The organism is Paenibacillus nanensis, assembly GCF_003583765.1.
Classification (GTDB): Bacteria; Bacillota; Bacilli; order Paenibacillales; family Paenibacillaceae; genus Pristimantibacillus; species Pristimantibacillus nanensis.
The window spans coordinates 461372-519042 of the sequence record NZ_QXQA01000001.1 but is presented as its reverse complement, the minus strand read 5'-3'; the positions used below and the strand labels follow the sequence as shown (position 1 = coordinate 519042).

53 protein-coding genes (1 of these 53 cut by a window edge) are annotated in these 57671 nt (G+C 53.4%); 18 read left to right on the top strand and 35 right to left on the bottom strand.

Annotated elements, in window-relative coordinates; genetic code table 11:
• Together D3P08_RS02225 and D3P08_RS02220 are read right to left on the bottom strand one after the other, a co-directional pair.
• Positions 1–368 carry the start of an ABC transporter ATP-binding protein gene (locus D3P08_RS02225; protein ID WP_119597773.1) on the bottom strand. 1396 nt of this gene lie to the left of the window's left edge, so only the first 368 of its 1764 coding nucleotides appear in the window; the start codon lies at positions 366–368; the stop codon falls past the left edge of the window.
• Positions 365–2122 carry an ABC transporter ATP-binding protein gene (locus D3P08_RS02220; protein WP_240647210.1) on the bottom strand — a complete coding sequence of 586 codons (1758 nt, stop codon included), beginning with the start codon at positions 2120–2122 and terminating at the stop codon, positions 365–367. The genes D3P08_RS02225 and D3P08_RS02220 overlap by 4 nt, the downstream gene beginning before the upstream one ends.
• Before the next feature lie 124 nt (positions 2123–2246).
• On the opposite strand from D3P08_RS02220, the gene D3P08_RS27960 reads away from it, so the two are divergent.
• Together D3P08_RS27960 and D3P08_RS02210 are read left to right on the top strand one after the other, a co-directional pair.
• Positions 2247–2978, top strand: a complete 732-nt coding sequence (locus D3P08_RS27960; protein ID WP_338068695.1) for a DUF4190 domain-containing protein — start codon at positions 2247–2249, stop codon at positions 2976–2978.
• A gap of 23 nt (positions 2979–3001) precedes the next feature.
• Positions 3002–3757, top strand: a complete 756-nt coding sequence (locus D3P08_RS02210; RefSeq protein WP_119597772.1) for an exodeoxyribonuclease III — start codon at positions 3002–3004, stop codon at positions 3755–3757.
• Between the two features lie 81 nt (positions 3758–3838).
• Here the strand turns inward: D3P08_RS02210 and D3P08_RS02205 are convergent, their stop codons facing one another.
• On the bottom strand, positions 3839–4522 hold the full coding sequence (locus D3P08_RS02205) for a TIGR00266 family protein (protein WP_119597771.1): 684 nt from the start codon (positions 4520–4522) through the stop codon (positions 3839–3841).
• A 237-nt stretch (positions 4523–4759) separates the two neighbouring features.
• Between D3P08_RS02205 and D3P08_RS02200 the strand changes: the two genes are divergently transcribed.
• From D3P08_RS02200 to D3P08_RS02190, 3 genes are all read left to right on the top strand, one after another.
• On the top strand, positions 4760–5596 hold the full coding sequence (locus D3P08_RS02200; RefSeq protein WP_119597770.1) for an aminoglycoside adenylyltransferase domain-containing protein: 837 nt from the start codon (positions 4760–4762) through the stop codon (positions 5594–5596).
• A gap of 293 nt (positions 5597–5889) precedes the next feature.
• Complete coding sequence (locus D3P08_RS02195; RefSeq protein ID WP_162848338.1) at positions 5890–7575, top strand: ABC transporter ATP-binding protein; 1686 nt, start codon at positions 5890–5892, stop codon at positions 7573–7575.
• Positions 7575–9422 (top strand): ABC transporter ATP-binding protein, encoded by a 1848-nt coding sequence (locus tag D3P08_RS02190; protein ID WP_119597768.1) that lies wholly within the window; start codon positions 7575–7577, stop codon positions 9420–9422. Before D3P08_RS02195 ends, D3P08_RS02190 begins: the two co-directional genes overlap by 1 nt.
• A 35-nt stretch (positions 9423–9457) precedes the next feature.
• Here D3P08_RS02190 and D3P08_RS02185 read toward each other — a convergent pair whose 3' ends face one another.
• From D3P08_RS02185 to D3P08_RS02170, 4 genes are all read right to left on the bottom strand, one after another.
• Positions 9458–10363 (bottom strand): helix-turn-helix domain-containing protein, encoded by a 906-nt coding sequence (locus D3P08_RS02185; RefSeq protein WP_119597767.1) that lies wholly within the window; start codon positions 10361–10363, stop codon positions 9458–9460.
• Between the two features lie 117 nt (positions 10364–10480).
• Entirely contained in the window at positions 10481–15379 is a 4899-nt protein-coding gene (locus tag D3P08_RS02180; protein ID WP_119597766.1) for a DUF4132 domain-containing protein, read from the bottom strand.
• 14 nt (positions 15380–15393) lie between these two features.
• Positions 15394–15813: a hypothetical protein gene (locus tag D3P08_RS02175; RefSeq protein ID WP_119597765.1), complete on the bottom strand. Its 420-nt coding sequence runs from the start codon at positions 15811–15813 to the stop codon at positions 15394–15396.
• A 41-nt stretch (positions 15814–15854) separates the two neighbouring features.
• Positions 15855–17774, bottom strand: a complete 1920-nt coding sequence (locus D3P08_RS02170) for an FAD-dependent oxidoreductase (RefSeq protein WP_119597764.1) — start codon at positions 17772–17774, stop codon at positions 15855–15857.
• 97 nt (positions 17775–17871) lie between these two features.
• On the opposite strand from D3P08_RS02170, the gene D3P08_RS02165 reads away from it, so the two are divergent.
• Positions 17872–19077, top strand: a complete 1206-nt coding sequence (locus D3P08_RS02165) for an acyltransferase (RefSeq protein ID WP_162848336.1) — start codon at positions 17872–17874, stop codon at positions 19075–19077.
• A 27-nt stretch (positions 19078–19104) separates the two neighbouring features.
• Here the strand turns inward: D3P08_RS02165 and D3P08_RS02160 are convergent, their stop codons facing one another.
• Positions 19105–19464, bottom strand: coding sequence for a Lin0512 family protein (locus tag D3P08_RS02160; protein WP_119597762.1), 360 nt, complete (start codon positions 19462–19464; stop codon positions 19105–19107).
• A gap of 167 nt (positions 19465–19631) precedes the next feature.
• On the opposite strand from D3P08_RS02160, the gene D3P08_RS02155 reads away from it, so the two are divergent.
• Positions 19632–20399, top strand: a complete 768-nt coding sequence (locus D3P08_RS02155; protein WP_119598007.1) for a MerR family transcriptional regulator — start codon at positions 19632–19634, stop codon at positions 20397–20399.
• 28 nt (positions 20400–20427) lie between these two features.
• Here D3P08_RS02155 and D3P08_RS02150 read toward each other — a convergent pair whose 3' ends face one another.
• Positions 20428–21417 (bottom strand): ADP-ribosylglycohydrolase family protein, encoded by a 990-nt coding sequence (locus D3P08_RS02150; protein ID WP_119598006.1) that lies wholly within the window; start codon positions 21415–21417, stop codon positions 20428–20430.
• A gap of 223 nt (positions 21418–21640) precedes the next feature.
• On the opposite strand from D3P08_RS02150, the gene tlp reads away from it, so the two are divergent.
• Positions 21641–21856 (top strand): small acid-soluble spore protein Tlp, encoded by a 216-nt coding sequence (gene tlp / locus D3P08_RS02145; protein WP_119597761.1) that lies wholly within the window; start codon positions 21641–21643, stop codon positions 21854–21856.
• A 78-nt stretch (positions 21857–21934) separates the two neighbouring features.
• Here tlp and D3P08_RS02140 read toward each other — a convergent pair whose 3' ends face one another.
• From D3P08_RS02140 to D3P08_RS27830, 14 genes are all read right to left on the bottom strand, one after another.
• Positions 21935–22819: a hypothetical protein gene (locus D3P08_RS02140; RefSeq protein WP_240647208.1), complete on the bottom strand. Its 885-nt coding sequence runs from the start codon at positions 22817–22819 to the stop codon at positions 21935–21937.
• Positions 22820–22836: 17 nt separating this feature from the next.
• A complete protein-coding gene (locus tag D3P08_RS02135; RefSeq protein ID WP_206098907.1) occupies positions 22837–24081 on the bottom strand; it encodes an FtsX-like permease family protein in 1245 nt (414 codons plus the stop codon).
• On the bottom strand, positions 24078–24833 hold the full coding sequence (locus tag D3P08_RS02130; protein WP_119597759.1) for an ABC transporter ATP-binding protein: 756 nt from the start codon (positions 24831–24833) through the stop codon (positions 24078–24080). Before D3P08_RS02130 ends, D3P08_RS02135 begins: the two co-directional genes overlap by 4 nt.
• Positions 24834–24903: 70 nt before the next feature.
• Entirely contained in the window at positions 24904–26598 is a 1695-nt protein-coding gene (locus D3P08_RS02125) for an alkaline phosphatase (protein ID WP_119598004.1), read from the bottom strand.
• Between the two features lie 296 nt (positions 26599–26894).
• On the bottom strand, positions 26895–27239 hold the full coding sequence (locus D3P08_RS02120; RefSeq protein WP_119597758.1) for a hypothetical protein: 345 nt from the start codon (positions 27237–27239) through the stop codon (positions 26895–26897).
• A gap of 91 nt (positions 27240–27330) precedes the next feature.
• Positions 27331–28620, bottom strand: a complete 1290-nt coding sequence (locus tag D3P08_RS02115) for an MFS transporter (RefSeq protein ID WP_119597757.1) — start codon at positions 28618–28620, stop codon at positions 27331–27333.
• 143 nt (positions 28621–28763) lie between these two features.
• Entirely contained in the window at positions 28764–29414 is a 651-nt protein-coding gene (locus tag D3P08_RS02110; protein ID WP_240647206.1) for a hypothetical protein, read from the bottom strand.
• Between the two features lie 94 nt (positions 29415–29508).
• Complete coding sequence (locus D3P08_RS02105) at positions 29509–30156, bottom strand: helix-turn-helix domain-containing protein (RefSeq protein WP_119597755.1); 648 nt, start codon at positions 30154–30156, stop codon at positions 29509–29511.
• Positions 30157–30287: 131 nt separating this feature from the next.
• Positions 30288–31343, bottom strand: coding sequence for an ABC transporter substrate-binding protein (locus tag D3P08_RS02100; protein WP_240647204.1), 1056 nt, complete (start codon positions 31341–31343; stop codon positions 30288–30290).
• 29 nt (positions 31344–31372) lie between these two features.
• Positions 31373–32227: an ABC transporter permease gene (locus D3P08_RS02095; RefSeq protein WP_240647202.1), complete on the bottom strand. Its 855-nt coding sequence runs from the start codon at positions 32225–32227 to the stop codon at positions 31373–31375.
• Complete coding sequence (locus D3P08_RS02090) at positions 32227–33021, bottom strand: ABC transporter ATP-binding protein (protein ID WP_119597754.1); 795 nt, start codon at positions 33019–33021, stop codon at positions 32227–32229. The genes D3P08_RS02095 and D3P08_RS02090 overlap by 1 nt, the downstream gene beginning before the upstream one ends.
• A 213-nt stretch (positions 33022–33234) precedes the next feature.
• A complete protein-coding gene (locus tag D3P08_RS02085; protein ID WP_119597753.1) occupies positions 33235–33855 on the bottom strand; it encodes a hypothetical protein in 621 nt (206 codons plus the stop codon).
• A 48-nt stretch (positions 33856–33903) separates the two neighbouring features.
• A complete protein-coding gene (gene wsfD / locus D3P08_RS02080) occupies positions 33904–35343 on the bottom strand; it encodes a glycan biosynthesis hexose transferase WsfD (protein ID WP_147381764.1) in 1440 nt (479 codons plus the stop codon).
• Positions 35344–35499: 156 nt separating this feature from the next.
• Complete coding sequence (locus tag D3P08_RS27830) at positions 35500–37239, bottom strand: ABC transporter ATP-binding protein (RefSeq protein ID WP_119597751.1); 1740 nt, start codon at positions 37237–37239, stop codon at positions 35500–35502.
• A gap of 322 nt (positions 37240–37561) precedes the next feature.
• Between D3P08_RS27830 and D3P08_RS02070 the strand changes: the two genes are divergently transcribed.
• The 6 genes from D3P08_RS02070 to D3P08_RS02045 all read left to right on the top strand — a co-directional run bounded on the left by D3P08_RS02070 (position 37562) and on the right by D3P08_RS02045 (position 44962).
• Positions 37562–38938 carry an ABC transporter permease gene (locus tag D3P08_RS02070; RefSeq protein WP_119598001.1) on the top strand — a complete coding sequence of 459 codons (1377 nt, stop codon included), beginning with the start codon at positions 37562–37564 and terminating at the stop codon, positions 38936–38938.
• 14 nt (positions 38939–38952) lie between these two features.
• Positions 38953–40461, top strand: a complete 1509-nt coding sequence (locus D3P08_RS02065; protein WP_119597750.1) for an ABC transporter permease — start codon at positions 38953–38955, stop codon at positions 40459–40461.
• A 107-nt stretch (positions 40462–40568) separates the two neighbouring features.
• Positions 40569–42401 carry an ABC transporter substrate-binding protein gene (locus tag D3P08_RS02060; RefSeq protein ID WP_119597749.1) on the top strand — a complete coding sequence of 611 codons (1833 nt, stop codon included), beginning with the start codon at positions 40569–40571 and terminating at the stop codon, positions 42399–42401.
• A gap of 79 nt (positions 42402–42480) precedes the next feature.
• Positions 42481–42951 carry a hypothetical protein gene (locus D3P08_RS02055; RefSeq protein WP_119597748.1) on the top strand — a complete coding sequence of 157 codons (471 nt, stop codon included), beginning with the start codon at positions 42481–42483 and terminating at the stop codon, positions 42949–42951.
• Between the two features lie 328 nt (positions 42952–43279).
• Complete coding sequence (locus D3P08_RS02050; RefSeq protein WP_119597747.1) at positions 43280–43645, top strand: P-II family nitrogen regulator; 366 nt, start codon at positions 43280–43282, stop codon at positions 43643–43645.
• Positions 43646–43651: 6 nt separating this feature from the next.
• The gene (locus D3P08_RS02045; RefSeq protein ID WP_119597746.1) at positions 43652–44962 is read left to right on the top strand and encodes an ammonium transporter; all 1311 of its coding nucleotides are present in this window, start codon (positions 43652–43654) and stop codon (positions 44960–44962) included.
• A gap of 68 nt (positions 44963–45030) precedes the next feature.
• Here D3P08_RS02045 and D3P08_RS02040 read toward each other — a convergent pair whose 3' ends face one another.
• From D3P08_RS02040 to D3P08_RS02025, 4 genes are all read right to left on the bottom strand, one after another.
• Positions 45031–45315: a hypothetical protein gene (locus D3P08_RS02040; protein WP_119597745.1), complete on the bottom strand. Its 285-nt coding sequence runs from the start codon at positions 45313–45315 to the stop codon at positions 45031–45033.
• Between the two features lie 164 nt (positions 45316–45479).
• Complete coding sequence (locus D3P08_RS02035; protein ID WP_119597744.1) at positions 45480–45923, bottom strand: cell wall hydrolase; 444 nt, start codon at positions 45921–45923, stop codon at positions 45480–45482.
• An 81-nt stretch (positions 45924–46004) separates the two neighbouring features.
• Positions 46005–47105, bottom strand: coding sequence for a threonine aldolase family protein (locus D3P08_RS02030; RefSeq protein ID WP_119597743.1), 1101 nt, complete (start codon positions 47103–47105; stop codon positions 46005–46007).
• Entirely contained in the window at positions 47102–47548 is a 447-nt protein-coding gene (locus tag D3P08_RS02025; protein WP_240647200.1) for a ribosomal maturation YjgA family protein, read from the bottom strand. Before D3P08_RS02025 ends, D3P08_RS02030 begins: the two co-directional genes overlap by 4 nt.
• 321 nt (positions 47549–47869) lie before the next feature.
• Between D3P08_RS02025 and D3P08_RS02020 the strand changes: the two genes are divergently transcribed.
• Positions 47870–48415 (top strand): GNAT family N-acetyltransferase, encoded by a 546-nt coding sequence (locus D3P08_RS02020; protein ID WP_119597742.1) that lies wholly within the window; start codon positions 47870–47872, stop codon positions 48413–48415.
• Between the two features lie 45 nt (positions 48416–48460).
• Here the strand turns inward: D3P08_RS02020 and D3P08_RS02015 are convergent, their stop codons facing one another.
• Positions 48461–49399, bottom strand: a complete 939-nt coding sequence (locus tag D3P08_RS02015) for an aldo/keto reductase family protein (protein WP_119597741.1) — start codon at positions 49397–49399, stop codon at positions 48461–48463.
• Positions 49400–49543: 144 nt separating this feature from the next.
• Between D3P08_RS02015 and D3P08_RS02010 the strand changes: the two genes are divergently transcribed.
• Positions 49544–49876, top strand: a complete 333-nt coding sequence (locus D3P08_RS02010; RefSeq protein ID WP_119597740.1) for a winged helix-turn-helix transcriptional regulator — start codon at positions 49544–49546, stop codon at positions 49874–49876.
• Between the two features lie 118 nt (positions 49877–49994).
• Positions 49995–50546, top strand: a complete 552-nt coding sequence (locus D3P08_RS02005; RefSeq protein WP_119597739.1) for a DUF1697 domain-containing protein — start codon at positions 49995–49997, stop codon at positions 50544–50546.
• Between the two features lie 12 nt (positions 50547–50558).
• On the opposite strand, the gene D3P08_RS02000 is transcribed toward D3P08_RS02005, so the two are convergent.
• From D3P08_RS02000 to D3P08_RS01990, 3 genes are all read right to left on the bottom strand, one after another.
• Positions 50559–51341 (bottom strand): ABC transporter permease, encoded by a 783-nt coding sequence (locus D3P08_RS02000; RefSeq protein ID WP_119597738.1) that lies wholly within the window; start codon positions 51339–51341, stop codon positions 50559–50561.
• A 27-nt stretch (positions 51342–51368) separates the two neighbouring features.
• A complete protein-coding gene (locus D3P08_RS01995) occupies positions 51369–52073 on the bottom strand; it encodes an ABC transporter ATP-binding protein (protein ID WP_119597737.1) in 705 nt (234 codons plus the stop codon).
• 83 nt (positions 52074–52156) lie between these two features.
• On the bottom strand, positions 52157–52681 hold the full coding sequence (locus D3P08_RS01990) for a PadR family transcriptional regulator (RefSeq protein ID WP_119597736.1): 525 nt from the start codon (positions 52679–52681) through the stop codon (positions 52157–52159).
• Between the two features lie 177 nt (positions 52682–52858).
• Between D3P08_RS01990 and D3P08_RS01985 the strand changes: the two genes are divergently transcribed.
• Positions 52859–54406, top strand: a complete 1548-nt coding sequence (locus tag D3P08_RS01985) for a copper amine oxidase N-terminal domain-containing protein (RefSeq protein WP_162848335.1) — start codon at positions 52859–52861, stop codon at positions 54404–54406.
• 73 nt (positions 54407–54479) lie between these two features.
• On the opposite strand, the gene D3P08_RS01980 is transcribed toward D3P08_RS01985, so the two are convergent.
• The 4 genes from D3P08_RS01980 to D3P08_RS01965 all read right to left on the bottom strand — a co-directional run bounded on the left by D3P08_RS01980 (position 54480) and on the right by D3P08_RS01965 (position 57654).
• On the bottom strand, positions 54480–55445 hold the full coding sequence (locus D3P08_RS01980; protein ID WP_119597734.1) for a hypothetical protein: 966 nt from the start codon (positions 55443–55445) through the stop codon (positions 54480–54482).
• A gap of 20 nt (positions 55446–55465) precedes the next feature.
• Entirely contained in the window at positions 55466–56464 is a 999-nt protein-coding gene (locus tag D3P08_RS01975) for a hypothetical protein (protein ID WP_119597733.1), read from the bottom strand.
• Positions 56465–56482: 18 nt separating this feature from the next.
• The gene (locus tag D3P08_RS01970; protein WP_119597732.1) at positions 56483–57394 is read right to left on the bottom strand and encodes a helix-turn-helix transcriptional regulator; all 912 of its coding nucleotides are present in this window, start codon (positions 57392–57394) and stop codon (positions 56483–56485) included.
• Between the two features lie 71 nt (positions 57395–57465).
• Complete coding sequence (locus D3P08_RS01965) at positions 57466–57654, bottom strand: hypothetical protein (RefSeq protein WP_119597731.1); 189 nt, start codon at positions 57652–57654, stop codon at positions 57466–57468.
• Positions 57655–57671: the final 17 nt, after the last annotated feature.

The following is a 57671-nucleotide window of genomic DNA, read 5'->3' as shown; positions in this document are numbered from 1 at the left end:
TCATCGCGGAAATGGCTGATCGCCTCGCCCGGCGAGCAAGGGATAGCCTTCGCCCCCGGCTCCTTCAATACGTGCTCAAGCAAATTCCGCCTGAGGAGCATGCCCATCCGGAAGCGGAAATTTACATCGGTAATGAACCCGATCCAGATTGTCGCGCTTCTCGCCAGCGCCGCCCCAAGCAGCAGAGCCACCAGTACGCCTGTTCCGATGGCCGCCGCTCCTTCCAATTCCAGAGAATCAAAAAAAGCTTTTGTAATAAGTCCCGGGAATATCGGCATGAGATAGATAACGGTCCACATGACGGCATTGGATATGTACCAAGCCTTGCGGTAACCGATCAGCCTCATCATATACTGAAACGTGCTCATGCCATCACCTCCTCTAGCCCGGCCGCAAGCATCCGGCTGAATCGCGACGTTGGATCGCCTGCAAGCTTAACCCGCTCCCCGGCTTCAACAATACGGCCTTGCTCTAATATAACGATGCGATCCGCCCGCTGGATGGTGGCCAACCGATGAGCGATAATGACGCAGGTCCTCTCCTTCAGCAGCTTATCGACCGCCTTCTCCAGCCGATGCTCGGTTAACGGATCGAGACGCGAGGACGCTTCGTCCAAGATGACAAGTCCCGGGTTATTGAGGAACACGCGCGCGAACGCAAGCAGCTGCGCTTCGCCTGCCGACAGGCTGCCGCCTCCGGAATCCAGCCTTGTATCCAGACCGTTCGGCAAGGAGCCGTACCACTCCCCTAAACCGAGATCGTTCAGCACCTCTTCGATCGACGAATCCGGAATGCTTCTATTATAAAAGGTAAGATTATCCCGGACGCTTCCTTGAATGATCTCAATGTTCTGCGTAACCATCGCAACCTTATCCCTTAGATGCGAAAGCTTGCAGTCCCGAATATCTACGCCGCTGAGCTTGATGCTGCCCTGCTGCGGATCATAGAAACGAAGCAGGAGACGGGCGATCGTTGTTTTGCCGCTCCCCGTCCGGCCCAGCAGGCCAAGCACTTCGCCCGGCTTCAGCTCGATGTTAATGTCCGCCAGCGTCTGTTTTTCATCGTAGCCGAACGATAGATGATCGAAATGGACGGCCAATGGACCGTCCGGCAGCATGCGGCCGGCACCATCCTGCACCTTCGGCTGCAGGCTGAACAAGTCTCGAATTCGCTGGAGACTCGCGTCCGCCTTTTGCAGATCTTCGATTTGCGTTCTAATTTTCTCGATTGGCTTGGCCAGCAGCTCCGTATAGAAGAAGATCAGGTATACCGTTCCGATCGTAATGCTCCCCGACTTCCAGAGCAGCGCGCTGATAATAAAAGCCATCGCGTTGCCAAGCGCGAATACGATAATGGTCGTAATCCACATCGACGCGAAGCCGAGGAACGCCTTCTTCCGCAGCGGCAGCATCCGTCTTAGCAGCGAGAAGAAGCGCCTCATCACAAAGCCTGACGCCCCGTTCGCGCGCGTATCCTCGGTTCCTTCCAGATGCTCGCCGATAAAGCCGTAAAACTCCGCGTTGACGCTGCGCCACTCCTGCCATACCGGAGCCGCGAACTTGCGAATCCACTGTATGACAAATACGGCGAAAAAAATAAACAGCAGCATTCCCGCCCCAACCCAAACGTTCTCACGGAACAGCAGCACGATAATGCCGATCATGAGAATAAGATTGCCGGCTAAATGGATAATGAAGCTGGAGAAAAAGTTCGCCAAGGCGTTCACGTCACCGTCCACCCTTTCAATCAGGGAGCCCGATGTGTTGGATTTATGAAACGTCATATCCAGCCTTAGGCAATGCTCCGCCAGGTCGCCCCGCAGACGGTTCGTTGTTCTCCAGGCCAGGTTCTCGCTAACGTAAGTCGCAATCACGCTAATGATCTGTCCGACAAGCGAAAAGCCGATAAAAATCAATGCCGCGTATAAGAGCAGCTCGAGCGGCTTATCCGATTTAGCCGTATCGATAAAATAACGGATAATTTGCGGATTAATCAGCTGCAAGCCAATGGAAATAAATAATAAAATCGTAAGTCCAATCAAAGCGGACTTCTGAGGAAACAAATAAGTGCGTAACATACTGTATCGGTGGTTCGCAGGCGGAGCTGCAGCTTGCTTGTTCATAACATTCCTTTCCAGTCTAGCGGTACAATCGGATGTTGTAAGCAATAGACATGTCTGATATGATTTTTACAGATTGGGCGCTCTTTCGACAATGATCGCCTATATGTACAAAGGAGGAAAAGTCTTGAGTTCATTCGATAACAATAACAACGATTCTAACGGGCAGCAAGGACAGCCGAGCGGCAGCCCAAGCGAACCGAATACACAGGAATCCCGCGCTCAAGAACCAAATGTTCAAGAAGCCGGCGCGCAAGCCGTTTCGGAGAATGGTACCGGTTTTGAACCGAACCGTCAGCCTGAGCCGCAGCAGCCGCAGGGGCAGCAGACTCAGCCGGCAAGCGCGCCGCAGCCTCAGTATCAGCAGCCAAATCCGGCGCACGGATCCTATTCTTATCAGCAACAGGGATATCCGCAGCAAGGCTACCAGCAAACGGGCTCGCAGCCGAACTATTCCCAAGCCAGCCCGAACGCTCCGCAACAGGGAACGCAGCAGCAATCGTATTATCAACAGCCGGTGTTCCAGCAGCCATACGATCAGCAAACAAACGGCTACCCGCAGCAGCCGCCATATTACCAGCCGCCGAAAACGAACACAAAATCCATTACCGCTTTGGTGCTTGGCATTTGTTCGATCGTCATTCCTTACATCGGCTTCCTGCCCGGTATTATCGGCATTATCGTGTCGGCCCTATCGTTCAAGGAGCTGAAAAGAACCGGGGAACAGGGCCGCGGCCTTTCCATCGCCGGCTTGGTCTGCAGCATCCTCGGCACGCTGTTCTGGGGAATCATCGGCATCATCATTATTATCGTGATTATCGTCGCAGCAAGCGAATCGGGTAACAATTATTACTACTAGTACGAGTTAGGAGCTATGCCAGAATGACCAAGCTTATATCCTGGAACGTGAACGGACTTCGCGCTTGCGTGAACAAGGGCTTCCTGGACTACTTTCACACGAGCGGCGCCGATCTGTTCTGTCTCCAGGAAACGAAACTGCAGGAGGGGCAAATCGATTTGTCCCTCGGCGAGGATGTTTATTGCTACTGGAATTACGCCGAGAAAAAGGGGTATTCCGGTACGGCTATTTTCTCCAAAATAAAACCTATTTCGGTCTGGTACGGTCTTGAGGAGAATGATGAGCCTGAGGGCCGGACGATTACGCTGGAATTCGAAGATTATTATCTCGTAAACGTCTATACGCCGAATGCGAGACGCGATCTTTCCAGACTGGATTACCGGCTTGAATGGGAAAACCGTTTCCTCGATTATCTTCAAGGACTCGACCGTCTCAAGCCGGTCATCGTCTGCGGCGATTTGAACGTGGCTCACCAAGAGATCGACTTAAAAAACGCCAAGTCCAATCACGGAAATTCCGGCTTTACCGCCGAGGAACGCGCCTGCATGACGCGGCTTCTCGACTCCGGCTTCATCGATTCCTTCCGTCATCTCTATCCCGACCGGACCGACGCTTTCACTTGGTGGTCCTTCATGCCGAAGGTCCGTGAACGGAACGTCGGCTGGCGCATCGACTATTTCCTCGTATCCGCTAGGTTCGCTGACCGTATTGCGGATGCAGGAATTGACGCAGACGTCATGGGGAGCGATCATTGTCCCGTAACGCTGAAGCTGGCTTAATGAAAGTCCTTGTCTATGTGGATCTCCCGCATAGGCAAGGACTTTTTCCTTACCGAGGAGCTCTCGTCCCGGCTGACCAGCCTAACTGGACGATGTTGGGATATAACGTCTGAGCCAGCTGCCGAACGCGCCCGGATTCCGGCTTTGAATAAGCACGGTTCCTTCCCCGCGGAACCGGCAAACAAGCATTTCCCCGCTTTTTATGCTGGATATCCAGCCTTTCGACGACTTCTCGATGTTGTAAGCCATTGTGCTTGGCCATGCGACAAGATGCCCGTTATCGATAACGATCTCTTCCCCCGGCCCAAGCTTCACTTCCTCGATCGCGCCGAAGGAAGACAGGAACACCGTGCCGCGGCCGCTTATCTCCACCACGAAGAAGCCTTCGCCGGAAAAGATGCCTTTGCTTAAATTTTGCATTCTCGTGCTAACCTCAATGCCCTCCGTTGCCGCTAGAAAACCATCCTTCTGAACAAGCAGCGTGCTTCTTCCGTCGAGCTCGACCGCATGGATGTCGCCAAGCGACTTCGGGGCAAGCATCAGCTCCCCGCCGCCGCGCGCCGCGTTCACTTCCTGGAAAAAGAAGCTTTCGCCGCTCAGCATTCTGCCAATGCCCTTCAGAACGCCGCCGTCCGTCGTGCCTTTCAATTCAAGCGTCGGCGACATCGACACCATCGCGCCGGATTCCGCTTTCACCCGTTCGCCTTGTCCAAGACTCAAACGCAGCATCGCAAACGCGCCTTTATTCAAAACCTCATGTTGCATCCTATTTCCTCCTCAACTGGGCGATGTACGGATCTTTGTAAAGATATAACTACAGTATAACGGATATAACCGAACATGTGTATTCATTTAAAAATGTACACCGTCTGGACAGGCGGGACAAGGTAGAGATTAATTATAGCTTTTGTTTCACCTTGCGCCCTTTCCGGCGATGACTTAGAGTTCTTTTTAGCGATTGAAAATAATGAAAATAATTCCACCGCAAAAAGGAGATTAATCATGAAAGGTTTACACTGGGAGGACTGCCCGCAGGACGTTAAGCGTCAGGCGCACCTCGCCGCACAATACATGCAAGATTATTTGAAAGACGCGCTCACAGGCGTATATGTACACGGCTCGCTATGTCTTGGCGCGTTCTATCCGGAGCGCAGCGATCTGGATATGCTGGTCATTATAAACCGTCCGCTCACGGTCCATGAAAGATATCGGCTGATGGTTGCGTTTCTTGGTTTCCACCAGACTCCGGCACCGATTGAAATCAGCATCATGCTGCAGCAGGATTTGAAGGAATGGAAGCATCCTGCTCCGTATCAATTCCACTTCAGCGACTATTGGCGCAAGCGGTACGCGGACATGGTCTATTGGGAAGACGCAAGCTTCTGGGACTATGAAGGCGATCGGACCGATATAGATTTGGCCTGCCATGTTTCCTTAACGAGACAGTTCGGCATAACGCTGCTCGGTCCGCCTGCGGACGAAATATTCCCCGCTGTGCCGGAGGCCGATTTCTGGGACTCGATCCGGAGCGGAGCCGAAGGCCTTATGAGAGAGGCGGCCGGAGAGGAATCGCTTTGCGTGGAGGAAGCGGAAGCGCTTGGTGTCGTAACGCTTCTTCGCATTTGGTCCTATCAAGAGCATGGCGTCTTTTTCTCAAAGGCGGAAGCTGCCGAATGGGCGGTAACGAAGCTTCCGGCAAAGCTGTCCCCTATTCCGCGCGGCGCCGTCGAGGTGTATCTCGGACAACGAACCTCCTTCCGTTGCTCTCCGCAGGACTGGAATGAGCTGAGGACCATGCTGCTTACCTATTGCCCTGACTCGGCCTTCCAATCCGCGTAGGCTGAGGGGCTTGAAAGGCTCCTCGGCCAACCCCCGGCATCAATTACGCGCTACTCCCCTCTCTTCGACTGACCCGATACCTGTAATTTAAGCTCTCCTCCGTCTTAAGTCCGATCCGAACATCAATCCCCAGCAGCTATATCAAAATGCTATTTTATGGCATGATAGGCGGTAGAAATCGTTGCGGAGGTGCGAAGTTGGATACATCTGTAAAACGAAGTTCTCTTTCAATTATTCTACACATGCTAAGGCGAGCCAAACGACACGGCCTCTCCTACGCAGGTGTCAGCGCGATGGCTGTTGCGGCTTCTCTGCTCCCTGTCGGGTGGGCTGAGGCGATGCGGCTGTTATTCGACGCAGCCTACGCCCTGGACAGCGGCGCGCTGCAGACGGCCGCGATATGGTTCGGCGCCGTGTTTGCAGCTGAGGTAACCATCGTGACGGCACAAGCTTTCCTTATGCAGCGGCTGTCCAACAACACAACCTTGGATTTGCAGCGGGACGTGCTGAACAACCTGTTCGTCATGCGCCTTGCCAAGTTTAGCGGCTGGCATACCGGGGATAAGCTGCAGCGGCTGAATCAGTCCGCCGTCAGCGCCCAGACCGGCATGAACCAAAAGCTGCCCGAGCTGGTGCAAAACGTTCTTTCGATCGTGTTTTTATTCGCCTATCTGACCATTCTCACTTGGGAGCTCATGGCCGGCGCAATCGTTGCCGCTCTGCTCATCCCCCTCCTCAGCAATTGGCTGAGCAAGCCGATTCGAACCAATCAAGAACGCACCAATGAGAATCAGGCGGTAACGGACGCAGCGCTGCTCGATCAACTGCAGGGAGCTGAGGTTGCCCGCAGCTATGGACTCCGTCCCCATTTCAACAAAAGATGGGAAGCAGCCTGGGAAGCGACAAGAAAGCGCTGGCTTCGGACGGACGTGCTTCGAAGCGTGATGAACGCATCGGTCGGGGCCGGGTTTTCGCTCGGTCAAGCATATGTTCTTGGCATGGGCGCCTGGATGGTCACCCAAGGAACGCTCGGCATCGGCGCGATAGCCGCGTTTATACTGTCCTATGAACGCATCGTATTTCCGCTTGCCTATTTAGCCAACACGTGGGCGGCCGTACAGGACTCGCTTGCCCATGCCGGACGCGTGCTCGAGTTAGCCGAAGAACCTGCGCGAGCCGCGCCCTCTTCGAGCCATGCAACGATGAATCATGCACCCGATCTGCCCGAACGGGCCGATATTCAGCTGGAGAACGTGGCCTTCCAATATGGCGGTATGCCCGTGCTTCAGCAGTTCACCGCGACCTTCCGGCACGGCCGCACAACCGCCGTCGTCGGCCCCAGCGGCAGCGGAAAGAGCACGCTGCTCAAGCTGCTCCTCGGCTTATATCCGCCGGATTCCGGATCTATCCGGTACGGGAACGTTGAACTGAATCCGAACAATTGGAGGGCATGGCGGGAAACGGCCGCTTACCTCCCGCAAAACGCCGCCATGCTCGACGCCACAGTAGCCGAAAATATTCGAATCGGCAAGCTGAATGCGAGCGATGAGGAAGTGCGGGAAGCCGCGTTGCTCGCGAATGCCCATTCCTTCATCGAGACGCTGCCTGACGGGTATAATCACCGTCTTGGCGAAGGAGGCGGAAGACTGTCAGGGGGACAGCAGCAGCGTTTGGCGTTAGCCCGGGCTTACGTCCGCAACCCCCGCATTCTGCTGTTGGACGAACCGACATCCGCGCTCGACGCCGCCAATGAGGCGCTCATGCAGGAATCGCTTCGCTCGATCATGCGGGACCGCACGGTTATTGTAGTCGCCCACCGCTTATCTACCGTACGAGACGCCGATTGCATCCTTTACGTGGAAGACGGCCGTGTTGTTGAGGCCGGCACGCACGGAGAGCTCATGAGCCTGCAGGGCCGTTACGCCGCGCTCGTTCAAGCGGGCGACTGGGCGGATGCAGCGGAAGGAGGATTAGCTTAATGAAGATAAAAACGTCCCCGATTAGCGCCAGCCCCCGGATCCGGGAGCTAATCCCGCTGCTGTGGAGCCGAATGGGCCCCGGCAAGCTATTATTTGTACTCGCCCTCTTATTTTGTATGGGTGACATCGTTGTCCAAATGCTGATTCCTTATTTGCTGGAAATGTATTTTAATAGGCTGGAGTCCGGCGACCTCTCTCAAGTGGGTTATTTGCTGGTTGGATTCAACGTTGTGCTGCTATCGCTCAATGCGCTAGGCATTTTAGGACATTATTTGAAGCAAAACAACGTCAGCATCCTGCACCGCAACATCGCCATGGACCTTGTGGACCATACGCAGAGACTGCCGTTAGAGAACGCTCAAGCTTCCCATTCCGCAGATCTCTCCCAGCGGATTACGTGGGACTCCAATAAAGTGACGCAGCTGCTTGTAACCGTATTCAATAATATGGGCAGCCAGATGATTCTATTATTGCTGGCCTGCGTGTACATGCTGACGCTGCATTGGCAAGTGGCGTTGGGCACGATGATCTTAATGCCTCTAAGCCTGCTTGGCAGCCATCTTCTGCGGCACCGTCTGCATCGGGTCGCCAAGGATGCGGCCGATCAGGAAAGCGTGGTTAAGCAATGCCAGCAGGACGCGCTGCAAGGAATGGAAATGCTCCGCGCATTCGATGCGCAAGACTGGATGACGGAACGCTTCCTCGCGGAACGTAAAAAGCTGAATGCGCTATATATGCGCCGAATGTGGTGGCAGCAGCTCGTGCACGGCGTGTCGGTCACTTCCGCCCTATTCATTACTTGGGGCACGATCCTGATTGTGGCTTGGCTGGCGGTTGAAGGCAAAATCCAGCTTGGCGCGCTGATGGCCTTTTTTGTTCTCATATGGAGGGTATACAACCCGCTTCTCAATCTTGGCAGGCTTTGGGGCGAAGCGCAGGAGGCCAAAGGCGCCGCGGCAAGGATCGCCGGCATTTGGCGGGTGAAGACGGAGCCCGCCTCCCAATACCTCGAGCCGACGGTTAAAGGCGATGCGGCAGGAGCTTCTCTTGCATGGATAAACCTTGCGTTCCGCTATGAAGAGAATGCCGGTATTCAGCAGCAGCAAGAGCAGGAGGACCGGCCGGGTTCAAGCACGGAGACTCTGCTCAGCGGATTTCACTTATCGATTAAACCCGCCGCCTTCATCGCGATTGTTGGCTCCAGCGGCTCCGGCAAATCGACGGTCGCCAAGCTGGGCGCGGGACTGCTGTTCCCCCTTCAAGGCGAGGTGAAAATTTGCGGCGAGTCCACCCTGCATGATGCCGAGAGAGCTAGACAGTATGTAGCGTACGTGCCGCAAAACCCTTATCTGTTCGCCGGGACAATCCGGGACAACTTGCTAATGGCGAAGCCCGACGCCAGCGACGAAGAAATCATTCAAGCCGCAGTCGCGGCTGAAGCGCATGCCTTTATTCAAGCGCTCCCTGACGGATACGACACCCTTCTAAAAGAACACGGCAGCTCCTTAAGCGGAGGCCAGAGACAGAGGCTGGCAATCGCCCGAGCGATATTGGCCGATCGTCCGGTATGGATATTCGACGAAGCGACCTCCGCTCTTGATCTGGATACGGAGCGCCGCGTAATGGAAGCCGTGCTGCAGCGAGCAAGAAAACGCGGAAGCGCCGTACTTGTCATCGCCCACCGGCTGTCAACCGTTCAGGAAGCCGATACGATTATCGCGATGGAGAACGGTGTCATCATGGAGAAAGGGACGCACCGCGAGCTCCTTCTGCTGGAGAACGGCGTGTACCGGCGTCTGTGGGAACAAATGGAGAGAAGCGATTCGGAGGTCGCGCATTCCATATAAAACGGGAGCGGTCGGCCGCTCCCGTCTCGTTCTTGCTATTCGCTCTCTTCAAAGGATAAGTTTTCCGGCTCGTCCCTTAGACCCGGATCCGCTCCCAGCTGCATATTCGTGCTCGGCGTCTTCAGATCGACGGCTTCAAAGGAGAAGCCGTCCATCCATACTTTTCCTCTGCCCGTCAGAAGAATGCCGAACGATATCGAGGCGCTGTCCGCCGGCACGTCCAGCACGACCGAATAATGCTGCCACGGCAAACTGCCATTGATAGGCCTGTTGCTCATATTATCGAACTGGATCGTATCGCCTTCCGCATTGTCCACTCTCATCCATAATCCGGCGAAATGCTCCACGTTCTCCGCTTTCACGAAGGCCGATAGACGAATCCGTTCCCCTTTGTATTTGTCCGATTTGAATTGCTGCATGACCGTCGCGAATTGCGTCTCCGACGTTGCGGTTATCGACTTCAAATAACCGGACACCTTGCCCATATGCACGGTCTCCCGGTCAATCCCCATCTCGTAATGCGCCGGATCGCTCCCGCTTAACAACCAGCCTTTAATCGTTCCCGCTTCTTTCATATCCGCTCTCTCCTCTCGAGTCTTGGGGCGCTGCCGAACGGTGCCCATCACCTTCCGGTAACGGCCCGGAGGCATGCCGAATTCCTTCTTGAATGCGCGGGTGAACGCTTCTTGTGATTCGAAGCGGCACCTGAACGCGATGCTGATAATGTTTTCCTCCGAATAGATTAGCAGTGCCGAAGCAGTGGCCAGCCTCCTCGACCGGATATAGTCCGCAACGCTCATGCCTATCTGGCTTAGGAAGATACGATGGAAATGGTACATGGAGAAGCCCGCTGCGGCCGCAACGCTCTCAAGGGTCAACTCTTCCTCCAAATTCGTCTCGACGAAATGCAGGGCTTGAACAAGTTGAGGATGGTAGCTCACGTGATCACCTCTTGTATGAAGAATAACACGTTCCTAACCGCTAATTTTTGATTTAAATTGCGGTATTCGATGCGCGAACGAAAAGCCCCGCTCCCGAAGCGGGAACAGGGCTCGCGATTAACTAATCCGCAGCTGGCTTAAAATTTGCGGATCCTTTATTTTATGATCCTCTGCAAGCATTACCACTTTGGACAAAATTTCTGCGGTTCTTGGGTCCTCGTCCAGGAACGGGAGAAACAGTCGGCCTCGATGCTGGGAGTGAACGGGGATAATATGCAGAGCCCCTCGGGCTTGCATATGCGCGACTCCGCTTCCTAGATGCACGCTGTATCCGCCGAGCTTCCCGTCGATTATGACATAATTCCCTTCGAGTCTAACATTCGTAAGCTTAAGAAGTCGCAGCGACTCTTGAACGACCGCCTTTCTCATTTCGACCGTGCTCAAGCTTGCCTCCGGATCAACGCCGCCAATATGGGCGACGCTGACGACAAGATCGACGTCCCGCATCGTTTCGGAGAACAGAACGGGCGGAATTTGCTCAAATGGCACAGGCTTGTAGGTCGAACGGTCATAGAACCGGACGGTTTCCAGAACGGGAGCCTCTACGTCGGAAGGAGAGAACCAGTCCGCCATTGCATGTAACGCCGCTATAACGTTATGCGTATAGTCGACCTTTTGGAGCCCTTCCTCATAGCTGACTGTCCAGCGTCTGCTTCGCAGCAGCGCGGCCGTTTTCCTTGGCTGGACTTGATGTCCCGCATATCTCCGGCTGACCATGCCGCTTGCAAGCTCATCCGCATTGGGAAGGTATAGCTCCCGGAATACCTGCTTGAACGGCTGCCGCAGCTGCCTTGCAAAAACATACTGCTGGTATTCGCCCCATCTCCCGCTTTTGTACAAATGAACAGGATGCGCTATCTGCAGCGCATCGGACTCGCCGATTGGCGTATCGCCATTGGTTACATCCGTCAGGCAGTCGCCCTCCGGCTTGTAGAAGCCGAGCTTCTCGCCTGCTTGAAAGACTAGAGCGCGGACAAGCGGCTCAATGACGGGATTCGCGCATAGCGCCTTCAGCTCGCTTGGCAAAAAAACGCTTTCCTTCTCCATGGAACGTTCCAGCTCAGCCTTGGCGCGTCGGTACTGGTCCGTCAGCTCTGACTTCAGTTCCTTCAGCATTTCGATATAGGGATGCTTCTTTAGATCGGAAGGCACCGATTTTAACGGTTTGCCTTTGCGCACAATTCGAATGTCCGCGCTTCCTTTTTCATCGACCGTGAGCTCAGCGGTTGTCGCTTCATCCAGCGAATGCGGCTGAAAGCTCTCGCGCATACCTGCAACCTTGTTTGCTTCCATGGCCCATGTCAGCCGAATCACGTCTTTGAAGCCGGCATTACGCGCTAAATTGCCTAACGCAATAGCGGCCGCTGTCGATTCGCTGGCGCGCCTCTGAGCGCCGAACGATTTGCTCTGCTTGAGAAACTGATGAATGAAATCGTACCGCTCCCGAAGATCCTTGCCCCCGTCATCCTGTAACGGGATCAGGCTATAGCAAAGCAGATGATCCTTATTCCGTTTCTCTTCCGCCGATTTTTTCATCGCGCTTGGATCGAGCCTGCCAAGTACGGCATCGGCGAATAATTGCGATCTTCGATGATTCGCCCCGCCCGAAATATACTTGGCGCAATCATAAAGCACAGCGAACCGCTGCTCGCCAAGCTGGCGGTACGCGTCCATAAACCATTCGATATCGAACGCGCCGTCATTGAAATCCTTCGCCCCGATCGGCGAATAATGGGCTACAACCGCTTCCTTCTCCTTCGAAAATCCTTCGTTCACATGCGCATGGAAATACCATGCTCCGGTCCGAAGCCCTTCCCAGCCCAAATATTCCGTGACGATGTCGATCCATTGCGGCGCGTACATAGCGGCTTCCAACAGACGCTTTTCCGGCATGTTTGTGCCTTTCAGCATCTCTCTCAGCGTATGGGCGTCTTCGCCTGGCAGCGGATGCGCAATGCGGAGCAAATAGCTGAACGACTCCTTCTTCGTCGCGTTGGCGCCGCGTCCGTACATATAGCCCCGCACAAACGCGTCTTTCCCAAGCCCGTCTATCAATTTAAGCCAATACGCCATTCCTTCTATACGGTGGAAGGAATTGACCAGCTCGGTGGCGTCCGTCGGCAAGTCGCCTCTTTCCAGCTCAATTTCTAAGAGCCGCCCGATAATGTTGTCATAGATCGGCTTCCAATCGATCCGGCCGAGTCCGTCATCCACGCTTCGTTCGCTCGTGATGTACCGCATATAAGACGCGCGGCCTTTGCCGGTCAGCCATTCCTTAAGCAGCTCGTTCTCGCCAATGATTCCTTCGCAGCATGCCCTGGCATAATCCGTATTGTGAAAGACGGTGTGGAAGCTCTCTTCGTTGACCTCATGCTCTCTCAAATAAGTGATGTGGAAGTAGCGCCGAAACGAATCGGCGTCATAAATCGAGCTGCGCACCAGCTGCGCCCACGGCTCTCCCGCTCTATAGCGGCCCCAGCCTTGGTCATCCTTTCCCTTATCCCGCTGCGATTCGACTTTGAGCGAAATCACATAGGCGGGATAGACGGCTTCAAATAAGTCCCGCTCATCGCTTTCCAGCAAATATAAACCGATAAGCTCTCGGACATGCTTTCTGAACGTTAATGCCTGAACGATTTCTCCAACGCTGCGCATCCATTCCTTCGGAAAAATGCGCTCGATTGCTTTATCCCTTTTCGCCGCTTCCCCCAAGCTTTCCAGCCACTGGTTAATCGTAGGGGAGTAAAAGAAAATTTCCAACGACAACAATTCATCCGTCTTCCAGCCGCTTTTAGCTAAGAAATGCGACCATACCTCGGGCAAAGGATAATCCTCAATCGACGCTTTGCCGCCGCGAATTCTTCCGGCCCAGCTGAGCGGCTCCATCCGGTCTCCCAGCAAGCAGGTCGTTTTTGAACCGTCATATTGCTCGTACTCATATTCATAATACCGATGACTGTGTATTAATTGGTCTAACCCTTCCAAAAACATTTTTACGGACTGGACCGGCATTTGGAATAAACGGTCCAGCTCCCGTTCATTTATTTGGGGCCACTCACACAGCCATTGCTCGGCAAGCGCCGGATCAAATAAACCAAAGCCGTTCTCCCGCGTATAGTTGTCTTTGCGGCCCAGCCTGCGGATAAATTGCCGCTCTCTTTCCGTTACATCCCGCAATGAATGAATTTGGGGAAGGAGCTTTTCCATCAGCGCCGAATGCTCCTCCTTATCGCTCATTTCAGCGGCGATCTCGAGCGCCGCGATCCGCTGAAGCTCGTTGCGCGATTGCAGAAGCTTAGTCAATGACGTTACCTGATTCTCCGGCGGCTGGCCAAGCAGCACAGCGATCGCATTCTGCCTAAGCGAGCCCGTTTTTAGCTTGAGGACCTCGATAATAGGGCTCAGCTCATCCTCGCGCAAAACGATGCTTTTCACTCTTTCAAGCGCGATTTCCCTTATCCTCATGCTTTTATCGTTCAGACAGCTTAACAAAAAAGCCCGCTGCTTCGCGTTATCCGTATCCTCCAGAAAATAGCGGATAAATTCAATACGGACATCAGGGCTAATCCAATCCGCCCACTGCAGCAGCTCCGTAATCCATTGGGTATCCCGATCATAGGCGATGAGATACAGCAGCTTTTTAAAGGGGAGGTCGGCGTTGTATTCGACATGGATATGCTCCAGCGCTTTAGAGGCTTGCGCGTATTTGCGGTTGTTTATGCTGAGCAGCATATCTTTTATTTTCCGGAAATCCCGCTCGCGTTCCGTCTTCTCCGCCAATTGCGGCGTTCGCGTGATCGCAAACTTTTCGTCTTCCGGCTGCCAGAAGTAGCCCACGGAGTAACAATAGTTCGTCAAAATCCAATATTGCAGCTCGGGGTCCGCCTCATCCAAATGCGCTCTGGCTATGCGAAATTGAACCTCGCTGTTCTGGCTGTCGGCGAGAATATACATCGCGACGATTTTCTGGTTGATCTCGCCGCGGTTCATTATCGCTTCCACCGCCCGAACCAAATCCCGCTCCTCATGCACGGCCGTCGCCCACAGCGACGCATACAATGCAATGGAATCGCGGCTGCTCAGCCCCTCCGCTCTGCGCTTATCGTCGGTTAGCGCCTCATACACTTTATCCAGCATTTTTTGGGCGACGCGAGAATTGGCGGCTTCTAACGGCAAGCCCGTCCAGACGCTTAGACCGCGCACGACTGAGCTGAAACGAATATAATCGTTATCGATAATTATCTTGAGGATGTACAGGTTCGCGGCCAACGTTCCTTCATCCATGCGCTCAACAATGGTCTGGCGAAGTCCCTCTTGAAGACGGGCGGCAATGAGCAAATCGCCAATCATTCGATAAGCCGATTCGTCATGGCTCATGAAAATGCCCTTCACCATCTCATTCGTAAGCAGCGCCGTCTGGTTTTCTCCAAATATAATATCTTGGAGCGCCTCTTTCACCGTCTCGTTGCCGTTGTCCAGCTCGAAAGCGATCCTTTCGCTAATGATGGGATCTAGATGCCTGTAATAATTGTAACTGTATTGGCGGTCGGTTAAATACGCGTTGAGCGAAAATCCGTTGCCGTGCATATGAAGGATCGAACCCATTTTTTTAAGAATGACAGGTATTTGCACCTCGGAATCCGCCGTTCGGAACGGCCTCCTGGCATATCCCGTTGCATAAGGATATTCCGGATTGTGCCGGATGACGTAACGCAACAAATCGCCGGCGTCGCGGCCGAGCAGAAGATCCAGCGTTTCGGCAAGCGGCTCTAGCTTTGCGTTCCGATCCTCTCCGGGCGTCAGCTTCTCGAGCTCTTCTTGAACCTCCAAAAAGGGCTCCTTCCTAAAGTTCTCGTTCAACGAAGCAACTAATCCGCATAACCGGCTCAAACGTCCCTTTACCTTGCTGGCTTTCTTATGGAGCATTTCGTTAAAGACCTGTCCTTCTTCCCTCACGTCTCGTCTCCTCCTTACCACATCGCTCCGGCAAGCATCGTAAGCCGCATAAAAACAATTTCGTCGCCGTCTTCTATGTTCAGCCGTTCCTCCAAGGCGGTTACTTCTTCCTCGCGTATAAAAACACGGTAAAGTCCATCCTCGTAAGCAAGGATGGCGGCATGCACGGAATCCCGGGTAGGGGGCGGATTCTCGTTATAGATGTGGCCAAAGCCGACTTTACCCGCGCTCCCTTGGGCTTGAATCTCTTCATTTGTCAAATACTTGATGAGAGAGGCATCGCTTTGTCCGTTTTGTAACGCCTTTATGTTGCGCGTTACGATTGCGGCAATCAGGCCCCGCAGCGTGCCCGGATGGGCGTCCAGCTCGATCTCTACCCTTTCCAAATAACGGTTGCGGCGCCCGATGCTTTTGACTACTGCAAACAGCTTCATGCCGATTCCTCCCCTAGTGAGCCTATTCCCGGATCTCGAAATTATTCATACGCGGCTCCGGCATAGTTCTTCACCACGTCGCGGACGAGAGAGAACACTTCGCCGTTCGTCAGACGCGAAGGGTCGACGACCGATTGCACCGTCTCTGCGCTCAGCCAGCCCCGGGCTGTCAGCTCGCTCAGCGCACCGTTCCGGTCGGCGTTAACCCCCGCCGTTAAGCAGACCGTATAAGCCAGCTGCTCCAGCGTAAGCGGAAGCTTGCTCGGCTCGTCTAGCCCCTCCAGCGCAGCATAAGGATTGCCGGTAAAATAATCCGCGTGAACCGTCTTCACCATCGCCATGCTGTTCGCGAACCGCTCCGCGTTCGATGCCCCGTCTAGGTCGAACGCCTCGTTAAATTCGCCGCCGAATGCAAGCGACATGCTGACGGCCGCCATCAAGCCTTTATAATGCTTATGCTTCGCATATTCTGGAACCGGGAACTTGGCCCATGCGAGGTCCATCCCCTGCTCGGCGAGCCTGCTTTGCAGCTCCTGAATCGCATCCCGGGATGCCGACAGCTCCCGGAAGGTCATTCCCTTCTCCTGCGCCAGCTTCGCCGCGGCTCCCGCCGCTTCTCCCGTGGCCATGCCAAGCGGAATGACGCGTGCGCTTCCGTGAGGAATCGAATCAAAGCTGGCTGCCCGGCCGACAACCAGGAGGTTGTCCACCTTCAGAGGAACGAGCGAACGGAACGGCACTCCATATTGCTGAGGCGCCATCACGATGGCTCCTCTGTCCAAATGATTGATGCGCTGAATATCCACCGCATAAGAGCCGTAAGCGATCGCGTCCCAAAAATCGCGGTTATCCAGCACATCCGCAGCGGTCAAGCGGTATTCGCCTTCAATATGCCGCGTCTCCCTCACATAAAGCTCTTCGGCAACGCCCGCATATTGCACAGACGCAAGCTCTTTGTACGTGCTGCGCAAATAGTCGACGATCAGCGGCGCCTCCTTCTTGCCGATCTCCATCGCCTCCCGGACCGACTCCGGATTCAGAGGATCGATTCCGAATATATGCATCGCGTTAATGAGCACCGTATCGTCATTCTGCCTGCCGACGTTAAGCGCGCGTATGCCCACCCGCTCCGGATTGGAAGAAACATAGTCCCTTGCCTTCGGAAATCCCCATGCGCTCATCTTATCGATACCCGTTCCGTCTCCGATTCGGCCGAAGGAATCCCACACCTCCTGCGTCACGCCGCTCATCTTGAATACCAGCGTGACGGCCATTTGATCCTCCGCCCTGCCGATGTCCTCCCTGCCTATGGTATACGGCACACCGGCCATAGCGGCGATGTCGCCGTCCTGCGTCGCGTCGATCACAGCTCCGGCGCGCACCTCGAACGTTTTGCCGCTCCTATCTGCGATGCGAAGACCCTCTACAGCGGCCGCTGCCCCGCCGCTCGTCACGATCGGTTCCATCGATTGAACCTTCATCAGCACATCAATGTTCGGCTCGCCCTTCACCATCCGGTAAAAAACGTTAGCCGCCGTGTTCACATCGAAGGAGGTGCCTTCGATCTGGTCATACCATTCCTGAAAAATACCTTTGTTCAAAAAGTTATGCTTGCCGAATAACGGCTGCTCCGGCGAATAGTTCAAGTCGAGCGAGTTCAGCCACCCGATCGTCATTAATCCGCCAAGGATCTCCCTGTCCCGGCCGTCTACAAGCAGGACGGACAAGCCGTTCCTCGCAGCAGAGACGGCAGCTGCCACTCCTTCGGGGTCGGTGCCGGCGACAATGACATCGTATTCTTGCTTCGGCTCCTCCGCCGATTCCACCTGCAGGAGAGGCTGGTGCGGAAAGTTCATCCTCGTGCTGTTGTTCTCCAAATACATCCACCCAAGTATAATTCCCGTTAAACCAACCAGAAGCAGCAGGCTGGATGCCAGCGCCAGCCATCTTTGTTTAAACATGTTCATGATGCCCCCTAACTTGACGAAGTCTGCCAAATCCGCCAATATGTAAATAGGATGAAATTGGAAAACTATGAATCTAGGAACGGAGGCGCGCATGAACCAGCTCTTGAACGCCCGCGCGAATAGAAGCCGAATTTCTGAACTCGACCTTGTACGCGCCTTTGCGATTATCGGCGTGCTAGCCGTGCATGCCACATCCTTTGCGACAACCGAGATGGTATCCGATCCCGCAAGCTTCCCCGTATATAACTTCATCAATATCTTCATGAAATTCGGCACGCCTGTTTTTCTGTTCCTTAGCAGCTTTGTGCTGTTCCTGAACTACTTTCCGAGACCTGTGTCCAAGCAGACCTTTACTTCCTTTTATAGGAAAAGATTGATTCATATCATTATACCATATCTGGTATTCTCTACAATCTACTATGCAGCGGTCGCCGTGACCCGCGAACCGTCCGAGCAGCCCGCCAGCTGGCTCATCGACTTCGCCGGCAAGCTTGCGAGCGGAACCGCCTACGCCCATCTCTACTTTGTATTTATCAGCGCCCAGTTCTACTTGTTATTCCCTCTTCTGTTATGGACGTTAAAAAAATGGCCGAAGCTCATTCCATGGTGCATTCCAATCGGATTTGGCGCGCAATGGGGATTTTATGCCGTCGGCCAATGGACCCCGATTAGCGGCAGCGCCAACTGGGCGTTCACTTACTTCAGCTTCTATATGCTAGGGGTGTACTTGGGCATCCGCTTCGACTCGCTGCGCGCAAAACTATCGCCGTTTAGGCAGCTCCGCCAATTCCGCTACCGGTCATTAACCGTGCTCCTATGGTGCGTCTGGCTCGCGGCGGGCATCGGGCATAGTTATATTTGGTATGCGAAACGAACGTTAACCGAATCGCTGCCTCCTCTTTATGTATACAGCATGTTCTGGAACGGTTATGCGATTTTATCCGCCCTCGTGTTCATGCAGACCGCCTTCTACGCGCAAGCAAAACAAAGCCGGTCCTACCTGCTTCGCTTGCTGAAAAAGCTGGGCGCCTTGTCGTTCGGCGTTTATCTGCTGCACCCTCTACTTCTTGCGGTCTACCGCGAGCTGAAGCCCGCAGCGTTGCCGGTTGCCGGCCAGCATTTATGGTATGCGGGCGGCTTCCTGCTGGCGCTGTTCGGTTCAGCGCTAATCGTCGCCTTCTCGCATCGGTACCTGCCCTTCTCCTGGCTGCTGTTCGGCAAAAACGAGCTGAAAAGGACAACCGGCCGCATTCCAGACGCCGAATCATTCGGCGGCAATAAAATCGGCCTCCGTTAAGGACGGAGGCCGTTTCATGTTATTTTATTAATATCCGACCTCGACCGACGCGATTACGACGTAGGCTAAGTCGTTGCGGTCTTCCTTGTCGGCCAGCACGATGCCGCTCGTCGTCAGCATGCCGCCGTCGACGACCTCGAATGTCACTTGCCCGTACGGCAGCTCCTCGCGAACCTTCGTCAGATCCAGCCGTTCTTTATCGGCTGGAACAGCAAGTCTGACGTTCACCTTCATATTGTTTAAATCTCCGCCGGGAAGCACCGACCGAATGCCAGGCATCGAATTGTGGTGAATGGCGTTTTGGACCGCCCGTACGGCCGCTTTTGTGACGTTCTGTCCGTGAAGGTCGATGCCCATCCCGATTTCTACAAACATCATTTTTTCCATAATGGATGCTCTCCTCTCTTCATGCGCCGTTCCTTGTGTTATTGCCTATACGCATTCTACCATAAAGGAAGACTTGTCCAAAAACGATTGAAAAGCAACGCTTGCACCTCACGTTACGTAAGGATGTATGCTTGAGGAAACAAAAACGCATGAAAGGCGGCTGCGGAATGGGTAACGAAAAAATCTATTCCATTGGAGAATTTGCCAGGCTGACCGGCAATTCCATCCGGACACTGCATTACTACGACGAAATCGGGTTATTGAAAGCTAAAAAAAATGCCTCGGGGCACCGGGAATACAACGCTCGGGATATCGCCAAGCTGCAAAAAATCGTCACCTTGAAGTTTTTGGGCTACAGTCTGGAGCAAATTATCCCGCTTATGGATCATGCGCAGTTCGACGCAAGCTTACGGGATTCTTTGCTTGAGCAGAGACAAGGGCTCGAGGCGCAAAAGAAACGAATTGAAACCGCGATGCGGGCCATTAATCGCGCAGTCGCTTTAATCGAGGAAACGAAGGAAGTCGACAGCGATATTCTGCTTACGATTATCCATAGCATCCAGACGGAGAAGGAGCAGCGCGATTGGCTGGAGCAGTACGTCGCGCCGGAAACCGTAAGCGGGCTGTTCGACCGGCCGAACGAGGAACTCGAGGAGCTCGATAAGCTTTATGTCAAGCTCGTCCAAGAAGTGAAGCGTTTAGCCGGCACACCGATCGATTCCCCGGAAGCGCAGAAGCTGATCGAAGAGCAAATGAACATGAATTTAAGCTTTGTCGGTGAGGATTCTTTCGAGCAGCTGTCAACGCTCTCCGAGCTGGATGAAGAGAAGCTGAAGGAGCTTGAAGCGTTAGTGCCCCTGCCGTTCACGGCCGAAGAAGAAAGCTGGCTGCAAGCGGCGATGGAGTATTACATGAAGCAGCACGGATTAACTTAGTCCGCGCTGCTTCTTCATTCCTAAATCTTTATTCCGCCGCGTCGGCGCAGAACAGATAAAACCGTTCAAGAAGCGCGTCAATCTTATCCTTTCGGACGATTCCGCTCAGCCATTCCGCCGGAATCCCTTCCATTCCATGCATGATCCCCGACAAGGTTCCCGCGATAAAGCCGACGGTATCGGTATCGTCACCCAGATTCACGGCTTTAAGGACGGCTTCGCGAAATGACCCCGAGCTGCCCGCGCACCAAATTGCCGCCTCAAGAGAGTGAACGACATAGCCGTCGGACTTGATCTCCTGCTCCGGCAGCGAAAAGAAACCCGCGTCAAATATTCGCGCGTAATGCGCCAGCTCGCGCTCGTAGCTGTGGCCGTATTCATAATGCTCGTTGAATAAGGACTTAATGGCGGCTAGCGATTCCTGCAGGGTAGCGTTGTGGTATAGCCGAATTAATAATTCAACGTAAAGGATCGAGCCTACAATCGAACGGGGATGGGCATGCGTAATCTCGGTATAGCTTTTAATAATTTCGGCTTTTTCGGCGAAGTTCTTATGATGAATAAGCAGGAAGGCTGCCGGCGCTATTCTCATGAGAGCCCCGTTTCCGTTGTCATATTCCCCTTTTCCGCCGCAGGCCTCCGCCGGAAGCCCGTCCCTGAACCTGGAAACAGCTTGGTTTGTCGCAATTCCGATATCGAACATGCGGTCAAATGGCGTCCAATACCCTTCCTCCGCATATTTGACGAATTTGCGCATTAAACCGTCCGCATTCTCGTTTTCAACGATGCTCTCTATGGTGCATAAAGTCAAAGAGGAATCGTCCGACCATGTTCCCGGAGGCTGATTGTATGTACCATAGCCGGTTACTCCTTCAATGCGGAAGGTTCCTCTCTTTTTAAACTCTACCGGAACGCCGAGCATGTCGCCGATAATACCGCCATAGAACGTCGGCAGCACTTTCTTTTTCATATTTGAACGCAAAAAGCTTTTGCTGTCGTCCCGCCAGCTTTCCGTCATTTTTCCACTCTCCTGTTTATCCCGCTTTTCGGCGAAAGGATTTTCTTTATTCATCGTAGCCCCTGCCTCTTTCTACCGTCAAGCTGCGGCAACGAGGGGACCGAGCTTTTTTCCAAATGAGCTCCCGGCAAAAAAAAGAAAAATTTTTACAATTTTTATGAATAAGAGAAGCTGATCCTGTTCACTCTATAAGAGGATTTTCAAGAAGATGGGAGGGATAACGATGGCAAAGCCGGATAACCGCGCGGATAATGTGGAGCATCTGCAAAACCACATCGAGAATACGCAAGAAAATCTGCAGGAAGCAGAGCAATATCTTGCCGAGCATGCTGAAGAAATTTCAGCTGTAGAGAAGCGTAATATTATCGAGAAAAACGAAAACCGTGAAGACAGCATTCAAGCCTTCAAATCGGAAAAGCAAGACGAAATGAACCAATAATGACACCTTGAAACGAAGATCCCCCGCAACCTCGCTTCATGCAGGAAACGGGGGATTTTTCAATTCCGCTCGGTCGTTCTATAGCGTTTCAAATTTGGCGTCGTAGAGACGGAACATCGTTTTGTAGCCGGACTCATCCACCTTAACCCCGACATCCAGTCTGCCCGTCACCTGGATCGGATCGGACGTATAACGGAGCTTGGAGCCGTCCTTCACGAAGACGATCATAATTTTGTTCCAATACGTCTCGTCTCCGTTATCGAACGGACATTCCGCTCCCGGCTCGGGGATCAGCAAAAACCAGTTGCTGTCGAAGGACAGCACTTCCCCCATAAAGCCTTTGATCTGAACCGTCTTCCGCTCATCGGACAGATCCCAGAAACGATCGGACGGCGTCGTCTGTTCCTCGTTGTCGAAAAACTCGCTCCAGCCGATTTGCGGATATTTGCTCGAAGAGGTTTTTTCAGGTTTCGGAGTTGGGGCGGGCTTCTCTGTTTCGCTCACGGCCGTCTTCTCTGGCGTAGAAGGCTTCGCTGCTGCTGCTGTTGCCGCCGCCTGCGGCGCCTTGGAAGGAGCTGCGCTAGCTGCTGGCGCCGTTGTCGCGTTATGGACACCCTCCGCCTGCTGCTCTTCCTTCTCCGGCGCGCTTCCTTTACCGCCTGAGTCTGGCGCAGCCGTATAATTCCCGCTCGACGCTGCCGGCGCGAAGGTCGCGGCAGGCTGCGCGCTCTCCCGCGTTTCCGTTACAGCCGCTTCGGCAGCTGCCGCGGCGTCAAATTGACCTTCGCCAGCGGCATGCGCTTCCGTCTGCACAGATTCGCTCTGAACGGAACCGATCTGAGCGGCGTCGCCGAACGATCCCGCTTCCACTGCCGCCGGCTTGCTTTCTCCGCATCCGCTTAGCGCGATGGCCAGCGCGGTCAAGCAAAGGGCTAGACGAACTTTTCCAGTTCGCATGTTCATGTCTTATACCGACCTCCTTAATTTCTGAACAATGTCAGCGCGTCCGTCCGATAGACCCGGAACGCAGGCACAGCCGAAGCTAATGCTCCGATCGCTAACGCTCCCGCCATCAGCTGCCACTCATTGGTCGCAAGCCGCAGCGCTTCGAGCTGAATGCCGGTTTCGGTGAATACGAGATCGCCTAGCAATGCTGCCGCGATATGGCCGGCGGCAATGCCAAGGACGACACCTGCCGCCGTCAGCGCTACGCCCTCGCCAATGAGGCATGTTAAAATATAAGCTCTCGATTTGCCGATCAGCCTTAGCAGACCGACATCGCGTTTTCGTTCCTGAATCGAGGACAGCAGCGCGAGCAGCAGCGTCGATGCGGCAAGCAGCGCGCAGACCAGCATCACAATAAGAAGCAGCTCAGATCCTGTATCCACCATATTGAGCACATCGGCTACCGCTTTGCTGGAGTAGACAGCCTGAACATTGTCCAGCTCGTCGAACTGCTGCTTAATCGTTTGGGCGCCCAGCAGCGTCTCCGGCTTCACGATAATGGCCGTTATTTCGCGATGCTCCTCATCAAGCCCATGCACCGCCCACGCGTAATCCATCGTCGTAAAGATGGCGCGGTCATCCGCGGTACCCAGCTTCGGCAGGATTCCCGTGACCGTATAGATGAAGCTGTCATGCGCATCTCCTTCGTGCCCTTCCGCGTGGCCTTCCTCTTCGTGCCCCTCCTCATGGTCGTCTTCTTCGTGGCCCTCTTCCTTAAGCTCCACATGCTCAACGAGGCCGTGCGCTCCGCTGAACGTATCGCCGATCTGCAGGTTCAACGCCTTTGCAACCGTGTAGCCGACCGTTACTTCCCCTTGCGCGCTGTAAAGCTTGCCTTCCGCCAGACTCCGGTCTTCATACCGGGTTACAAAATAAGCCGGATCAATTCCTACAATCGGATAACCCTCATGGCTGTCGCCGGTTGTCATCCCGAAAGCCGACTCCGCCTCCCCGCTCTCCTCGACCTGCCGCAGCGTGTCATACGGAATATTGCCTGTCGGCGCTCCGACGCGGTAGAACGAATTCAAGACAAGCTGAGACTCGCTGCCGTCCGCGCCGATGACAACCTCGAATGGGCCGTATCCCTTCTCCGCTCCTTGCTCAACCCCATCCTTGCTCATTAGGAGAAGCGAGAACAAAGCGACCGTCACCATGACCGCAATAACCGTAAGCGCCGTAAGGAAAGCGCGATGCTTCAGGTTGCTCCAAATATAATTCATGACCGCCAGCCTCCCGAAGCCGCGGCTTTGAGAGGAGACGCCGCAGCAAGCGCGGCGCTCGCATCCCGCCCCTGCTGTCCCTTCAGGCAGCTGTTGATTTCGGCGAATTGCAGCTTGACCGGGAACAGCTCCGCCAAATGCAGATCATGCGTAACCGTGATCAGCGTGGAACCATTCTCGCGGCTCATATCCAGCAGCAAGCGCATGACGCTCGAGCCCGTCTCAAAATCGAGACTCCCCGTCGGTTCGTCCGCAAGCACAATCGGCGGCTTATTTATCATTGCCCGAATAATCGCCGCCCGCTGCTGCTGGCCGCGCGACAGCCTTGAAGGAAGCTGGTTCATCCGATCCTGCAGCCCGACTCTCTCGAACCACTCGTCCATAAGCTTAGTGCGCTCGGATTTGTTCATCGTTTTTGGCATCACGAGCTCGACGTTCTGCTTGACGGTTAATGACGGGATGAGATAGAAGTCTTGAAACACGTAACCTACCGCACTGGACCGGTACGAATCCCGCTCCGATTCTTTCATGGCGCTCACATCATGTCCCGCCACCTCCAGCTTCCCCTGGTCAACCGGCAGCACGCCGCCCAGCAGATGGAGAAAGGTGCTCTTCCCGCTGCCGCTTGGGCCAAGCAGGGCAATCGCGTCGCCGCTCTCCGCGCTCCAATTGTCGATATCGATAATCGGCAGCAAGCCTTGCTGGTACTTATAAGATTTCCGAATGCCTTTTGCTTGAATAATGCCCGCCATCTCTACCGCTCCTTTCCTAAAAAGCAAACAGGAGAGCTGCGCTCTCCCGTTGCCTGACGCCTTTGTTCCCTTATTTCACGATTCTTTCGGACAGCGCGTCCCACGTCATATGTTGACCCGTCAATTGGTTGAAAGCTTCAAGCGGCAGGTACAGCTTGCCGTTATCCACGTCGCTTGTCAGGTCGGATGCTTGGCCGTTTACGACAACTACGCCGTCATTCAGGCTTACTTCCACCTTGTTATCGCCTTGCGTGATGGACGCGGTGCGGGAAGCCTCGTTCCACGCCACCTTCGCGCCAAGCGCCTCCGCGAGCGCCTTCGCCGGATACAGCACTTCGCCGTCTCTTGCAACCTTGAATTTCGGGTACAAATATTTCTCTTGCAGCTTAGCCGTCGCAGCTTCGAGATCTACCCCGATAACCTCAGCCGACGCCGTCGCGATACGCGTGTTATCGATTTGGCCGGACACGAGCTCAGCGATCGGACCGTATGCCCATACGCCTACGTCAACCGCGGAGTGTCCGTGGCCGCTCCAGCCGACCAGCAATCGCTTGCTTATAACCGCGTTATAACCGCCTTCGCGGCCATAAGAGGAGCCATCGCCCGTTAGAATGTACGCTGCCTCTTCGTCCGTCAAATCGGTAATCCACGTGTTTTCCGCTACGATAGTCTTAATGTCCTCAACCGTTTCCGCTTCCTTCAGCTTACCGATCAAATACTCGGAGGAGTGCTTTTGCTTATCCCATAGATCAAGGTTCAGCTCATAGATGTTGTCACGGGACAGGGACAGGCCGCCTGTCTCATGGTCGGCGGTAATGACGACGGAGGTGTTGCCGTCCTTCTTCGCAAATTCCATCGCGACCTTCACCGCCGCGTCGAAATCCAGCACTTCTTGAACCGTCGTCGGGAAGTCGTTCGCATGGGAAGCGTGGTCGATCCGTCCGCCCTCGATCATGATCGTAAAGCCGTCCTCGTCCTGAGAAAGAATGTCGAGCGCTTTTTCCGTCATCTCAGCCAAGTTAGGCGTAGCGTCCGTACGGTCAGGCACGTAGGAGACATGCGAGCCTCCGAACAAACCGAGCACCTTGCCGTTCTTTTCTGTCAAGCCGTTAAGGCCTTCTCTGTCGCTAACGTATGTGTAACCAAGCGACTCGAAGTTGTCGATAATGCTTTCATCCGAGCGTTTGCCGTTCTCCTCTTTGCTTAGGAAGTTTGCGCTGCCTCCGCCAAGCAGCACGTCTACGCCGCTCTCCAGATATTGCGAAGCGATTGCGTTTTCGTTATCGCGGCTTCTTACATGGGAAGCGTACACGGCCGGAGTTGCGTGGGTAATGCGCGCCGTGGATACAAGGCCGGTCGCTTTACCCGCCAGCTCGGAAGCTTCGATAACGGACGCGAACGGCACCGATACGTCTTCATTGGAAATACTGATTGCCGCATTGTATGTTTTGTTGCCTGTAGCAAACGCCGTCCCAGCGGAAGCGGAGTCCGTTACAACGCCGGATACGACGGTGCCGCCGTCTTCACCGCGGTCGGCGTATGTAGTCGCTTGCCCTACATAGTAGCTGTCAAGCGTCAGATGATTAATGCCTTTGTTATACATCAAATAGTTACGAGCCGCAGAAACTTGCGCTGGACCCATACCGTCTCCGATCAGGACGATCAGGTTTTTGGATGGAGCCGCTTCTGCCTGAACCGGCGCAGCGTCCTCAGCGGATACCGACGCCGCGGTTAGTACGGATAAAGCCATGCAGCTTGCCAGCATAATGCGTGCAGCTTTGTTCTTCAAATGAATCTCCTCCAAATTAATAATAGGTAGCTAGAATCTATTGCCTATTATGGAGGCGCTTCGTAAACGGAATATTAGAAGGAAATGAAGAAAATGTAAATGCAGCTTCCCATCCGAAAACAAAGGAAACCGCTGGCGCTTCTCCAGAACATTCGTCTGCTCCGTTTCTTGATGAACGCGCGTTCTTAGTGGAAGCTGCGCAAGGGAGAAAACAGAAAAAGCCTCCGGCACCTATGATTGCAGGTGCCGGAGGCGGATATTGGGTTAATATGTTATAGCGGAATTCGATACTCCGAGTTTAACTCGATAATGTGCTCTCCTTGGTTATAGACCCAGCTGAAGTGAAAGGCGTTGCCTTGATACTTCGTTCTCATGCGGATATCCGGCACAATTGTAGAATCCATATGGCTGATTATGATCTCTTCCATCTCCCGCAGCTTCCCCAGCGTGTCCGTTGCCAGCTCCTGCGCCCTCTCTTCCGGCTGGGAATGCAGGAAGTACCGGAGCGCGATTTCTTCGTTCGGCAAGCCATCTTCCAGCGGGTAACCCGATCCCCTCAACACTTCCTTCACCGTATTCACCCAATCGGCGACCAGGTCCATCGTAATCTCGTACATCACGCATAACTCCTATTCCTTATATCGTTGCTTTGTCTACCCTACCATAACCATTCGGGGCCATGCAACAGACAACCGGACATCGACCGGATCAGCTCTTGTCCTCCCCAGCTGCGCGAAGCTTCACCGCAAACGACAAAGCATAAGAGATGAGCAGCAGAATAAGCGGCACTGCGCTGATCAGCACACGGAACGTCGTCTCCGGATCGTCGCCGGGCTCGTCCCCGCTTTTATAACCGAATAACATCCCGACAATTAAAAAAGCAAGCGCCGAGATCAAGCCGCTGGAGCGTGTAATGAAGCCTGAAACCGCCGTATAGACACCTTCTCTCCTGCGGACGGTTTCCTTGTAGTCTAAGTCGATAATGAGACTGCTTACGACGGGCGGCGTAACGAGAAAGCCAGCAAGCCCGAAGCCGACGATAATGCCGCATAGGATGCCGCCGGTCAGCGTATTGCCGAACCATAATGGAATAACCGATACCGCGTATGCTAGAAGGGATAACCGCCACGCTTTAACCGAATCCATTCGTTTTATGATCCAGAACCATACCCCGACAAGCGGAATGACCGATACAAAAATGGAAGCCAGCAGAAGCGTCACCTGCGATTCCGGAATACGGAGCACGTATTTGGCGTAAAACGGAATCATCGAGCTGAGCAGCCCGTTCACCGTCTGGGCGAATGAGTTCGAGATATTAAAAAGCCAGAATGGCTTGTTCTTCAGCGTCGCGGCGAACGATTCCTTCAGTCCCATCTGCGGAGCATTCTGCAGAGAAGCATCCTCTTGCGTATAGCGAAGGAACAATAGCATAAATACGATAAACAAGACGCCGAAAATAAGAGCCATCGAGTCAAAGCCTATCGCGTCAAATATAATTGGAGCCGCCGCCGAGCCGATCAGAATCGCGACGATCTGGTAGCCCTGCTGAATAGCGGACGCCTTCTTGCGAAGCGTCTCGCCCCGGAACAGCTCCGGGAACAAAGCCCCGTAGTTCACCCATATAATTGTAGAAACGGCCTCGAACAGCACGAGCGCGATCAGAAACCAAGTGAACAGCCCGTACTCGCTAAGACCCTCCGGCGCGCTGAACACGAGATAGAACATCAAGACAAAGAGCGGGATCGACGCGTATAGCCATGGTTTTCTTCTTCCGAACCTGGACGAAGTCCGGTCGGACAGGTAGCCGGCCATCGGCTGGTTGACGGCGTCCCAGATCAAATAAATCGTCCGGGCAAGCGTCGCGAGTCCAAGTCCGAGTCCGAGCTTATCGACATAATAATAGCTGTAAAACGTGCTGAAAGCGTGGCTTGGAATCATCATCGCCAGCATCCCGAACGCGTACAGCCACGGCGAGTTAACCGTCTTGCTCCCTGTCATATCCTGCGCCCCTTCTCAACTGAAATAACCATCTTTATCCAGAATACTTGTATCCGCCTATCCTTGCAATGACTATTTCAGCAGCATAGCCAATTATGCCATAACAACGCAAAAAAACCGGCCCGTCTCCGGCCGGCTCGCGCTTATTTGAATGTGACAGAATCGATTATGTCTTCGACTTGCGATTTCGTCTCCTCATCGACGTACGTCGTGATCATATTAAAAGCGTATCCGTCAATAATCGTGCTGTAATACACCTGCGACAGCGACAGGTCGCCCTCCGAAATCGTCGCTTCCATGAGGTGGAACTTCTTGCCGCCGATATCCTTCGTTTCGATCTCCTTGAAGTCATAAGGCAGCCCGGCTTGCGCCATCAGCTCTTGCGAAGCTTCCAGGTAATCCTGGCCGTCCTTCACGCCTTGAAGCAAGCTGACTTTCTCGCCGACGACAATGATCGACGGGTTAGGCTGAGCGCTGTCCATCGGGTATTTGGACGCCATCAGAAGATTGAGCGTCTTCGCCTGGGACAGGTCGAGGCTTTCCTTCATCTCCTCGTCATCTCCCGCGATCAGCTCGGCTCCCGCTTCAGACAGCTGATTCATCGTCTCCATATCTTGCGTTTCCCATTCGGATGGGAATTTGATCGTTACGCCGAAATAATCGTTCGTATAACTGCCGCTTGAAGTTGTGCCTAAGCTTATCACTTTCTCCTTGTCTGCGCCGCCGCAAGCCGCGGCGAAAATGGCCACCAGCGCCAGAACCAGTCCCAGCGCAAATGCTTTTTTCTTGTACATCATCTTCCTCCTGTTTGCTCTAGTTTTTGAAACACCAGAACAGTTTAACAACAGGAAGCCATCTTTTCCACCTATAGGAAACTACTAGTTGCGCTTACAGCACCTGCAGCTGACTGGCGATCCGAACCGCCTCCGCGCTTGACTGGACCCCAAGCTTCTCAAAGATCACTTTTTTATGATGATTGACCGTGCTCTCCTTAATATGCAGCTTAAGGGCGATCGACTTCACCGTCTGCCCCTCCGAAATAAGCTTCAGCACATCCAATTGCCGCTCCGACAAAACCGGCTCCTCGCCAGCTCCAGTGTCCCTTGCAGGGGCTGAACTCGCATAGCAGTTAAGCATATGGATCGATATAAGCTTGGCGATCGCGATCAGCTCGCCTTTCATCTCCTCATTAATCGTCGACACATCCAAATAGCCGACCAGCTTGCCTTCTACAATGAGAGGAGTCGCAAAGCAATGCCAGCTTCGGAAATACGGGCTTTCATGCTGCTCAGGCGTCAAATAGACGGGACCTTGCGTCGCCATCGCTTCGGATATCGCGTTCACTCCGCTATGCTCGACCGAAAAGTCGTGGCCCAGCCGAAGGGACGAATTGCGGATGGACTCTTCCATTCCCGGGTTATAATCCATCGCTGCCAGCTTTCCCTCATTATCCGTTAGTAAAAAGAGATACTCTCCCGAAATATGTTCCTTTACTATCGTAATCGATGCCGAGAAAGCGCTTAACAATCTTTTCATGCTCGATCTTCATTCCTTTCCATACACAACTCTAGTTTAGCCGATGCGGCAGAGTCTTTCAATAAAAAGGAATAATGTGGGAAAGCCCTGCTTCAAAAAGAAGCAGGGCTTTCTATATGGAGAGGCTGCCGTTATTGGCCTGGCAAAAACTCCGTTGTAAAAATTTCGCTCGTGGCAAACTTTTCCTTCAGAAGGCCGAGCTCGGCGAGCTGATCGATGAGCGTGGACCATCGCTCTTCCGTCATATAACCGAAGCCATGCTCAGCCGCGTCGCCGCCGTAAACAAATTCTCTTTGCGCTTCATCCTCGAATCCGATCGCGTCGAGCGCAATGTTCGGATTCGCCTCGAAGATCGCCTTATTCACCTCGGCGGATGTATCTTTATAGGACATCCAGCCTTCGGAGAAAGCTTTCACGAAGCCCGCTACCGTATCCCGGTTGTTGTCCAGATAGTCCTTCGTCACAAACAGCACGACGTTATAGGGGTTGTAACCGGATTCCGAGACGAGGAGCGTCTTCACCTTGACGCCTTCCTTCTCCATGAAGAACGGCTCCGACGTCACGAAGGACTGCGTAACGGATTCGGGATCGGCCAGGAAGTTCACATGCTGACCGGTATACGTCATTTCTTTGACGCCGCTTAGGTCATACTGCTTCTTCAAATAATCCCAATACGTAATGCCCGGTTGGATGAACACCGTTCTTCCGTTCAGGTCCTCGAAGCCGTCAATGGCGACATCCTCTTGGAACATGAATGCCTGCGGGCTTCCTTGCAGAGCTGCCGCTACAACGACCAGGTCGATGCCTTGGTTTTTGGCAATGACAATTTGATCGGCGTGCGCCAGCCCGAACTCGGCATTGCCCGAAGCGACGATTTGCACGGCCGATACTTGAGGACCGCCCGGCTCGACCGTAACATCAAATCCGTTTTGCTCGAAAATGCCTTGCTCCTTCGCCGCGTATACGCCGCCGTGCTGCGCTTTCGGAAACCAGTTCAACACGATTTTAGCCTTCTTCAATTCAGCAGGCGGAGCAGAAGCTTCCGCAGCCGCAGTCGGCGCTGCGCTCGGCTCCTCTGAAGCCGTCGCCGCCGGCGAATTCCCGCCGTTACCGCCGCCGCATGCCGTGATAACCGCCATCAGCAATACCGTTAAAGCCAATCCCCCAAGCTTCATCCCTTTGTTCATGTTTGTTTCTCCTCCACTTTTTCTTCTATTTATCTTCTTGTCTTCATCGCCGATTCGTGCCAAGAACCGAGCACCCGGTTCGCGATCATATTCACAACGAGATAGAAGGCAATGCCGAGAATAGCTGCCGCGATGCCGCATGCGAATAGGAACGGCGTCTTCATCTGGACGGCGGCGATCGTAATCGCATACCCCAGTCCGCCTTTTCCGCCGCCGATCCCCGCGACGTATTCGCCTACGATGACGCCGACAATGGATAGGGTGCACGAAATTTTGAGACCTGCCATCATGTAAGGCATTGCCGAGGGCAGCCTCAGCTTCCACATCTTTTGCCATTTCGAGGAATTGTACAGCGTAAACAGCTCATCCATGCTGCGGTCTACGGAATTTAGACCCATGAGCGTATTCGATATAACCGGGAAGAAGCCGATTAAGAAGGCGATGACGACGATCGAGTTATATCCCGCTCCGAACCAGATCACCACTAGAGGCGCTACCGCGACGACCGGAATGGTCTGAAGAATAATCGCATACGGATAGATGCTTCGTTCGAGAACCAGTGAGCTGGCGAGCAGCACGGAAACCGCGATGCCGATAACAGCGCTTAGCAGGAAGCCGATGACCGATTCAACGACCGTAATCCGTACGGCTTCCCACAGAATACGCCAATCCTCCGCGGCCGCTTTCAGCACATCCGTCGGTTTCGGTAAAATAAACGGCTTCATGCCCAGCCATAAAGGAACCAATTCCCATAACGCTATCACGATGAGGAACGCGGTAATCGGGCCTGCATAATAGTTGAGGAAAGTACGGCGAAAGCCTCCCCTCGGCTTTCTAGCGGCCTCCGCCGCGCCCGTCTTCAGCGTTTCCATAGTAGCTGCCATTATCCCAACTCCTTCTGCAAGGCACCGTGTTCCAAATAAGTAGAAGCAAGCTCAACGTACTCTCCAAAGGACCGCTCCGTGCGCATACTAAGCGTTCTCGGATATGGCAGCTCCACATCGATCAGCGCGGACAGTCTTCCGGGCCTTGCCGACATCACCGCGATTTGGGACGACAGCAGAACCGCTTCAAACACGTTGTGCGTAACGAACAATACCGTCATCTTTTCGCGCTGCCAAATATCCAGCAGCTCCATCTGCAGCGTTTGTCTTGTTATTTCATCCAGCGCGGCGAACGGTTCATCCATCAGCAGCAGCTTTGGCCGCGCCGCAAGCGCACGGGCAATTGAAACCCTCATCTTCATGCCGCCGGACAGCTGTCTTGGATAGGCCTTCACGTAATCCTTCAGGCCCACCATCTCCAGCACCCGCAGCGCTTCCGCTTTATGCTCCTTCGCGCTTCCGCCTCGCAGCTCAAGCGGGAGGATTACGTTCTCTTGGACGGTTCGCCAAGGAAGCAGATTCGCTTCCTGGAACACAAAAGCGATATCGTTCGATTCGCGGATCACCCGCTTCGGCTCCTTGCCGTCCACGAGCACGCTCCCCGTCGTCGCATCCTCCAGACCGGCAACCATACGCAGCGCCGTCGACTTGCCGCAGCCGGATGGGCCCAAGAAGCTGATGAACTCGCCTTCCTTGATGCCGAAATGGACGTCCTTTAGGGCAATAGTGCCCGTATTGTATATTTTGCCGACATGGTTAAAGGCTACAAGGCTAGATTGTTCGGTATTCCCCATCACGTCACTCCCCCATCCATTCGCACCTCATGTTAACTTTAGTGACATGTTATCATCCGGCATCCCGAACGAACAATAGATAGAATCGCTAAAAATAGGGGACCTCCTTGTGCAATATCAATAGAAACCAGTTCAGATCCCCGTAACCGTGTCATTTTTCGTGACAAAAAAAAGAGCCGACCTCCGCATATGACGGGATCAGCTCTTGCCATTTTAAAAAATAAGTTTCATCAGAACGCCTAACAAAACCAGATAAAGCGAAACGGATAAGACCAGATACGATGACATCCGTTCTTTGCTTATCCCGCTTGCTTCCGCGCCGCCGTGAACCGACAGCACGAGCGAGGACAGCAGCGAAATGCCCAGCACAAGAACAGAAAGCGAAAAGCTGAACGAAAAGATGCCGGCAACCAGCATTCCCGCCCCTATCGCATATTGAATACCGCCGATCTGCGACAGGAACGCCTTCCAATACGGCTGAGCCCCGCTCCTCCACCAGCCTGTCAGCCACAGCGACGCTAGCAAAGCGGCATTGGAGAGAAGCCCGATGCCGAACATGCGGCTAAACATTTCAAAGCTCATTCTGCTTGGCGCGAACAATCCGCCGAACGGCATGAAGCCGTAGATCAGCTCCGTCAGCTTGCTTCCGAACAGCAATACCCATATCAGGTATCCCATAAACGATGCCACAAGACCCAGCACCCCGTACAGCCACTCCTTCTCGGTCAGCCGCAGCGCCGAAAGCGGATCCCGAAGAAGCCGCAATATCCGCCCTCCGTCCAGCTTAAAAAGATCTTTCTCTTCAGGTAAAGCATGATTCTGTTGCGTTTCCATGTCTTCCTCCTATATCTCGGTGCAGCCTCTTGCTGCCGATTGATAGGACTATTGTACCGCAACTCGATTTCTTTCGCGTAGAAAAAATAAGGAAATGACTTGATGCGCAATCCATATTACGGCTGTCACCAGCATCATATCGAACACGACATTGAATAAAAACAAATGCTTGCCCATATCCGCTTGTCCGTCACCCACGATAGGGATAAGAAAGCTGAAGATTCCCGTCAGTCCGAGTAATACGAACAATTCCGCCGCCACCCGGGACTTCCTGTCGGGCCGTCTAACCCATTCCCATACCGCTGCCGTGAAGTAAAGCGCGAAGACAAGAACAATAAACCACAGCTCATTGGGCACATAGTGTCGCTTGAATTCGCTCCAGCCGCTGTAGGCATAGGATAATGCGCCGGACGGCTTACCTTCGCTTTTTTCGAAATTACCTAAATAATAAGGCCGTATGCTCATCCCATTCTCGGCGGCATATTCCATCTTATCGATCAGTCTCCCGGGATGCTTCATGTAGAACCATAGCACATCGAGATGAGAGATCCGGTCATAGAAATCCGCCTTCAAGGAAGGATCGTTCTGTTTAATCGCCGTATCGGACTGGAAATAGTTCGTCCCGGCCAGCACAGCCAGCCTTGCCGGCAAGCCCAGCTCCTCGAGATCTCCCTCCACGTCCGGCGATTCATTCAATATTCCGAAAAACACCGTCTGGTAAATGTTAATATCTTTAAAATCTTTAGGCGCCGCAGCGTACATGCCGACGGATACTACAACCGTCAACGCCGATAGAGCGGCCGCCAGCCTCCGCCATGGCCTGTCCTCTCTCAATCCCGCATACCGCAAGCCTAGAAGCGCAAATCCGATGCCGATCGGCGCGTTTTGCGTCTTGGCGCAGACCAGGAAAAGGATGGACGCAAAAAATAGAACCAGCGTCTTGCGGGACGGCTTCTCCTGTCCGACCAGCATGAGTCCAAGCGCCATCGTCAGCAATAACGACAAGTGAGATACCGGCTCCCCGAACAAAGAATTGAAATACGCCAAATAGGCGATATCGAAAAACACGAACAAAAGCAGAATCGCCAGCAGCAACCCGATGATTAGCGATTTTGATTTGTTGTATTTGACCAAAATATATCCCGCCGCAATAAGAAGCGCCGCATACAAAGCGCCCAGCACGCGAATATCGAACGCGTCGCCGTTAAATATCCGGCCTATAAATCTTGCAGTAACGACCAGAATCAGTTGAGATGACGGGTAAAATCCTCTAAAAAACGTATCATAGGCAAAAAGAGCGTGCGAATACCCGAAAAACCGATCCTCATACGGCTCATCGGCATAATAGTTCAGACCGATCGAGCCCATAATCCGGAGAAAATCCCCGTTATCCGCCACGCCGATAAACGTTCCCGCGAACAATAACGGGATAACAATGCATACTGCCGCCAAGAGAAAGCCGTTCTCGACGGCCAACCACTTCTTCATGAACATTCACCTAACCTATCCCTCTACATTTGAACGGTCTCATTATACACTAGCTCATCCACAATATACCAATCGTTTCTACTCCGTTAACGGCAAAAAAACCGGACAGCTGCTGCCGCAGCCGGCCGGTTCTCTCATTTGCTCCGCTTCTATTAATTATTGGCCTTGAGCGACAGCAACCCAATGCCCTTCCTTCGCCTCCACAAACTCGGAACGTTCAAGACCGTATGGATCAGCCTTTGACGCTTCCGTATGAATAAACGGCTTTTTCCGGGACTCGATCCTAGGATCCGGCACCGGTATCGCCGCAAGAAGCGATTTCGTGTATGGATGGAGCGGATTCTCATAAAGCTCCTCGCTTTCGGCCAGCTCCACAATTTTGCCTTTATACATAACAGCGACTCGGTCGCTGATATGCTTCACCATCGACAGATCATGAGCGATAAACAGATACGTCAGCCCAAGCCTCTGCTGAAGCTCCTCCAGCAGCTTTACAATTTGCGCTTGAATGGATACGTCAAGCGCCGACAAAGGCTCATCGCACACGATAAATTCCGGCTCAACCGCAAGCGTGCGCGCGATTCCGATCCGCTGGCGCTGCCCTCCCGAGAACTCGTGCGGATAGCGCATCGCGTGGGAGGCATTCAGCCCGACCATATCGAGCAGCTCCTCCACTCGTCTCTGGCGCTCCCGCTTTCCCGTTACGAGTCCGTGCACATCAAGCGACTCGCCGATGATGTCCATGATACGGAGACGCGGATTAAGCGAAGCATACGGATCCTGGAAGATCATGCCCATATGCCTTCTCATCTTTTTCAATTCCGACCGGTTCAGCTGCTGAAGCGGAATCCCTCGATAGAGAACCTCGCCCCCGGTCGCCTCGTGCAGACGAAGAATGGTTCGTCCGGTCGTCGATTTGCCGCTGCCCGACTCCCCGACAACGCCCAGCGTCTCCCCCGCCCGGACATCAAAGCTGATGTCGTTAACCGCTTTGACGACCTGACCCTTGCCAAGATCGAAATGCTGCCTCAAGGAACGGACTTGGAGAAGCGGCAATTCCTCTTCTCCCCGCAGCACGGCAGGCGCCGCCTTCGGCTTCTTCGGTTCATCGAGACGAGGCAGGGCGTTCAGCAGCTTTTGCGTATAAGGATGCTGCGCCCGCTCGAAGATTTGTTCGGTCGTTCCCGTCTCCACGATTTCCCCGTCTTTCATCACGACGACGCGGTCGCACATGCCGGCCACGACCCCCAGATCATGGGTAATTAAAATAATGGAGGTGCCGAGCTGCTTCTGCAGCTCTTTCATTTGATGCAGAATTTGCGCTTGAATCGTAACGTCCAGGGAAGTCGTAGGCTCGTCCGCAATAAGCAGAGACGGCCGGCAGGCCAGCGCAATCGCAATCATGACGCGCTGCCGCATGCCGCCGGAAAACTCATGCGGATATTGATGATAACGCGTTTCGCTGTTCGAGATGCCGACCAGCTTCAGCATGTCGATCGCCTCCCGGCGCGCCTCCGCCTTGGACAGCTTTCTGTGCTTGATCAGGCTCTCCTCGATTTGCGCGCCGATTCGCATCGTCGGATTCAGGGAGGACATCGGGTCCTGGAAGATCATCCCGATATCTTTGCCGCGTATGCTTTCCATTTCCAAATCGGTTTTGTCCGCAAGGTTCTGCCCCTTAAAGAGCACCTCGCCGCCCTTGACCATAGACGGCGGCGACGGCAGAAGACGCATAATCGTCCGCGCGGTTACGCTTTTGCCGCTTCCCGATTCGCCGACGATGCCCAGCGTCTCCCCTTCCCTTACCTCGAAGCTGACATCCCGTACCGCTTCCACTTCCTTATCCCTTGAAAAGAAAGAAACCGACAGATGATTGACTTTTAATAATGGATTCATGTTGTCACCCGCAATTTTTTGAAATTATATACAACGCTTTCTATTTATACAAGGAATTATTTAAGAGATTCACTTACAATAGAAGATACCTCTCTTTATTTAATGTGTAACAATTGTGAGTAAATGACAACCCCGTTTATGTTGACAATTTACTAGCCTCAGAATAAAATCTACTATATCTATCGGAATAATGCAATTTAAAATTGAGTTGATATGATAGAGTAATAGAAAGTAAACGATAAAGGAGCGGACTAGCTTGACTGGGCATGCTACTGCAAGAGGGAACGGCTTCGCCGACCGGATCGCCGCCGTATTCCGCAAAATGTTATTCCATCCGACCTACCGGCTTCTATTATTGCTGGCAGGAGCGCCCGTAAACCTTATAGTATACGCGGTCTATCTCTATCGCAAAGCGGGGCATGGATACCGTGAAGCCGTTGAAGAAACGACGAATCGGCTACTCCAATCCGGCCTCAAAGACAGATTGCTTCAGGAAGCGCGGGAGCAGCTTGTGCGTAAGCACCGGTTCTTCGGTCAATCGGTCAGCGAGGAACGGACGGAGCGCGAAGCCGCAGCGATCGCCGCCCGGAAGTTCGAAGCCGCGCTAAAAGAGCAATTAGCGAAACGGCTGGCGGAGGATACGAGGCTGCAGCTTTCGTTCAGCGAGACATACCGCTCGCTTGCGGGCAATCCCCTGTTCCTCGCGTTATCGCTTGTGATTGGATGGCCGATGTATCTGCTAATGGCGCTGTACGCCAATCCCTATTCGAAATATATTGCAGAGCGGCTGTTCATGACGGTGCTTGTTATCTTCGGCGTTGCGTTTATCGTTTTTACGATTCTGTACATCTCGCCGATGAATCCGGCCGCGAACATATTGGGCGAAACGGCGACCGCCGAACAGATTGCCGCGTTCAACCAAATGTACGGGCTCGACCAGCCTTATCTGGTGCAGCTATGGGACACGTTTAGAGGCATTCTGACCTTCGATCTCGGCAAATCGTTTGCCGGCAATGAAAACGTCACGACGGCAATCGCCAATAAGTTTCCCGTAACTTTGACGTTAACGGTCATATCGACGTTGATAGCGGTTGTGATTGCCTTGCCGATCGGCATTATTTCGGCGACGAGACCGAACTCTTTCTTCGACTATACCTTTATGTTCATCGCCTTGCTCGGCTTGTCGATTCCGAACTTCTGGCAAGGTCTGATCTTTATTTTGAATTTTTCGATCAAGCTGTCATGGCTGCCCGCCACCTATAACCCGGACAACTGGCTATCCGCCATCATGCCGATTGTCGTTCTAGGGACGGGGCTTACCGCGGCGGTCGCACGTATGACCCGCTCGTCGACGCTGGAGGTCATCCATGAGGATTACATCACAACAGCCAAGGCGAAGGGGCTCTCCCGCAGGCAAGTGCTGTGGAAGCATGCGGTCGGCAACGCGCTCATTCCGATCATTACGGTAATCGGCCTGCAGTTCGGCGGCATGCTGGGCGGCGCTGCAGTAACCGAAAAAGTATTCAACATTAGCGGGATCGGAAGCTACATCGTGGACAAGCAGTTTATCCCCGATATCCCGAGCATCATGGCCGGGGTTGTCTACACCGCCATTACCATCTCAATCGTCAATGTGATCGTCGATTTGATGTACGCGTTTTTTGATCCGAGAATTCGTTCGAAGATGAAACAATATTAAAGCAGGTGCTAACCTTGACGAATCCTTCCCTAACAAAACAAGAAGTCGGCTTCCGTCTCAAATCGTGTCCGGAATACGGACAAGCGAGCTTTGCCGGCATTGTCACCATTGCTCTCGCCGTCGTTCTTCTGCTCAACAGTTATCAGACGGCGACCGGAACGTTCAAGTCCGGCGTTCTTGCCGTCAGCGTCGCCTATTTCGTTTTCGCTTTGCTGCAGTTGGCCGTCTGGAGACTGATTCGAAGAGATTTGGTCCGAGCCGGCGAAATTAAAGGTTCGACAAGAGCGCTCGGTTATGTGCTGATGCTGAGTTTGCTTACAGCCAACGTCTTTGTCGCCACAGCGGCATTCCAGCTCGTGAAGCGGAAGAAAAACGCCGCCTATACGCTTGCCGTTTACGCGTTATTGACGACCGTACTCGTTTTTGCCGTAACAGCCTTTAACCTATACAAGCCCTATGTCGCCAACGGCTTTTTGCCAGGCATGTTTCTCTTGATCGCAACGGCCGTGCTGCAGCTGATTGCCTTGATTTTAACGGCCTTGTTCGCTGACAGAACCGTCTTGCCCGGCTGGATGGCCGTCGTCGCAGGCGTCCTTATTCTAACCGCCGCAACCGGCAACCTGTTCGCGCTGTTCCTTGGCCTGCTGCTGATCGCCAGGCTTCGGGACAAAGGCATTACGTCCGGCTCCAAGCTTGGCGACGTCGTCGAACGGCTGTCGCGCAGCTCGACTTCGATGCTGGGCCTGCTGTTTATTACGTTTTTGCTCACGCTAGCGATTACGAGTCTTATGACCTTCGATTACAGCTTTGCGATCGATAACAACTACAGCGCCATCCTACAGTCGCCAAGCCTGACGTATCCGCTTGGCACGGATAATTTCGGCCGGGACTTGTTCTCCCGCATCGTCTTCGGAGCCCGCATCTCGCTGCTCGTAGGCTTGCTGTCCACGCTAATCCCCGTGCTGATCGGCGGGGCGCTTGGCGCCATCTCCGGCTATTACGGCCGGCAGACGGACAACATCATTATGCGGGCGCTGGACGTTCTTTACGCGATTCCCGGCATTCTTCTCGCGATCGCGATCATTGCCGCCTTCGGCGCCAGCACCGTCAACCTTATCTTGGCGCTTAGCGTCGGCGCGATTCCGACCTACGCCCGGACGATGAGAGCGAACGTGATGATGGTGTCAACGCTGGAGTATGTGCAAGCCGCCCGGGCATTCGGCGCAAGCGACTTCTCGATCCTGTTCAAGCATATTGTGCCGAACTCCGTGGCGCCGATGATCGTTAAGTCCTCGCTTACGATCGGCACCGCGGTCATTTCGACCAGCAGCCTCAGCTTTCTGGGGCTCGGCGTCGAGCCGCATATTCCGGAATGGGGCAACATTTTGAAGCTGGGCAGCGCCTATTTGGAGACGCACGCCTTCACCGCCATCTATCCGGGGCTTGCCATTATCGCCCTGGTGCTTTCCTTCAATTTCTTGGGCGACGGGCTGCGCGACGCGCTCGATCCGAAACTGGATTAACCTCATTCATATTCCATCGACTTCTACGTTTCCAAGCATGAATGGACGATGAATGAATGTGAGTTAAATATAGATATTTTTTTATACATGAACTGGAGGGGAAAACCATGAAGAACAAAGGCAAAATTGCCGCCGTGCTGCTGCTTAGTCTGTCCATTATGCTTAGCGGCTGCAAGGTAACGACAAAGAATGAAGTCTCCGAGGTCCCTGCACCGACAGAGGGAACAGAAACGGCCGCCGACAACAGCGCGGTGGACATCGAGCTGCTCGGCATGAGCGCGAACGAAGCCGATCTTAACATCGTACGCGACCAGCTTTCCAAAAACGGCTTTAACGTCAAGCTGAACATCCAAGCCGACTATGGCACTTTCAAGGCACAGCAGGATGCGGGCAATTACGATATTGCGCTGTCGAGCTGGACAACCGTTACCGGCAACCCGGATTACGCGGTCCGCTCCCTGTTTAAAACAGGCGGCGACTACAGCATCCTGGCAGATTCCGAAATCGACGCTCTGATCGACGAAGCGGCTGCGCAAACGCCGGAGCAATTCAAAGAAACGTACAAAAAATTCGAAGAGCAGCTTGTGTTCGAGAAAGCGTACATCGCGCCGCTCTATAACTCTCTCAAAGCGCAAGCGTTCAATCAAGAGGTGCTGAACAAGGATTCCGTCCGCATCTCGAAATCGCGCTCCCTGCCATGGGAGGAGCTCGACTTTAACGACACGTCCAAACGGGCTTCGGAAGCGCTTGTCCTTCAGTCCACGATGCCGACTCTGACGTCGCTCGACCCGATCAAAGGCAACGACGGTTCCATTAACATCATCAACACCAACATGTACGTTCGTCTGGTGAACTTGACGGATGACGATAAAATCACGTCCGAAGGCTCCCTGTCGCTGAACCATGCGATTGCCGAAGGCAACAGCGAGTATTACTTCATTTTGAGAGACGACATCAACTTTGCCCAAATTAAGGACAAGCTGGCTGTCGACACAGGCGAGCGCGTAGGCGCAGACGACGTGATCTTCTCGCTGAACCGCGCGAAGGATAAAAATTCCGTGCCTGACCATCGCACGTATACACTTCATGAGCACATTCAGAACGTAGAGCTCGTGACAGACGTTGCAACGCTTGAATCCATCAAAGTTTCCGGCAGCAGCGAAACGGTCAAAGCCGCTCTTGAGAAAGGCCTTGATTCTAAAATTTCTTCCCTTGTCGCTGACAAGACGCAAGCCGATAACGCTGGAGGCAAGTACCAAGTCGTGAAGCTGACGACAACAACGCCTTTCCCGCAAGTGCTGAACTATCTGGCTCACCAATCCGCAGGCATCGTGTCCAAAAAGCAGGTTGAAGCCATCAATACGTACGACGTCGCAACCTTCGACGTCAACAAAGACATCCCTTACGGCGACCAAAACACGGTCACTGAAGGCAGCCAGTACAATAACACGCTGTATACAAGCGGTCCGTACATCTTGTCCTACAAAAACGATTACGAAGCGATTTTCTACAAAAACCCGGGCTACATGAAAGGCACCGAGCATGAGCCAAGAATCAACAATATTAAAATCCGCTTCATCAAAGATGCCGACAGCTCCCTCTCCGCGCTTCGCAGCGGCGAGATTCATTTGTACTACGGCGTAAGCGAAACGAAATACGACGTTGTCAAAGGCGACAGCAAGCTGGCGCTCCAAACCATTCCGAGCAACGCCGTATCGTACCTGCTGTTCAATACGAAAAACCGTCCGGTAGCGGAAAGCGCGGATTTGAGAAAAGCCGTTCTGTACTCCATTAACCAAGACGAAATTTTGGCTTACTACGCAGGCAATAAGTTCAAAGCGACTTCCACCCTGAGCCCGCTCGTGCAGACCGGCCTTGAGCTGAAAGCCGATTCGGCGAAGGTGAAGGAATTCTTGAACGCCTACAAAGCCAGCAAATAAGCGGATGAGAGCAAGAGACACCCTTTCTAGGCTGTCTCTTGCTTTCTCATATAGCCGCATGCGCCAAGGAGAGATGAAAATGGGAACAAAAACAAAGCTGTCGCAATGGGATGCGCTCATGCTGGAATCGCTAAAAGCGCACGGCTGGCCAAGCGATGAGCTGCTCGCCAAAATTCACGCCGGAGACCTGCCGAAGGATGAAAGCAAATTCCAATTTGACTATACGGGGTTAACCGCATTTGCTCGGGAGCATGCGGAGACATTAGCTCAAGCTGTGCAGGAAGGCTATCAGATTAAATACAATACGATTCGCGGCATTCACAGCTGGATTCTAGTCGCTCTAGGGCAAGAGGCCGAGCTGGTGCTGGAGCCCGGACAAGAAGCCGTCATTGCCAGCTTGACGGAGGAGGATGCCGCTTTGCTTGCCTCTGTCCTTTCGTTCGGCTGGGCTATTTCCCCCGCTCAAGACAGCGGCGCCGCTTCAGATGCTAACGGGAGGTCGCTGTACCGGGTAGAGCCGGCGGAGCGCCGCGGCAGCAGTCAAGCTTAAATGCGCCGGCGGCCCTTAGCCCTTAGCGGCATAGGAACTGAAAATCGGATGTCTTATTAGCCAAAGAAAAGAAACGGCCATCTTTCCGGATGGCCGTTTCTTTTCTATACGGGCCCCTTCTTCACTTGAATAGCCGCCTCCTCCCCCACCTCTCATGACATGTAATCTTACTCCAAAATTCTATTTTTCAGATCTAAACATCTTCTTTCAATTGATTTTCGTTTAAGTATTGACGATTTTTCAGTGATGTGAGATATTGTAACATATATTTTGTAGGTAATGTACAGTCGATTGTATAAAATATACACTTTATAAGGGGGCTGCCCGATTGAAAAAGATCGAAGCCATTCTACGACCGCAAAAGCTGCATGATACGATCAAAGCGTTGCATAGCATCGGCGTAACGGCGTTTACGGTTAACCAAGTCGTAGGACGCGGCATGCAGAAGGACCGAAGCGGCATTTACCGGGGCCGTAATTTCACCATGAGTCTTCATCCGAAAGTGAAGATGGAAATTGTAATCTCTGATTTTTTAGTGGAAAAGACGGTCGAAACGATTATCGCCGCCGCCCAGACCGGAGAAGCCGGGGACGGGAAAATTTTCATCACATCGGTCGAGCAGGCGATTAACATTCGGACAGGCCAGGTGGACGAGTCAATCGACGAGCTGCGGCCGCTGAAGGAAGAGAGGTAATGCAGGATGGCGGAAACTATTCATTTGAATACGATATGGGTCGTTCTTGCGGCGGCTATGGTTCTGTTCATGGAAGGCGGCTTCAGCTTGCTGGAAGCCGGGCTTGTGCGCACGAAAAATGCGGTAAACGTTACGATGAAAATTTTTGTCGATCTCACCATCGGCGCTCTGGCATTCTGGGCAATCGGCTTTGGGTTTATGTTCGGGGATGATGCGGGCGGCTTCATCGGCACTTCCTTATTCGGCGCCCCTGACGACATTCAGCTAGCGATCGATCTCCCTCCCGCCGCCTATGTCCTGTTCCAAATCGGATTCGCGATCGCTTGCATCTCCATCGTGTCCGGCGCGGTGGCGGAGCGCATGAACTTTAAAGCATATGTGCTGGTTGCCGCGTTCCTGACGCTGCTGCTTTACCCTGTCTCCGGCCATTGGGTGTGGAATGCTGACGGCTGGCTTGCGCAGATGGGCATGAAGGATTTCGCGGGCTCCGCGGTCATCCACTTGCTTGGCGGATCGGCGGCCCTTGCGATCGCCTGGATTCTCGGTCCGCGCAAAGGCCGCTACACGGACGGAAGCGTGAACGTCTTCGCGCCGTCCAACATCCCTCTCGCATCGGCAGGCGTGTTCGTGCTTTGGTTCGGATGGTTCGGCTTTAACGCGGGCAGCACGCTCAGCGCAGGCGATGCGATGCTGCCCGCCATCGCCTTAAACACGATGCTTGCGGCCGCGGCAGGCGGCGCGTCCTCGATGCTCTTCACGATGTTCCGTTTCGGCAAGACGGACCCTAGCATGGTGATGAACGGTTCGTTATCCGGCTTAGTCGCGATAACCGCAGGCTGCGCTTACGTGAATCAATGGCAGGCCGTGCTGATCGGTCTCGTTGCCGGCCTGCTCGTAATCGGCGCTACGTTGTTCATAGACCGCCTGAAAATCGACGACCCCGTCGGCGCGGTGGCCGTGCACGGATTTAACGGCGCGTTCGGCACCATTGCAGTCGGCCTATTCGATGCGGAGGGCGGCCTATTCACAGGCGGCGGAGCCAGCCTGCTTGGCACGCAATCGCTCGGCGCGCTCGTAATCTGCATTTGGGGTTTTGCGGGCGGCGCGGCAATTGCCTACATCGCGAAAGCAACCGTCGGACTGCGCGCTTCCTCGGAGGAGGAAGAGGAAGGCCTCGACATGGCCTACCACGGCATCCCGGCCTACAACGAGCTGGACCGCTTCTCGGAGACGGCTAAGGCGATGTACGATTTCGAAGCGACTACCGGCGTTACGATCAAACAGGCGGAGCCTTTAATGATCAAAGCCGGCAAATAACGAGCAGGGATTGCCCCGGCATGGGTGCAATCCCTGTTTTTGATTTCGTCCTATGCTTCACGATATGATTACCTGTCTTCTAGGCGGCCGAAGGAGACCTTTCGAGGTAAATCCATGTTTTTATACCGTTCGTACGCTTCGGCCATAATAGGCGCGTTTTCTTTTGTAAGAATGAAGCCGTTTAGTGTATCTTTAATGATTTCCAATTGTTCCTGACTCATGGAGGATAGCTCTGCTGCATTAAGCTGAAACGACTTTCTAAAATGGGTTGCCAGTCTTGTTAAAACGGACTCTTTTTCGTCCTCAGACAACTTTGCTGACAAAGAAATAATAGTTGAAACGATTTCACTCACAGAACATTCTCCTCTCTGGCAGCTTGAAGAGTGGCAACTTGTGCTTTTGCAGCCCGCCCTATCTTATTGAACGTCTGCGGTTATCACCAGGTTGCGGCAAACCGAGTATATAGCCGTAATAAAAAACTCCTCTGAGTGTACGGGACACCAAGAGGAGCTTACCCTTAAAAAATGTTATAGACGTTTTCGCATTCTTCCGCAGTTGGTTCATAGAAACAATGAAGCTTGTGCCGCCCGACAAGCGGCTGGTCGTACCATGTCGGCGGACATGGCAGAGGGTTTTGGGCCGTTCCCGGACGAAAATACCAGAGTGAGAACCTTGCCGGCCAGAACCACTCGCCGTTGACGACCCTTTGCGCCAGCCGGCGTTCTCTTTCTCTAGCTCCTTCGTAGAACATCCCGTGCTGCAGCGCTTCAAACGCATGCGGCTGATTGATCATCTGCGGAATTGTCCGAAGTCCTTTAAAATCGGAGCAATTTGCTCTTACCCTGTTAATCCCGACATTTCCAACAAGAAGCATGCCCATTTCGCCTTCGCCAACCGCTTCTGCTCGAAGCAATCTTGCCAACATATCAATATCCCGGCTCCTGGCTTTTACAACTGCCATCCGCTCACCTCTTTAATTTGTTCTAGACCCATCATATTGTGGGCGAAACGGATGTGTTACGAATACCCAGCTCGCGTTTTCTTAAACGGCTTCCGCCGCTTTCAGCCTTTGGTCCAGCAACCGGAAGGCTTCGGCAACGATTGGGCGAGGCGCTTCTCCATAACGGTCACCTAAGCTTATTTCGAAGTAAGCTCCTCCGTCCTTCTTCTCCCGCACCGATTGCGTAAACCCGACGCCTGTCTCTAAGGTAACGCCAGCGAATATTTGCTCCAGCTGCTCTTTGCTTCGTTCCGAATGAACATGGAACATGTTCGACACGGGCACGGCCGGCACGGTCCGGAGCAACTCGCAGCCGTTATACAACACCGCCAGCTCCTTCGCCTCATGGTAATACTTCTCCATGAGCGGAAGGCGACGCTCCATGTAATAATCGGCTGCCACAATGTACGGGTACAAGCTGATCAAATCTCCGCCATGGCGTCTTTTCCAAACCTTCGACTGTTCGGTGAAGTCCCGGTCACCGGCAAGGACTGCTCCCGCAATGCCGCCGATCCCCTTGTACACCGAGATATATACGCTGTCGAACAGCGCGCAAACCTCCTCGGCCGATTTCCCGTAATAAGGAAGCACCTCGAACAGCCTCGCTCCGTCCAAATGAAGCTTTATCCCTCTCTCCCGGCAAAACGCCGACATCGCCTCAAGCTCTTCAAACGCCGGCAGCTGACCGCCGATCTCCCTCTGGGGAAGCTCCAGCAGCACGCAAGCGGCCTCTTCCTGAAGCCCTTCGAGATCCTTCAGAAGAACGGGCCTCGACTCATCGGCCAGAAGAATCGGCTCCAAATGATGCAGCTCCTTCAGTCCGTCTTTCTCATGGATCTCCAAATGGCAGGTCGGATGATAAGCCACCTTTTTATTCCCCTTAACGTCGGACCAAATACGAAGCGCGATCTGCTGCGCCATTGTCCCGCTTGGAAAAAATACCGCCGATTCCTTGCCGAGCAGCTTCGCCATTTTGTGCTGATACCCTTCGATGACCTCGCCGGCCCCGTACATATCGCTTTCCATTTCTCCGTCTACCTGCTCAAATGCGGTCTTCAGCACCTGCACGTTCCGTTTGCCATGTCCCGGCAATGGATATTTCGCTTGCTTGAACGCATCTATTAGTGAAATCGTGTTATTCAATGAAGTCCCTTCTTTCTCCGGTTATAGCAATAGGATATCAATCGATCCGCCCCGTACGCAAATAAAACACCAGCCCCATACCTGACCAAGTCGACAGGAAGAAATCCATGTCCAAGGACAAGCCCGCCTATTACAGTAGCTCTAACATCATTCAGCCGCTCCGCTTGATAAAGCTGGCTGAACTCGATCGCGATGCAAAACAGGAAGCCGCAAACAAGCGCCCATGCCATCCCTCTGCGAGGACCAAGCACGCGAAAACCGTAATAGATCATACTTGCCCATAACGCATCGCCGAAATGTTCCCTAACAAAGTCAGGCAGCAGACTCCATGGCATTCTTGAAGCGAGTCCCGCCATTATCGCGAGCAGGACTGCGATGGCGTAGGCTAGTCTAAGCCTCACCATTTTGTCTGCCCCTTGCTTCATCCACATTATTTTTTGCACGGCTTGCAGCCTCCGATGGGATTGCCCTATTTTAGAAAACAATTATAAACGATCGGAACGGAATGCGTCACTCTAACAAGCGGCAGTTCATCGGAGGATTGTTCCTTTTAAGCCGTATTCTACCTTGAACGCCTAAGGCCGGTTAACCGACAATAGGCAACGGGGGTATCATCCTGGTGAAAAGAAGCGACTCTATCAGCCCTACAACGATTAAAGGAGTGATGGTGTGTTGAATATCGGATTTCTAAAAAACAAGCCTTTGAGGGGTCGATTCCATTAAGGATGACCAGGCCTCTCTTGGCACTGGGAGGCAATCAGGATATGATGTGGCTGCAAACCGATGCTTCCACCGCCCCAGAATGGGCCGTTCGCCTAGCGGAGAAGCTGACTCGCCTATGCGATTCAATTACGGAGCGTAACTGCCCGAACATTAGTCTTCGACCCGTAGGCCCGTACAATTGGTATGCTTGTACCCAGCTTGAGGTAACGGAAGAGCAGAAGACGCTTTTTCCCGTTCCCGCCGTCTATTGGCTCGCCGAATCGGCATATTGCGGCTTTACTCCGTTAGCCGTTTATACCGGGGAACAGCTTGCCGGACTCGCGGTTTATGCTGTCGACCCCGATGACGGCTGTTATTGGATAATGGCTTACATGATCGACCGCCACTTTCAAAGCCGCGGCTTAGGCCGAGCCGGCATGAAGGCGCTGATTCGTTACATGGCGGAAGCCCATGGCTGTCATACAATCAGGCTTGGGCATCGGCCTGAGAATGGAACGGCGGCGAGCTTATATGCTTCCTTAGGGTTCAGACAGATGGAATGCTGTGAAAATGAAATCGTTCGGGAGCTGAACATTCCGTCTCGATAAGCGAAGAAAGGCGGCAGCCCCTATTGGACTGCCGCCTTCGATCATTTAAGCCAAAATTTGCTCAATACGGTCTATAACATCCGCGCTAAGCTTAACGCCCGACGCCTTTGCGTTCTCTTCCACTTGCTCCGGACGGCTGGCGCCGACCAGGGCGCTGCTTACGTTCGGCTGGCGCAGAATCCATGCGAGAGCCAGCTGCCCTACCGTTAAATCCAGCTCGGAAGCGACCTTTGCCAGCTCCTGCACCTTACGGATTTTGTCTTCGGTCACGTTTTTGCGCATATGATCCAGCTTCGCCGCCCTGCTGTCCGCCGGGATGTCTTGAGCCGAGCTGTATTTGCCCGTCAGCAAACCCTGTGCGAGAGGCGAGAATACGACTTGGCCAATGCCGCCGCGCTCGCCGTAAGGAATCACTTCCTTCTCAATGTAACGGTTAAACATATTGTAAACCGGCTGATTGACGACGATGCGATCCAGCAAATAGCGGTCCGCAATCCCATGGGCTTCCGCCATCTGCGACGCCGTCCATTCGCTGACGCCGACATACAGCACTTTGCCTTGGCGAACGAGATCGTCTAACGCCCGGAGCGTCTCTTCCATCGGCGTTTCAGGGTCGTGGCGATGACAGTAATAGATGTCGACGTAATCCGCGCCGAGCCGCTTCAGGCTGGCATGACACTGCTCCATCACATGCTTGCGGGACAAGCCCCGGTCATTCGGACCGTCTCCCATCGGCCAGAACACTTTTGTCGCCAGCACGTAGGATTCGCGAGGGAACGCCTTCAGCGCCTCTCCCATCAAAGTCTCCGCCGCGCCGCGTTCGTACACGTTCGCCGTATCAAAGAAGTTGATGCCGAGTCCGTATGCCGTTTGGATCGATTTGACCGCGTTTTCGCGCTCTACGTATCCGCCGTATGTCAACCAGCTGCCAAGACTGATCTCGCTTACCTTCAAGCCGCTTTTGCCTAACTTCCGAAATTGCATGTATTCATCTCCTCCCCAAATTTGCCTGCCCTTCTATTCTAGTAAAGGTTGAGGCCGCGCGAAAGTAGTGAAAATATCCTTACTTTATTCGCAGAAGGATAGCTACTATACTTAAAGTAACTATATTACAAGAGGTGAGATTTCATGAATGCGAACAATTACATTCCGAAAGATCCTTCCCATATTGCATGCAACATCGAAAAAACGCTCGACGTCCTCGGCGGCAAGTGGGCGTTCCTCGTACTGAGAGAGCTGTTCGGCGGCAAAAAAAGATTCGGCGAGCTGCAGCGGCTCATTCCCGCGATCAGTCCGCGCGCGCTGACATCCACGCTTCGTCATTTGGAAGAACGAGGCGTGCTCGAGCGCGAAGTATTCCCCACCGTCCCTGTCACGGTCGAATACAGGCTTACGCCCAAAGGCGAGGATCTCCACAACATTTTGAAGGAAATGAAGCTGTGGGCTGCGCGGTGGACCTGATTCGAGGAAGGGAGCTAACAGCCGCTTCGGCCCTCTGAAGGAGCCGATGCTTGACCCTCCGCCCTCAAAATGGAAGTTTTGCTATAATAGAGTTACTCAAAAACGGGGAGCTGATCGCATGATCTATGTTGCGCTGCTGCGCGGAATTAATGTCGGCGGCAATAACAAAATCGATATGAAGCAGTTAAAAGCCGCGTTCGAGCATGCCGGCATGCAGCATGTCGTCACTTATATCAACACGGGCAATATCATATTCAAGAACCAGGAGCTCAACAAGGACGAGCTGTCGGCCCTGCTGGAAAAAACGATTCTGGAGCATTTCGGCTTGTCGATAAAAGTGTTGATTCGGAGCATGGATGAATATCGCAAGGTGATCGATTCCTTGCCGGAGACCTGGACCAATGACCAGACGATGAAAAGCGACGTCCTGTTCTTATGGGACGACATCGATGAAGAAGCCGTGCTGGACAAGCTGGACATTCGCCCCGAATACGACCGGGTGATCTATGCTCCAGGCGCGGTGCTTTGGTCCGTGGACCGGGAAAATGCGGCCAAAAGCGGCATGCATAAAATCATTGGAACCAAAATCTATTCTCGGGTAACCGTACGAAACGTTAACACGACCCGTAAAATATTCGAGCTGATGCAAGCTGCCGCTGCAAACGCCTAGCCGCTTATCGCTTTAGGCCTTCGCATCCATGCCGCCGGACCGCCGCTTCCACTTTCTCCCGCCTGCGGCGGACCCGTCCGCATCCCAGCGGAAGGTCAGCGCCGCTATCGCGAGGCATAGAACGGCAAAGCCGACGAGCATGGCGAGCGGCGGCAGCACCTTGCTCCATACGACCTGCTCCCGGACGGCTTCGCCCATCGCAGCCACAAAATAATGAAAGGGAAGCAGCCGGCCGATCACGCGCACCCACTCCGGCGCATTCTGCAAGCTGTAGAACGCTTCGCTGGTGAACAGCATCGGGAAGCACATGACGTTGGATATCATATTGACGTTGCTTTCATCCTTGGATAGATTGGCGGCAATAAAACCGACCGCCGTCAAGCATGTCGTCCCCACCAGCAAAATAACCAGCATGAGCAGCAAGCCCCGCCCGCTTAACCGAGTGTCCAGCACCGTAACGCTTATTAGGATCACCACGCCGCTCACGAGCAGCGTCAGAGCCGTACGGGCTGCCGTTACCGAGCTAATAAAGGCCGCCGTCTTGAAAGGCGTCACGCGAAGCAGCTTATATATGCCTCGGTTGCGATGCGACATGACGTAGAAGGCGGTCACCATCCCCGCGCCGAACAGCACATTCGTTGTCAGGACGCCTGCCAGCAGCCGCTGGGAATAGTCCGGTTGATTCATATAAAGCCCTAACCCAAGCAATATTCCGACAGGAAACAAAATCGTCCAAACCAACGTATGCACATCGCGCAAAATCCCCGCAAGCATCGTTCGAATTATGGTAGCCATCTGTTAAACTCCTCCTTGTTCATCGCATTACTGAATATGGTCCGTCAATTGAATATAAATATCTTCCAAGCTGTCCGCATCGTACTTCGCCAGCAGCTCGTCAGGAGTTCCGGATGCTTCGACCCGCCCCTCGCAAATCATTACAACCCGTGTCGCAAGCTTGTGTACTTCCTCCATGTCATGGGACGTAAACACGATCGACGCGCCCGATTCCGCCAGCGTCTGAATAAGTCCTCGAATTTCCTTGCGGGCGCGGGGGTCCAAGGCTGCGGTTGGCTCATCCAGGAACAGCAGCTGTGGCCGATGCATTAGCGTCATCGCAATGGCAAGCCTCTTCTGCTGGCCGCCCGACATGCGGTCCGCCCGGGTTCCTGCAGCGTCGCCTAGACCGCAGCGCTCCAGCTGCGCGCGAAGCTCCTTATCCGAAAGCTTGAGACCATAGAAGGCGGCGAACATTCTCATATTCTCAAGCGCGCTGAACCCCGGAAAAAAAGGCGTCGATTGCAGCTGCACCCCGATATGGCTTGCCGGATTTTCGCGCCAATACGAGACGGTGCCGGCATCCGGCTTCTTTAACCCCAATATAATATCCAGCGTCGTCGACTTGCCGGAGCCGTTCGGTCCGATAATAGCCAGCACCTCTCCCTTCCCGATCGTCAAATCGATCCCGTGCAGCACCGCTCGTTTCCCATATGCTTTTTGTATCCCGCTTGCTTGAACCATCGTTTGCATTATCCTGCACCCCTTTAGCCAAGTTCGTATATCCAACGTTGGATATTGGTGCAATAAAAATCGCCGAGCGATGACGGCGACTATTACTGCTGCAATAGATGAATGAGTCTGTTCAAATACGAAATATCCTGCTCCAAAATCGCAATGGCATTATCGAAGGACGCGAGCACAAAAGGCGACAGTCCGTACTGTCCTTTAATTTCTTTGCCGCGGCGCCAATTGTCTAACGTCATCTCCGCCTGGCTAAGATTTTGCCGCAGAAGCTCCAGCGCTTCCTCGCGCGGAATGGCTTCAATCCAGTTGAGGCCAAGCCCGAAATCCGACTTCACCGAATGCGGCGGAAGCGTCAGCGACTCTCTGACGAGCTGATGGAACAACTCCTCTCCCTTTTCGGTAATCGCGTAAATTTTACGCAGGCGGGCGCCGGTCCTCTCCTCCGCCTCCGTTCGAACAAGGCCGTCCTGCTCCATCTTGTTCAAGGCGTAATAGATCGATCCGGACAGGAGATTCGCCCACTCGTCCATGCGGCTCATTTGGATGGTCTGCTGAATCTCATAGCCGTGCATCGGCCGGTCGCGGAGCAAAGCCAGTATGATGAGATTGGTCACTTCGAATTCATCCTTTGCGTATCCAATTCCGAATATCCAACGTTGAATATAACCGTGTCACGATCTTAGCATGGAAATATTCGGGATGTCAATACGATGCATACAACGCAACATTTTCGGGCCAGGTACGTTTAATTCTACGTAATGATAACTAACGATGGAAGCGGTGGTAAATTTGTGAAGAAGAAACGATGGACTGCAAAGCTTTTTCTTGCCGCATCTCTTTCATTCGGTATAGCTTTGAGTGCCATGCCGACGCCTATGCAAGCGCAAGCCTTAAGCAAGATCGACAGCGAGGCAAAGGCCATCAGCCAGGCCGACAGCTTGAATCTTATCCCAGATGGAGTAAAAGTAACGGCTAAACTCGATAGCGGCAATTGGGAAATAAGGTTCAGGGGCGACAAAACCGACATTAGCAAGAACCCATACCTGCAGGGTTATATCACCTTAAACGCGAAGGACGGTAGTATCGTCCAGTATAATGCCAGTTTACAGTCTGATTTTGTGTACCCGTATGGGAGCGATCCCTTTGACGAAAGCACCTTTAAGTTTTCTATTGAAGAGGCTTTAGATATTGCAGTAACATTTATGAAGCAGCAAGGGTGGAAACTGAAGGACAGCTGGATGAATGATCCGTATCCGATTTCCGATTACATCGCTGGAAGGGAGTTCCACACCTCTAGATTGCACATTTTCCGTTTCGATCGTTCGCATGATGGCGTCCGCGATGGGTCGAATGGCGCGTCCGTGACGGTCGACCGGGTAACGGGCGATGTAAGAGCCTATTCCGTTGTCTGGGACGACCACTCGTTTCAGCCCAATACGGTTAATGAGGCGGCGCCTACAATGATCAGCATGAAGGAGGCAGCAGATTTACTCTATAATGCCGTCGATCCCTTCCTGAAGTGGCAGGCCATTAAAGATCCCGATCAGCCGAGACTTGTATACGCGCTCCACCCAAATTATGTATTGGCAATCGACGGAACCATTCCGTCTGAGTATGAATGGGAGAACCCCTCGATCCCTGAAAAAATAAAACCCTCTTACTCAGATGCTCTGGCTAAAAAACGGCTGCTTTCCATGTACGATCTCAATTTAGAATATATAAACGGAAAGCTGGCATACCGGTTGAGACTCAAGCCTGAAATAAATTTCTTCCAAGAGGGTTTGCACCCGGCGATAGATGCCCATACAGGCGAGTGGCTTGATTTCTTGAATCAACCGATTGAAAAACCGTTCCCTCCTGCCGGAGAATGGTTGGTCGAAGCAGCGCCAGCCGGCAAGATCGATTATGCTGCCGCTATTGTATGGGATAACCATCTGCTTCAGCTGCAGAATGAGCCTTTCATCCAAGACGGCTATACGCTCGTTCCTTTCCGTGAATTGCTGACGAAACTCGGGACTAAGATTACTTGGGATCCCGCCGCTAGGGAGGTAACTGCCAGCTTAGGCGGCACGACAATCGAACTGACCATCGATTCCAAAACCGCCCACGTCAATGGAAAAGCCATAAAGATTGAAGCCCCTCCTCGTTTAAAGAACGGCCGAACCTATATCCCGGCTCGTTTAGTTCTAGAAACGTTTGGGGTAAGCGTCGGATGGAATAGCACATATAGACTCGTGCTCGTGTCCACCGAAGAGAATGCGCCATCCCCATCGAAGGAAGAGCTGAAGCGGTATGCTTTCCAGGCGCAGCTCAATTGGGAGAGCAATGTGCTCAAGTAAGCGCTGAAAATAGAAATGGATAGCGTTCTCCAGCTCTCTGAACGCTATCCATTACTTTTCTTATCCCTGATCTTTATCGGAGAGCGATGTCATGTTTTCGAATATGAATGGTCTCGCGCATGAAACTTTTTATGACATCAATCGCGGATTGCTCCGACTGCGCGGCGATGGCGAACAACCTGATCAGCTTACGATTTGCTTCTTCGGTCAGTTCATTGTCCAAAGCCGCCAATCGTGCCGCCTCTCGGAAGCTAAGCTCTACTGAAGCGTAATGACTGGCTGCCCGCTTCAACTGAGGCCAACACAACTCAAGAGTCTCCATGTACCGCCTAATGTCTCGCTTGGCCGCAGCATAAGCACGAGTGACAGTCCGCATGCCATCCCGGTCGTAATTCCTGTTCCGAAGCGCATTTATAATCGCATCGTAGGCCGAACGGCCGCATGCGTAATCCGCTTCCGGAAGCATCGGGTCATGCGTCTCCCATTTATGGATGGCCTGCATGAGCGATTCCCTATATATTTCCATCGGATCAAGCTCGATCCGGTTGCCCAATACCTGATAGTACCAATAGGGAGAAGCATTCATGCCGAACGATCCGTATGGCAGCTCCTCCAGCTCCTCCGATACCCCGTTCGAAATGAAGAGCGATTGCCGTTCATCGTCATAGCCGGCTGCCACGACAAATCGGTCCTTCCATACAATCGCGCCTATCCCGGAGTCGATCGCCCGTTTAATCTGGGCGATGGCATGCTCCCGATATAGAGGAAATACAGCGTCGAAGCGGAAGCCTGCATCCGAACCGGCCGTTACCCCGATAAAGTCCGCCGCCAAAAAGTTTTCGGCAACCCAGTTATACGCCGTGGGGGATTCCGGGGTTAGGCGGCGGTTCACTGTAAAGCGGAATGCGGCAGCCGTCATGCCGGCGAGCCTATACTTGGGCATCGTCATCCATCCCTTATTCGTTAACACGGCATGCATGGCGTCCATATAGGACTCGGATTCGATGACCATTTTCAAACCCGGTATAACTACCGCCATCTCCTTCCCTCCCTATCTCATCATTTCGGCGTATGGACTCCCCAACGCGGCACGATCGACCGTTTCCGGTCCGGATAAGCGGCGGACACTGCGCGAAACCGGTCAACCGCAGCGTCTTCGATGGCCTGCGCGGCGCGCAGAAGCCCGATCAGCTCGCCGGTCTTCTGACGATCGATGCGTTTATCCCCTTCCGCCGCAATCATGCAGCTTTCCATACCGGGGAATAAATCGGCTAGCTGGCGGAACAAATCCGCAGCATGATCCCATTCAGTCCATATGCCGCGCGCCTCCTGCAAGTATGCGCGAATTTCTTTTCTGGACTGGATAAAAGAATTTAGAATATAGACTGCCCCGCGTTCATCGAAATCCCCATGCTCCAGAGCCCGAACAAAAAAATCGTAAGCCAGCTTGCCCGATCCAATGTCCTTATGGGGCAATGTTTTGTAGGGGGTGTCCCAATCCGTAATCGCAAGACGAATGGATTCCAGCAGCATCGCTTCATACGGAATGTCTACTTTCCGCCCGAACGTTTCGTAATACCAAAACTCCGTGAAATTTAACCCGAAGTTATCGTAGAGCACGATTTGCTTCTCGCTCGACCATCCGTCCTGCACAAAAAATACGCGGTCCTCGTCATCATAGCCGTCAATAACTCCGAATTCGGGCAGCCAATACATGACGCCGACGCCTTGATCCAGGCTGAGCTTCGTTCTTTTGACCGCCTCCTGCTGATAATGACGGAATGTCGGATGCCGTGTTCGGCCCGCGTCGATTATCGAAAACAAGCCTATATTATGAGCGGCGGGGCGGTGCTCGCTCCCCCATTGGCCATAGGCTGTCACGGATAAAGGGAGCAGCCGTTCATGCACGCTGAATTTATACGACATGCCGGTCAGGCCGGAAAGTCTATACTTGGGTCCGTCATATAAATGCGCCGCTGTTAGAATGGCATGCAGACTATCGATATACGACTTCGACTCCCGCACCATTGTAAGCCCCTTAAGACTGACGTGTGTCATTCCCCGTCCCCTCGCTGTCTACATCGATTCATCCAATCGTTTGATCGCCTGCTCGCACCGGATTCGAAGCTTCTCCTTCAGCCACTTCGGAGCCAGCAGCTCCTCCCAATCGGCGACAAGCAGATGCTGTAAGAAGCTGTCCATGTCATAAAAGATAACCGTATAAAAAAGCTCTTCCCGCATTTGAATGCGGTACCCTTGCCAGCTGTCGCCGCTCAAGGGTGCTTTCAATTTTACTTTTGCGAGATAAGGAGCCCGGACAGGCTTCCTTCCTTGCGATTCGGTATCATTCATCCCGGTATTCGCGATAGAGGCAGGGCCGCCGATGGAAAGCCGGATGATGCCGTCCAGTCTCAAGCTGACGGGCTGCTCGCCGCTGTCCGTGTATAGGAGGACGTAATCGGCGTGATAGCGGGAATAAAATTTAATCGGGCTTCCATGCAGATTGCGTTCACCGTTCTGGTCCTTGTAAATCAGGTGCAGGCTACGGTTTTCCGTAATAGCCCGCGAGATCAGCTCCAGATGCTGCATCATAACCGGATCGGCATCGAATATGGGCAGGCGTTCAAGACCGGGATCGCCGTGCATGTCCTCGCCCTCAAATCGGCTAAGCAAATCGGCGACGCGCTGAACCTGCTCCGAATGGTCGTAATGATAATGCCGATACCGATGCGCCAAATATTTCAGCACCCGCTTCTCCTCGTCCGTCATATACAAATGAGGCAGCACAAAAGCATCATCCGCATAGCAATAGCCTCTATGCTTGGCCACATATTGAAGAGGCGCGCGCAGCGAGGTAACCATATATTCGATATCGCGCGCGGCCTGCCTTTGCGAAATTTCGAAATGCTTGGCAAGACGGCTGCTGTTCGGGTAGGCGCCCGCCCGCACCTGCTGATCAAACCACCCGATACGATGCAAATTGCTCATCCCCAAACAGCCCCTTCTTTTACGTCGTTCTCCTCATTACAGCACCAAATGGGCTTTCCTGCAACAGGACTTTACATCAGTGCGGCGTCTACCCGGTCCTGCGGCGCGTTCGAGCAGCGCTTGCACACTTGAAAGGATTTGCCGCTCGAGCTCGTCTGCGTATACAACAGCTTTATACGCGTGCTGGAGCAAATCGGGCATGTGCCTCTTCCGCGCGATGGCATTTTCCACAGCACGCGGCCTCTTTTTGTTTTTGGCATAACAGGCTAACCTCTTT

Bases quoted from the DNA above. Each gene is read 5' to 3' on its own strand.
- wsfD (WP_147381764.1), bottom strand. From the start codon at position 35,343: ATGAAGAAGTGGTTGGCCGTCGAGAACGGCTTTCTCTTGGCGGCAGTA.
- D3P08_RS02140 (WP_240647208.1), bottom strand. From the start codon at position 22,819: ATGAACATGCGAACTGGAAAAGTTCGTCTAGCCCTTTGCTTGACCGCG.
- D3P08_RS02190 (WP_119597768.1), top strand. From the start codon at position 7,575: ATGAAGATAAAAACGTCCCCGATTAGCGCCAGCCCCCGGATCCGGGAG.
- D3P08_RS01965 (WP_119597731.1), bottom strand. From the start codon at position 57,654: ATGCCAAAAACAAAAAGAGGCCGCGTGCTGTGGAAAATGCCATCGCGC.
- D3P08_RS01980 (WP_119597734.1), bottom strand. From the start codon at position 55,445: ATGGCGGTAGTTATACCGGGTTTGAAAATGGTCATCGAATCCGAGTCC.
- D3P08_RS02150 (WP_119598006.1), bottom strand. From the start codon at position 21,417: ATGACGGAAAGCTGGCGGGACGACAGCAAAAGCTTTTTGCGTTCAAAT.
- D3P08_RS01970 (WP_119597732.1), bottom strand. From the start codon at position 57,394: ATGAGCAATTTGCATCGTATCGGGTGGTTTGATCAGCAGGTGCGGGCG.
- D3P08_RS02160 (WP_119597762.1), bottom strand. From the start codon at position 19,464: ATGGAAAAAATGATGTTTGTAGAAATCGGGATGGGCATCGACCTTCAC.
- D3P08_RS02020 (WP_119597742.1), top strand. From the start codon at position 47,870: ATGATGTGGCTGCAAACCGATGCTTCCACCGCCCCAGAATGGGCCGTT.
- D3P08_RS02125 (WP_119598004.1), bottom strand. From the start codon at position 26,598: ATGCTGGCAAGCTGCATGGCTTTATCCGTACTAACCGCGGCGTCGGTA.
- D3P08_RS02200 (WP_119597770.1), top strand. From the start codon at position 4,760: ATGAAAGGTTTACACTGGGAGGACTGCCCGCAGGACGTTAAGCGTCAG.
- D3P08_RS02130 (WP_119597759.1), bottom strand. From the start codon at position 24,833: ATGGCGGGCATTATTCAAGCAAAAGGCATTCGGAAATCTTATAAGTAC.
- D3P08_RS02170 (WP_119597764.1), bottom strand. From the start codon at position 17,774: ATGTTTAAACAAAGATGGCTGGCGCTGGCATCCAGCCTGCTGCTTCTG.
- D3P08_RS02155 (WP_119598007.1), top strand. From the start codon at position 19,632: ATGGGTAACGAAAAAATCTATTCCATTGGAGAATTTGCCAGGCTGACC.
- D3P08_RS02165 (WP_162848336.1), top strand. From the start codon at position 17,872: ATGAACCAGCTCTTGAACGCCCGCGCGAATAGAAGCCGAATTTCTGAA.
- D3P08_RS02045 (WP_119597746.1), top strand. From the start codon at position 43,652: ATGGCGGAAACTATTCATTTGAATACGATATGGGTCGTTCTTGCGGCG.
- D3P08_RS27830 (WP_119597751.1), bottom strand. From the start codon at position 37,239: ATGAATCCATTATTAAAAGTCAATCATCTGTCGGTTTCTTTCTTTTCA.
- D3P08_RS01975 (WP_119597733.1), bottom strand. From the start codon at position 56,464: ATGACACACGTCAGTCTTAAGGGGCTTACAATGGTGCGGGAGTCGAAG.
- D3P08_RS02015 (WP_119597741.1), bottom strand. From the start codon at position 49,399: ATGCAATTTCGGAAGTTAGGCAAAAGCGGCTTGAAGGTAAGCGAGATC.
- D3P08_RS01995 (WP_119597737.1), bottom strand. From the start codon at position 52,073: ATGCAAACGATGGTTCAAGCAAGCGGGATACAAAAAGCATATGGGAAA.
- D3P08_RS02095 (WP_240647202.1), bottom strand. From the start codon at position 32,227: ATGGCAGCTACTATGGAAACGCTGAAGACGGGCGCGGCGGAGGCCGCT.
- D3P08_RS02115 (WP_119597757.1), bottom strand. From the start codon at position 28,620: ATGACAGGGAGCAAGACGGTTAACTCGCCGTGGCTGTACGCGTTCGGG.
- D3P08_RS02135 (WP_206098907.1), bottom strand. From the start codon at position 24,081: ATGAATTATATTTGGAGCAACCTGAAGCATCGCGCTTTCCTTACGGCG.
- D3P08_RS02005 (WP_119597739.1), top strand. From the start codon at position 49,995: ATGATCTATGTTGCGCTGCTGCGCGGAATTAATGTCGGCGGCAATAAC.
- D3P08_RS02055 (WP_119597748.1), top strand. From the start codon at position 42,481: ATGGGAACAAAAACAAAGCTGTCGCAATGGGATGCGCTCATGCTGGAA.
- D3P08_RS02090 (WP_119597754.1), bottom strand. From the start codon at position 33,021: ATGGGGAATACCGAACAATCTAGCCTTGTAGCCTTTAACCATGTCGGC.
- D3P08_RS02210 (WP_119597772.1), top strand. From the start codon at position 3,002: ATGACCAAGCTTATATCCTGGAACGTGAACGGACTTCGCGCTTGCGTG.
- D3P08_RS02105 (WP_119597755.1), bottom strand. From the start codon at position 30,156: ATGAAAAGATTGTTAAGCGCTTTCTCGGCATCGATTACGATAGTAAAG.
- D3P08_RS02120 (WP_119597758.1), bottom strand. From the start codon at position 27,239: ATGTACGAGATTACGATGGACCTGGTCGCCGATTGGGTGAATACGGTG.
- D3P08_RS02010 (WP_119597740.1), top strand. From the start codon at position 49,544: ATGAATGCGAACAATTACATTCCGAAAGATCCTTCCCATATTGCATGC.
- D3P08_RS02035 (WP_119597744.1), bottom strand. From the start codon at position 45,923: ATGGCAGTTGTAAAAGCCAGGAGCCGGGATATTGATATGTTGGCAAGA.
- D3P08_RS02110 (WP_240647206.1), bottom strand. From the start codon at position 29,414: ATGTACAAGAAAAAAGCATTTGCGCTGGGACTGGTTCTGGCGCTGGTG.
- D3P08_RS02205 (WP_119597771.1), bottom strand. From the start codon at position 4,522: ATGCAACATGAGGTTTTGAATAAAGGCGCGTTTGCGATGCTGCGTTTG.
- D3P08_RS02195 (WP_162848338.1), top strand. From the start codon at position 5,890: ATGGCTGTTGCGGCTTCTCTGCTCCCTGTCGGGTGGGCTGAGGCGATG.
- D3P08_RS02000 (WP_119597738.1), bottom strand. From the start codon at position 51,341: ATGGCTACCATAATTCGAACGATGCTTGCGGGGATTTTGCGCGATGTG.
- D3P08_RS02175 (WP_119597765.1), bottom strand. From the start codon at position 15,813: ATGAAGCTGTTTGCAGTAGTCAAAAGCATCGGGCGCCGCAACCGTTAT.
- D3P08_RS02220 (WP_240647210.1), bottom strand. From the start codon at position 2,122: ATGAACAAGCAAGCTGCAGCTCCGCCTGCGAACCACCGATACAGTATG.
- D3P08_RS02070 (WP_119598001.1), top strand. From the start codon at position 37,562: ATGTTATTCCATCCGACCTACCGGCTTCTATTATTGCTGGCAGGAGCG.
- tlp (WP_119597761.1), top strand. From the start codon at position 21,641: ATGGCAAAGCCGGATAACCGCGCGGATAATGTGGAGCATCTGCAAAAC.
- D3P08_RS02085 (WP_119597753.1), bottom strand. From the start codon at position 33,855: ATGGAAACGCAACAGAATCATGCTTTACCTGAAGAGAAAGATCTTTTT.
- D3P08_RS02060 (WP_119597749.1), top strand. From the start codon at position 40,569: ATGAAGAACAAAGGCAAAATTGCCGCCGTGCTGCTGCTTAGTCTGTCC.
- D3P08_RS02100 (WP_240647204.1), bottom strand. From the start codon at position 31,343: ATGAACAAAGGGATGAAGCTTGGGGGATTGGCTTTAACGGTATTGCTG.